At 63.8% G+C, this 55708-nt stretch carries 58 protein-coding genes and 1 pseudogene (2 of these 59 running past the window's edge); 20 read left to right on the top strand and 39 right to left on the bottom strand.

The window, feature by feature from the left end; translation table 11 throughout:
- Positions 1-445 carry the end of a Bug family tripartite tricarboxylate transporter substrate binding protein gene (locus HNE04_RS04735; protein WP_172217229.1) on the top strand. The gene continues 542 nt to the left of window position 1, outside the view, so the window shows 445 of its 987 coding nt (coding positions 543-987); the start codon falls outside the window, past its left edge; it ends in the stop codon at positions 443-445.
- Positions 446-516: 71 nt separating this feature from the next.
- Here the strand turns inward: HNE04_RS04735 and HNE04_RS04730 are convergent.
- The 7 genes and pseudogenes from HNE04_RS04730 to HNE04_RS04700 all read right to left on the bottom strand — a co-directional run.
- Positions 517-903: pseudogene (locus HNE04_RS04730) on the bottom strand (altronate dehydratase); the annotation flags it as partial.
- A complete protein-coding gene (locus HNE04_RS04725) occupies positions 873-1067 on the bottom strand; it encodes a hypothetical protein (RefSeq protein ID WP_172217227.1) in 195 nt (64 codons plus the stop codon). The pseudogene HNE04_RS04730 and the gene HNE04_RS04725, both read right to left, overlap by 31 nt.
- Before the next feature lie 8 nt (positions 1068-1075).
- Positions 1076-1969 (bottom strand): fumarylacetoacetate hydrolase family protein, encoded by an 894-nt coding sequence (locus HNE04_RS04720; protein ID WP_172217225.1) that lies wholly within the window; start codon positions 1967-1969, stop codon positions 1076-1078.
- Positions 1970-1989: 20 nt separating this feature from the next.
- Positions 1990-3051: an ABC transporter ATP-binding protein gene (locus HNE04_RS04715; protein WP_172217223.1), complete on the bottom strand. Its 1062-nt coding sequence runs from the start codon at positions 3049-3051 to the stop codon at positions 1990-1992.
- A gap of 56 nt (positions 3052-3107) precedes the next feature.
- A complete protein-coding gene (locus HNE04_RS04710) occupies positions 3108-3785 on the bottom strand; it encodes a hypothetical protein (protein WP_172217221.1) in 678 nt (225 codons plus the stop codon).
- Positions 3772-4569: a 2-keto-4-pentenoate hydratase gene (locus HNE04_RS04705; protein WP_172217219.1), complete on the bottom strand. Its 798-nt coding sequence runs from the start codon at positions 4567-4569 to the stop codon at positions 3772-3774. The genes HNE04_RS04710 and HNE04_RS04705 overlap by 14 nt, the downstream gene beginning before the upstream one ends.
- Entirely contained in the window at positions 4562-5383 is an 822-nt protein-coding gene (locus tag HNE04_RS04700) for an IclR family transcriptional regulator (RefSeq protein ID WP_207717441.1), read from the bottom strand. Before HNE04_RS04700 ends, HNE04_RS04705 begins: the two co-directional genes overlap by 8 nt.
- A 136-nt stretch (positions 5384-5519) precedes the next feature.
- Between HNE04_RS04700 and HNE04_RS04695 the strand changes: the two genes are divergently transcribed.
- From HNE04_RS04695 to HNE04_RS04655, 9 genes are all read left to right on the top strand, one after another.
- Complete coding sequence (locus tag HNE04_RS04695) at positions 5520-6431, top strand: carbohydrate ABC transporter permease (protein WP_172217217.1); 912 nt, start codon at positions 5520-5522, stop codon at positions 6429-6431.
- Positions 6432-6436: 5 nt separating this feature from the next.
- Positions 6437-7270: a carbohydrate ABC transporter permease gene (locus HNE04_RS04690; protein WP_172217215.1), complete on the top strand. Its 834-nt coding sequence runs from the start codon at positions 6437-6439 to the stop codon at positions 7268-7270.
- Positions 7271-7306: 36 nt separating this feature from the next.
- Positions 7307-8605 (top strand): ABC transporter substrate-binding protein, encoded by a 1299-nt coding sequence (locus tag HNE04_RS04685; protein WP_172217213.1) that lies wholly within the window; start codon positions 7307-7309, stop codon positions 8603-8605.
- A 2-nt stretch (positions 8606-8607) separates the two neighbouring features.
- Entirely contained in the window at positions 8608-9777 is a 1170-nt protein-coding gene (locus HNE04_RS04680; RefSeq protein ID WP_172217212.1) for a fumarylacetoacetate hydrolase family protein, read from the top strand.
- Positions 9778-9779: 2 nt separating this feature from the next.
- Positions 9780-10619 carry a shikimate dehydrogenase family protein gene (locus tag HNE04_RS04675; RefSeq protein ID WP_172217210.1) on the top strand — a complete coding sequence of 280 codons (840 nt, stop codon included), beginning with the start codon at positions 9780-9782 and terminating at the stop codon, positions 10617-10619.
- On the top strand, positions 10616-11635 hold the full coding sequence (locus HNE04_RS04670; RefSeq protein ID WP_172217208.1) for a Gfo/Idh/MocA family protein: 1020 nt from the start codon (positions 10616-10618) through the stop codon (positions 11633-11635). Before HNE04_RS04675 ends, HNE04_RS04670 begins: the two co-directional genes overlap by 4 nt.
- An 86-nt stretch (positions 11636-11721) precedes the next feature.
- Complete coding sequence (locus HNE04_RS04665) at positions 11722-12150, top strand: cupin domain-containing protein (RefSeq protein ID WP_172217206.1); 429 nt, start codon at positions 11722-11724, stop codon at positions 12148-12150.
- Positions 12151-12191: 41 nt separating this feature from the next.
- Entirely contained in the window at positions 12192-12410 is a 219-nt protein-coding gene (locus HNE04_RS04660) for a hypothetical protein (RefSeq protein WP_172217204.1), read from the top strand.
- Positions 12411-12425: 15 nt separating this feature from the next.
- A complete protein-coding gene (locus HNE04_RS04655) occupies positions 12426-12827 on the top strand; it encodes a response regulator (protein WP_172217202.1) in 402 nt (133 codons plus the stop codon).
- 22 nt (positions 12828-12849) lie between these two features.
- On the opposite strand, the gene HNE04_RS04650 is transcribed toward HNE04_RS04655, so the two are convergent.
- Positions 12850-13692: an amidohydrolase family protein gene (locus HNE04_RS04650; protein WP_172217200.1), complete on the bottom strand. Its 843-nt coding sequence runs from the start codon at positions 13690-13692 to the stop codon at positions 12850-12852.
- Positions 13693-13887: 195 nt separating this feature from the next.
- On the opposite strand from HNE04_RS04650, the gene HNE04_RS04645 reads away from it, so the two are divergent.
- A complete protein-coding gene (locus HNE04_RS04645; protein ID WP_172217198.1) occupies positions 13888-14769 on the top strand; it encodes a LysR family transcriptional regulator in 882 nt (293 codons plus the stop codon).
- 22 nt (positions 14770-14791) lie between these two features.
- Here the strand turns inward: HNE04_RS04645 and HNE04_RS04640 are convergent, their stop codons facing one another.
- The 12 genes from HNE04_RS04640 to HNE04_RS04585 form a co-directional block, all read right to left on the bottom strand.
- A complete protein-coding gene (locus tag HNE04_RS04640; RefSeq protein ID WP_172217196.1) occupies positions 14792-15574 on the bottom strand; it encodes an SDR family oxidoreductase in 783 nt (260 codons plus the stop codon).
- 16 nt (positions 15575-15590) lie between these two features.
- Entirely contained in the window at positions 15591-15872 is a 282-nt protein-coding gene (locus HNE04_RS04635) for a putative quinol monooxygenase (protein WP_172217194.1), read from the bottom strand.
- A 22-nt stretch (positions 15873-15894) separates the two neighbouring features.
- Positions 15895-17547: a 3-(methylthio)propionyl-CoA ligase gene (locus tag HNE04_RS04630; RefSeq protein WP_172217192.1), complete on the bottom strand. Its 1653-nt coding sequence runs from the start codon at positions 17545-17547 to the stop codon at positions 15895-15897.
- A 10-nt stretch (positions 17548-17557) separates the two neighbouring features.
- A complete protein-coding gene (locus HNE04_RS04625; RefSeq protein ID WP_172217190.1) occupies positions 17558-18538 on the bottom strand; it encodes a Bug family tripartite tricarboxylate transporter substrate binding protein in 981 nt (326 codons plus the stop codon).
- Between the two features lie 74 nt (positions 18539-18612).
- Positions 18613-19734, bottom strand: coding sequence for a CoxG family protein (locus tag HNE04_RS04620; RefSeq protein ID WP_172217188.1), 1122 nt, complete (start codon positions 19732-19734; stop codon positions 18613-18615).
- Positions 19735-19777: 43 nt separating this feature from the next.
- Positions 19778-20392 (bottom strand): DUF302 domain-containing protein, encoded by a 615-nt coding sequence (locus tag HNE04_RS04615; protein WP_207717440.1) that lies wholly within the window; start codon positions 20390-20392, stop codon positions 19778-19780.
- A gap of 25 nt (positions 20393-20417) precedes the next feature.
- Positions 20418-21275, bottom strand: a complete 858-nt coding sequence (locus tag HNE04_RS04610; protein WP_172217186.1) for an FAD binding domain-containing protein — start codon at positions 21273-21275, stop codon at positions 20418-20420.
- Positions 21272-23668 (bottom strand): xanthine dehydrogenase family protein molybdopterin-binding subunit, encoded by a 2397-nt coding sequence (locus HNE04_RS04605; RefSeq protein ID WP_172217184.1) that lies wholly within the window; start codon positions 23666-23668, stop codon positions 21272-21274. The genes HNE04_RS04610 and HNE04_RS04605 overlap by 4 nt, the downstream gene beginning before the upstream one ends.
- Positions 23665-24177, bottom strand: a complete 513-nt coding sequence (locus tag HNE04_RS04600; protein WP_172217182.1) for a (2Fe-2S)-binding protein — start codon at positions 24175-24177, stop codon at positions 23665-23667. Before HNE04_RS04600 ends, HNE04_RS04605 begins: the two co-directional genes overlap by 4 nt.
- Positions 24174-25490, bottom strand: coding sequence for a fumarylacetoacetase (gene fahA / locus HNE04_RS04595; RefSeq protein ID WP_172217180.1), 1317 nt, complete (start codon positions 25488-25490; stop codon positions 24174-24176). The genes HNE04_RS04600 and fahA overlap by 4 nt, the downstream gene beginning before the upstream one ends.
- A 5-nt stretch (positions 25491-25495) precedes the next feature.
- On the bottom strand, positions 25496-26782 hold the full coding sequence (locus tag HNE04_RS04590; RefSeq protein WP_172217178.1) for a CaiB/BaiF CoA transferase family protein: 1287 nt from the start codon (positions 26780-26782) through the stop codon (positions 25496-25498).
- A gap of 2 nt (positions 26783-26784) precedes the next feature.
- Positions 26785-27582 carry an enoyl-CoA hydratase/isomerase family protein gene (locus HNE04_RS04585; RefSeq protein WP_172217176.1) on the bottom strand — a complete coding sequence of 266 codons (798 nt, stop codon included), beginning with the start codon at positions 27580-27582 and terminating at the stop codon, positions 26785-26787.
- A 150-nt stretch (positions 27583-27732) separates the two neighbouring features.
- On the opposite strand from HNE04_RS04585, the gene HNE04_RS04580 reads away from it, so the two are divergent.
- Positions 27733-28791, top strand: a complete 1059-nt coding sequence (locus tag HNE04_RS04580; protein ID WP_172217174.1) for an AraC family transcriptional regulator — start codon at positions 27733-27735, stop codon at positions 28789-28791.
- Positions 28792-28799: 8 nt separating this feature from the next.
- Here the strand turns inward: HNE04_RS04580 and HNE04_RS04575 are convergent, their stop codons facing one another.
- From HNE04_RS04575 to HNE04_RS04565, 3 genes are all read right to left on the bottom strand, one after another.
- On the bottom strand, positions 28800-30989 hold the full coding sequence (locus HNE04_RS04575) for a molybdopterin-containing oxidoreductase family protein (protein WP_172217172.1): 2190 nt from the start codon (positions 30987-30989) through the stop codon (positions 28800-28802).
- A 29-nt stretch (positions 30990-31018) separates the two neighbouring features.
- On the bottom strand, positions 31019-31249 hold the full coding sequence (locus HNE04_RS04570) for a hypothetical protein (RefSeq protein WP_172217170.1): 231 nt from the start codon (positions 31247-31249) through the stop codon (positions 31019-31021).
- Between the two features lie 62 nt (positions 31250-31311).
- On the bottom strand, positions 31312-32496 hold the full coding sequence (locus HNE04_RS04565) for a thiolase family protein (RefSeq protein WP_328700262.1): 1185 nt from the start codon (positions 32494-32496) through the stop codon (positions 31312-31314).
- A gap of 242 nt (positions 32497-32738) precedes the next feature.
- Between HNE04_RS04565 and HNE04_RS04560 the strand changes: the two genes are divergently transcribed.
- The 3 genes from HNE04_RS04560 to acuI all read left to right on the top strand — a co-directional run bounded on the left by HNE04_RS04560 (position 32739) and on the right by acuI (position 35143).
- Entirely contained in the window at positions 32739-33335 is a 597-nt protein-coding gene (locus HNE04_RS04560; RefSeq protein WP_328700259.1) for a TetR/AcrR family transcriptional regulator, read from the top strand.
- A gap of 100 nt (positions 33336-33435) precedes the next feature.
- Positions 33436-34140, top strand: coding sequence for an SDR family oxidoreductase (locus tag HNE04_RS04555; RefSeq protein ID WP_172217166.1), 705 nt, complete (start codon positions 33436-33438; stop codon positions 34138-34140).
- Between the two features lie 16 nt (positions 34141-34156).
- A complete protein-coding gene (acuI, locus tag HNE04_RS04550; protein ID WP_172217165.1) occupies positions 34157-35143 on the top strand; it encodes an acrylyl-CoA reductase (NADPH) in 987 nt (328 codons plus the stop codon).
- A 38-nt stretch (positions 35144-35181) separates the two neighbouring features.
- Here acuI and HNE04_RS04545 read toward each other — a convergent pair whose 3' ends face one another.
- The 4 genes from HNE04_RS04545 to HNE04_RS04530 all read right to left on the bottom strand — a co-directional run bounded on the left by HNE04_RS04545 (position 35182) and on the right by HNE04_RS04530 (position 39209).
- Positions 35182-35838, bottom strand: a complete 657-nt coding sequence (locus tag HNE04_RS04545) for a flavin reductase family protein (RefSeq protein ID WP_172217164.1) — start codon at positions 35836-35838, stop codon at positions 35182-35184.
- Positions 35839-35865: 27 nt separating this feature from the next.
- On the bottom strand, positions 35866-36690 hold the full coding sequence (locus HNE04_RS04540; RefSeq protein ID WP_207717439.1) for a tripartite tricarboxylate transporter substrate binding protein: 825 nt from the start codon (positions 36688-36690) through the stop codon (positions 35866-35868).
- A gap of 253 nt (positions 36691-36943) precedes the next feature.
- Positions 36944-38590 (bottom strand): AMP-binding protein, encoded by a 1647-nt coding sequence (locus HNE04_RS04535; protein ID WP_172217163.1) that lies wholly within the window; start codon positions 38588-38590, stop codon positions 36944-36946.
- Positions 38591-38615: 25 nt separating this feature from the next.
- On the bottom strand, positions 38616-39209 hold the full coding sequence (locus HNE04_RS04530) for a 2-hydroxychromene-2-carboxylate isomerase (RefSeq protein WP_172217162.1): 594 nt from the start codon (positions 39207-39209) through the stop codon (positions 38616-38618).
- A 160-nt stretch (positions 39210-39369) separates the two neighbouring features.
- Here HNE04_RS04530 and HNE04_RS04525 point away from each other — a divergent pair, with 160 nt between their 5' ends.
- The 3 genes from HNE04_RS04525 (at position 39370) to HNE04_RS04515 (ending at position 41487) form a co-directional block, all read left to right on the top strand.
- The gene (locus HNE04_RS04525; RefSeq protein WP_172217161.1) at positions 39370-40110 is read left to right on the top strand and encodes an SDR family oxidoreductase; all 741 of its coding nucleotides are present in this window, start codon (positions 39370-39372) and stop codon (positions 40108-40110) included.
- 12 nt (positions 40111-40122) lie between these two features.
- A complete protein-coding gene (locus HNE04_RS04520; protein WP_172217160.1) occupies positions 40123-41109 on the top strand; it encodes an NAD(P)H-dependent flavin oxidoreductase in 987 nt (328 codons plus the stop codon).
- Positions 41110-41190: 81 nt separating this feature from the next.
- The gene (locus tag HNE04_RS04515; protein WP_172217159.1) at positions 41191-41487 is read left to right on the top strand and encodes a YciI family protein; all 297 of its coding nucleotides are present in this window, start codon (positions 41191-41193) and stop codon (positions 41485-41487) included.
- A 224-nt stretch (positions 41488-41711) separates the two neighbouring features.
- Here the strand turns inward: HNE04_RS04515 and HNE04_RS04510 are convergent, their stop codons facing one another.
- The 12 genes from HNE04_RS04510 to HNE04_RS04455 form a co-directional block, all read right to left on the bottom strand.
- Positions 41712-41918 carry a hypothetical protein gene (locus tag HNE04_RS04510; RefSeq protein WP_172216790.1) on the bottom strand — a complete coding sequence of 69 codons (207 nt, stop codon included), beginning with the start codon at positions 41916-41918 and terminating at the stop codon, positions 41712-41714.
- Between the two features lie 5 nt (positions 41919-41923).
- On the bottom strand, positions 41924-42727 hold the full coding sequence (locus HNE04_RS04505) for an enoyl-CoA hydratase (protein ID WP_172217158.1): 804 nt from the start codon (positions 42725-42727) through the stop codon (positions 41924-41926).
- Complete coding sequence (locus HNE04_RS04500; RefSeq protein WP_172217156.1) at positions 42724-44181, bottom strand: AMP-binding protein; 1458 nt, start codon at positions 44179-44181, stop codon at positions 42724-42726. The genes HNE04_RS04505 and HNE04_RS04500 overlap by 4 nt, the downstream gene beginning before the upstream one ends.
- A gap of 13 nt (positions 44182-44194) precedes the next feature.
- Positions 44195-45973: an acyl-CoA dehydrogenase C-terminal domain-containing protein gene (locus HNE04_RS04495; protein WP_172217154.1), complete on the bottom strand. Its 1779-nt coding sequence runs from the start codon at positions 45971-45973 to the stop codon at positions 44195-44197.
- 16 nt (positions 45974-45989) lie between these two features.
- Complete coding sequence (locus HNE04_RS04490) at positions 45990-47174, bottom strand: acetyl-CoA C-acyltransferase (protein ID WP_172217152.1); 1185 nt, start codon at positions 47172-47174, stop codon at positions 45990-45992.
- Positions 47175-47216: 42 nt separating this feature from the next.
- Positions 47217-48935, bottom strand: coding sequence for an AMP-dependent synthetase/ligase (locus HNE04_RS04485; RefSeq protein ID WP_172217150.1), 1719 nt, complete (start codon positions 48933-48935; stop codon positions 47217-47219).
- Entirely contained in the window at positions 48932-50125 is a 1194-nt protein-coding gene (locus HNE04_RS04480; protein ID WP_172217148.1) for an ABC transporter substrate-binding protein, read from the bottom strand. The genes HNE04_RS04485 and HNE04_RS04480 overlap by 4 nt, the downstream gene beginning before the upstream one ends.
- A 13-nt stretch (positions 50126-50138) precedes the next feature.
- Positions 50139-50921: an ABC transporter ATP-binding protein gene (locus HNE04_RS04475; RefSeq protein ID WP_172217146.1), complete on the bottom strand. Its 783-nt coding sequence runs from the start codon at positions 50919-50921 to the stop codon at positions 50139-50141.
- The gene (locus HNE04_RS04470) at positions 50922-51686 is read right to left on the bottom strand and encodes an ABC transporter ATP-binding protein (protein WP_172217144.1); all 765 of its coding nucleotides are present in this window, start codon (positions 51684-51686) and stop codon (positions 50922-50924) included.
- Positions 51683-52756 carry a branched-chain amino acid ABC transporter permease gene (locus tag HNE04_RS04465; protein WP_172217142.1) on the bottom strand — a complete coding sequence of 358 codons (1074 nt, stop codon included), beginning with the start codon at positions 52754-52756 and terminating at the stop codon, positions 51683-51685. The genes HNE04_RS04470 and HNE04_RS04465 overlap by 4 nt, the downstream gene beginning before the upstream one ends.
- Before the next feature lie 4 nt (positions 52757-52760).
- Positions 52761-53633: a branched-chain amino acid ABC transporter permease gene (locus HNE04_RS04460; protein WP_172217140.1), complete on the bottom strand. Its 873-nt coding sequence runs from the start codon at positions 53631-53633 to the stop codon at positions 52761-52763.
- A 99-nt stretch (positions 53634-53732) separates the two neighbouring features.
- Positions 53733-54461: a Crp/Fnr family transcriptional regulator gene (locus HNE04_RS04455; protein WP_172217138.1), complete on the bottom strand. Its 729-nt coding sequence runs from the start codon at positions 54459-54461 to the stop codon at positions 53733-53735.
- 169 nt (positions 54462-54630) lie between these two features.
- Between HNE04_RS04455 and HNE04_RS04450 the strand changes: the two genes are divergently transcribed.
- Positions 54631-55221: a TetR/AcrR family transcriptional regulator gene (locus tag HNE04_RS04450; RefSeq protein ID WP_172217136.1), complete on the top strand. Its 591-nt coding sequence runs from the start codon at positions 54631-54633 to the stop codon at positions 55219-55221.
- A gap of 62 nt (positions 55222-55283) precedes the next feature.
- Positions 55284-55708 carry the 5' portion of a MarR family winged helix-turn-helix transcriptional regulator gene (locus HNE04_RS04445; RefSeq protein ID WP_172217395.1) on the top strand. The gene runs 22 nt beyond the window's last position, so 425 of the gene's 447 nt are visible here — the first part of the coding sequence; it begins with the start codon at positions 55284-55286; the stop codon falls past the right edge of the window.

Here is a 55708-nt window from a genome sequence, read left to right as displayed (position 1 = left end):
GCTCGTCGTCAACTACAAGGGCGGCGCGGAAGCGGCAAACGCAGTGCTGGCCGGCGATGTCACTGCCAACCTCGGCGATGACTTTGTGCGTTCAAGTCTGCGTTCCAAGACCACGGCACTTTTCATCGGCTCGGACAAGAAGAGCCCCCGCTGGACTGAGGCGGAGACCTTGCAGGGCCAGCTCAAGACACTTGGCGTCTCAATGCCATCGCCTGAGTTTCTGGGTCGTTACGGCGTCTACGTTGTGTCTGCGGGCTTCGCGCAGAAGAACCCCAAGGGATACCAGGAACTGCAGCAGGCGATCCTGAAGGCTCGCACGGGACAAGTCTTCACCGACTACATCAAGGCCAACAATCTTGCCGACCTGTCGCTTGGTCTGCCCGGCGAGCAGTTCGAACCCGTGTTCGCAGCCGAGATGCAAGAGATCGAGCGCATATCTAAGTAAACGGCTAGGTCGGACATCATGATCGAGATCAAGAACGTCTGTTCCGCGCGTGGGCGGCCGCCAATGCTGGCCTACATCACAGCCCCAAGCCGCCAGGGCACGAATTCGTTCTGGCCGTAGCCGTGCAGCTCGCTCCGGGTCTTGCGGCCCGAGGCGGTGTCCAGCATCAGCTGGAAGATGCGCTCGCCGCAGGCGTCGACCGATTCGGCGCCTTCGAGGATACCGCCGCAATCGAGGTCAATGTCGTCCTGCTGGCGGCGCCACAGCTCGCTGTTCGTGGACAGCTTCAGCGAAGGCGTGGGCGCGCAGCCGTAGGCCGAGCCGCGGCCGGTGGTGAAGCAGATAAGGTTGGCGCCGCCCGCCACCTGGCCTGTGGCGGAAACCGGGTCATAGCCGGGCGTGTCCATGAACACGAGGCCGCGCGCGGTCACCGGCTGCGCGAACTCGTACACCTCGCTTCCTCGCCTGCGGCGATGGCCCGCGCGGCGATCTTGTGCCCCGGCGGCACCAGGCCGGCGACGGTGATCGCCTCTTGCGCGAGCACGGTGCCGCCGACCAGTTGCCGCCGCGCGATCACGACGTTGTCGGCGGGGTGGATCCGCAGGACAGTGGGCGCGCTCATTTGCACCATCAAAGCTGCGGCAGGCGCGCTTCGCGCCAGCGCGCCCCCATGGCTTCGTCGTCGTAAGCCACCACGCTCTGGCGCTGCTCGCCCAGCAGCGAGCTGCCCAGTGTGACGCGGTCGCCCGCCTTCAGGAACAGGGGCGGCTTGTGGCCAAGACCCACGCCCGGCGGCGTGCCGGTGGCGATCACGTCGCCGGCCTGCAAGGCCATGAAGCGGCTCAGGTAGGACACGATGTGGGCGATGCCGAAGATCTGGGTGCGCGTGTTGCCGTTCTGGCGCCGCACGCCATTGACATCCAGCCAGAGGTCCACGTCCTGCGGGTCGGGCACTTCGTCGGCGGTCACCAGCCAGGGGCCCAGAGGCGCATAGCCGTAGTAGCTCTTGCCCTTGGTCCATTGCCCTTCATATTCGAGCTGCCAGGCGCGCTCGGACACATCGTTGCACAGGCAGTAGCCCGCGACGTGGCGCAAGGCATCCTCCTCGCGCACGTGCCATGCCGGCGTGCCTATCACCACCGCCAGCTCCACCTCCCAGTCCAGCTTGGCCGAACCGGGCGCGAGGATCAGCGCGTCGTTCGGGCCGGCCGCAGCGCCGGTGTGCTTGTTGAACACGATGGGCTGCGATGGGATGGGCGTGTTGGTTTCCGCCGCGTGGTCGGAGTAGTTGAGGCCGATGCAAACCAGGTTGGGGATGCTGCCGATGCACGCGCCCAGCCGCACGCCGGCGGGCGCGGCCGGTAGTTGGGCGGGGTCGATCTCGCGCAGGCGCGCCAGCGCCGCCGGCGAGAGCGTGCGCGCATCGATGTCCGGCACCACAGCCGAGAGGTCGCGCACGGCACCTTGAGTGTCAATCAGTCCAGGTTTCTCGCTGCCGCGAGCACCGAATCGGACGAGTCGCATATCTTGTGTTCCTTCCAGGTTCAGTGCACCGGCTCGAGCCGCTCGCCCGAGTCAGCGCGGAAAAGATGTAAACAGGTGCTGTCCACGCCCAGGCGCACCTGGTCGCCAGGGCGCACGCTGACACGTTCACGCAGCACGCAGTTGAGCCTGGTCCCGCCCGCATCGGCGACGAGGTGCGTCTCCGAGCCGGTGGTTTCCACCACCTGCACGCGCGCCTCCAGGCCCGCGGCGTCCAGCCGCAGGTGCTCGGGCCGCACGCCTAGCGTAAGGGTCTGGCCGCTCGTGGCCGGCACGCGGGGCACGGCCCAGTGGTTGCCCGCGTCGTCCGCGACGCCCTGGCCGTTGACCTTGACGGTCAGCAGGTTCATCGCCGGCGAACCGATGAAGCTGGCAACGAAGACGTTGCGCGGCCGGTCGTACAGATCCAGCGGCGTGCCCACCTGTTCCACCACGCCGTCGTGCATGGCCACGATCTTGTCCGCCATGGTCATGGCCTCGATCTGGTCGTGCGTGACGTAGACGGTGGTGGCCTTCAGGCGCTGGTGCAGCTCGCGAATCTCGGTTCGCATCTGCACGCGCAGCTTGGCGTCCAGGTTGGACAGCGGTTCGTCGAACAGGAAAACCTGCGGGTCGCGCACGATGGCGCGGCCCATGGCGACGCGTTGGCGCTGACCACCCGAGAGCTGCTTTGGCAGCCGCGTCAGCAGCGGCTCCAGCCCCAGGATCTTGGCCGCTTGCGCCACGCGCTGCTCGATCTCCTGTTGCGGCGCCTGACGCAGCTTCAGCGAGAACGCGAGGTTGTCCGCCACGGTCAGGTGCGGGTAGAGCGCGTAGTTCTGGAATACCATGGCGATGTCGCGCTCCTTGGGCGGCAGGCCGTTCACGCGGCGTCCGCCGATGCGGATCTCGCCGGCATCGATGCCCTCCAGCCCCGCGATCATGCGCAGCAGCGTGGATTTGCCGCAGCCCGAGGGGCCGACCAGCACCACGAATTCGCCGTCGCGGATGTCGATGCTCACGCCGCGGATCACCCGCGTGTTGCCGAAGGACTTGGCTGCGTCCTGTATTTCAACGGTTGCCATTTTGGGTTTCCTCGTTCAAAAGGGATGCTGTCGTGGAAGAGGGGAGTTGTGTTCGCTCATCCCGCTTGCCAAGCGGTCTTTAGCCGCGTGTGTTCATGCAGGTAGCGGCCCACTTCCACGTCGCGCAGGTCGGTGGACTCTCGCAGTAGCGCCAGGGCCGCGTCAAAGGCGCCGGGATCACAGGCCTCCAGCAGCAGCACCCAGCGAGCGGGCGCCTGCAGGTCCTTGCGACCCTTGCTTTCGGCGGTGGACTGGCCCGACGTGCCGGCGTCCGAGCTCAGCAGGTGCGCGCCGCTGATGCGCGGCAGCCGCGCGGCGGCTTCCAGTGCAGAAGTGAGACGGGGTACCACTTCGCGCACAGCGTCGTCAGCGATGTCGAAGCGCATGGTCAGCATCGCGCCGCCCGAGCCCACGCCATGGCTGGCCACCACGCGCGTGAGTGAGCGCGTGGTCGTCTGGAAATGTGCGGTGGCCGCACGCGTCCACTCCGTGGGATCGTTCAAGCGCGCCAGATAGTCGGTGCCCTGGATAACCTGAAAGCTCGAGGTTTCGTACAGGGTGAAGAACTCCGGCTGCGTCGCTGCATCGGCAGCGCGATAGCGGCGCCCGCGCACAAAGCCGGGAATGCCAACGCGCTCGGGCATGTGCTCCTGCAGATGCCAGGCGTAAAACTGCGCGCGCCCGGCCTCGGCGATGTCGTTCCAGATGGCCACTGCCCCTTCACCTGCCAGCATGGCTATGCTCCTTAATGTTGTGGGCGCTTTCGCGCAACTGGAGTGCGACTTGGCCGACCCCTTCGAAAACACAGCGCAGCCGCTCGCCGGGCCGCGCACGATGGACGCCGGTGTGCGATCCGGCCAGCACGAAAGTCCCCGCCGCAAGGGTCTGGTCGCACCGCGCCAGATGGTTGGCGAGCAAGGCGACCGCGAGTAGCGGGTCTCCGAAAGGATTGCCGCCCTGCTTGTCGACCACGGGCGCGTCGTCAGCCCACAGCGTCACGCGCAGCTTGTCGAGGTCCAGCGTGCGCCACTCGCGGCACGGCGCACCGAGCACCACCGCCCCATGGCCCATGCCGTCCGCCACGATGTGCTCGCGCGGCGACGAGAACTTGGCCGGCAGCCGGCTGCAAAGCAGTTCGAAGGCTGGCATGACGGCGCCCACGGCAGCCATCACGTCGTCGCGCGTGCATCCGCCACCGGGCAAGGGGTGGTCGATGCGCAATGCCAATTCGCATTCGACACCATCGCGCAGCAGCGCGGTGTCCGCGAGGACGGTACCGGAAGCCATGCATTCGATGTCGAACAGGGGCGCCGAGATCAGCTCGGCAGACGGCGGCGCCGCGAGCTTCCAGCCGACGACCTTGGCGCCGAGTTCCGCGCGCACGCGCTCCTGCAGGCGATAGGCGCCCTGGAAGTCATTCAGGTTCCCGAGGGCCTGAGCTGTCACCACGCCATGGGTGCGGCGGGCAGCAGCGAGCTCGCGCGCCATGGTCTCTTCGCTCATCGCGCGTTCAGCCATTGGACACCTTCAGCGGCGTCTGTCCCATCATGGCCTCCATCACCTTGCGGCTGGGCCACAAGTCGGCTATCTCCGCCGCGGTGGCCTGCACGTCGGGCGCGATGGCCGCCATCCGCTCCGGCGTGAGTCGCGCTGCGGGACCGGCCACACTGACCGTGCCGATCGCGCGCCGGGTTTGCGGGTCCACGATGGCGCAGCTCACCGCGCACGTGCCGGGCTCGCCTTCCTCGATGGAGGTGCCCCAGCCGCGCTTGCGCGTCAGCGCGAGTTCGGCAAGAAGGCTGGCCTCGTCGCGCACGATGGGCCGGCCGAACCGGGAAGGCACGACAAAGCCGCGCGACTTAACCAAGGCCACTGCCTGCGTCTCGTCCAGGGTCGCGAGCCATGCTTTGCCGGTCGCCGTAGCATGCAACACCACTGCTTGGCCCATGTCGGGGTCGTAACGCAGACCGGAGAGCGCGCCCTGGGCCTTGGCGACCCAGATTAGCGCGTCGTCTTCCACCAGCGCCAGGCGGACCAGTTCGCCGGTGCGTGCGGCCAGCCGGTCCAGGGAGGGCTGGCAAATATCCGTGATGCCGGAAGCCGCGAGGAAACGGAAGCCGAGGGCGGCCAGCTTCACCGTCATGCGGTACCGCTGGCTGTATTCGTCCTGCATCGCCATCCCCCGCCTCACCAGGATGGACAGCAACCGGTGGACGGCGCTCTTGGGCAGGTCCAGCCGGCGTGAGATATCGCTGATGGGCAGGCCTTGAGGGTGATCTGCCAGCAGTGTGAGGATGTCCAGCACGCGCTCGATCATGTCGCCAGTGGCCACGAAAATCTCCGATCTATGTAGAACAGTGTTCCACTTTAGCACCGGATATCCGGCAAAAATTGAGGGATTACCCTAGTGACTTGCTCATTTGTAGCGACTAAAGTGGAACACTGTTCTAAGTGGAGCCGTCGTTTCGATGAATACCATTTCCATCACGCAGACCGCGAGTGCGGAGCAGGGCGACCCTCGGCCGCCGGGCTTCTGGGCTCGCTTCGTCTGGTTCGCGCCGGCCGTCGCCGTGCTGCTGGCCGTCACCCTTTACCCCACGGCCGTGGTGCTGTGGCTGAGCGTCCATCGCACGCGCCTCTATGAGGTGGTGCAGGGCGTGGGCCTCGCGAACTATGTCTCGGTCATCACTTCTCCCGCCTTCCTCGAGCTCAGCCTGAACTCTCTGCTATACGTGTTTGGCGCACTGGCCGTGGTGTTGCCCATGGGCCTGGCCAGCGCGCTTGCGCTGCAGAACATCGCGCGCGGCGCGGCGCTCGCGCGCACCCTGCTGTTGCTGCCGTGGACCCTGTCCATGGGTGTGGTGGGCTGCTTCTGGCTGTGGCTGCTTAACCCCTCGTACGGGCCCATCAGCTATCTGATGCGGTCCCTGGGCATAGAGCCCGGGCTGATGCTGGGCGAACCTTCGCTGGCGCTCCTCCTCGTCATCCTCGTCACCGCGTGGTGGTCCTTCCCCTACGTGATGGTGATGATGAGCGCCTCGCTGCAAAGCGTCCCAGCGGAGCTGTATGAGGCGATCGACATGGACGGCGGCGGGCTGCGCGATCGACTGCGTCACGCGGTGTGGCCGCATATCGCGCCCACGCTGGGCAGCACCGCGCTGGCGCTGGGCATCCTCTATCTCACGCTCATCACGATGATTCTGGTGCTCACGGGCGGCGGGCCGCTGGGCTCGACGGCCACCTGGAGCTTCGAGGTGTTCTCCAGCGCTTTCCGCTCGGTGGACCTGTCTCCTTCGTCGGTTATCTCCGTCGTCGTGCTGGTGGTCAACCTCTTCCTTGGCTATATCTACACGCGGCTCACCGGCCGCGTTTCGGGTTGAACGTCATGCACATCCGCCGTTCCGAAAAAGTGCTGTCCTGGGCCGTGCTGATCGCCCTGGCCTTGGTCGTGCTCGTCCCGCTGTCGTGGGCGGTGCTTACCTCGTTCAAAAGCGAAGCCAGCGTCATGGCGTACCCGCCCAGCTTCCTGCCCACCGAGCCCAGCGTCTCGGCGTACAAGGCGGTGTTCCGGCACCAGACCTTCGCTTCCGACCTGTTCAACTCGGTGCTGTACGCGCTCGGCGCCGTGATGCTCGCAGTGGTGCTGGCGGCGCCCGCCGGCTACGCGGCTTCGCGCTTTGAGTTCCGTGGCAAGCGCGCGGTGATGCTGCTGATACTGTCCACGTCCATGATCCCTGGTGTGGCTCTGCTGGTGCCGACCTACTTCCTGCTGGATGCGCTGGGCCTGTTGAACAACGCCGCGGTCATCATCGTGGTGCAGGCCGCGCGCCTGGTTCCGCAGACGGTGTGGTTCATGCAGAACTTCGTGGACGCCGTGCCGCGCGAGCTGGACGAGGCCACCCAGGTGGACGGCGCCAACCACTGGCAGACCTTCACCCGCGTCATCCTGCCGCTGGTGCGACCCGGCATCGCCGCCAGTGCCGTCATCGGTGTGATCACCACCTGGAACGACTACATCACCGTGGCCGCGTTCGCGCCCGAGGTGGGGCACCGCACGCTGCAGGTGGCCCTGGTCAACCAGGTGTTCGACAGCATCGGCATCACATGGTCCTACGTCATGGCTTTTGCCGTGGTGTCTTCCCTTCCCATCGTCGCCATCTTCCTGCTCGCGCAGCGATGGTTCATCAGCGGTCTGACCGCCGGCGCCGTCAAGGGCTAGCCGCGGGCCGCTATTCACTTAAGCCAGGAGACAAGCATGAACGAGCAGAAGCCAGCGCCCCGCACAACACGGCGCACCTTCGTGACCGGTGTGGCAGCCGTGCTGGGCGCACCCGCGGGTCGGGCCTTCGCCCAGGCCACTGAGACCATCACCTACAACAGCTTCCTCGACCCGGCCAACACCACCGATCCGCGCGCGGCAGCGCAGACGCAGATGATCGCGGCCTTCGAGGCCAGCCAGCCGCGCGTGAAGGTGCGCGTGGTAGTGGACCCCGCCGGGCAAAACGGCGTCCGCGCGGCACGCGCCAAGTCGGACAGCCCCGACGTGATCCGCGTGAACAACTTCCAGATGCCCGAGTTCGTTGCCACCGGCTCCGTGCTGGCGCTCGACGAGCTGATCGCGCGCGACAAGGTGGACACCACGGACTGGCTGATCGGGCTGGACCAGACTCGCGTGAACGGCAAGCTCTGGGGGCTCCAGCAAGACTACCGGATCCCGATTTACGTCTACCGCAAGAGCAAGTTCGACGAGGCGAAGATCGCCACGCCGCCGCGGACTTACCAGGAAGTGGGCGCACTCGGCCCCGTCCTGACCAAGCAGAATCAGATGGCCTACGCCATCCCTATCGGCCTGAGCGGCGGCATCGGCGGCGCCCAGGCCTTCATGGAGTTCATCGTGAGCTCCATAGTCGCGGGCAACAGCGACCCCTTCTTCGTGCCCACCGGCCGCGAGATCGGCTTCAGCGAGAAGCGGCTGCTGCTGGCAGCCAGCACCGTCAAGGAATTGTTCCAGAAGAAGGCCGCGACACCCGTCAGCCTGCAGTTCGCCTACAACGAGCTGCAGGACGCGCTGCGCGCGGGCACCGTTGCCTCCGCCACCTTCGCGCTGTACCGCTACCGCGGTCTGAAGTCGGCCGTGACCAACGACCTGGCCTGGGCACCGGCGCCTTCCATGGAGCCCGGCGACAAGCACGCGGTGTACGGCTTCCAGCTGTGCATCAACCGCCATTCGCCGCGCCAGGGCGGTGCATGGGAGTTGGTCAAGTTCATGACCAGCCCGGCGGCGCAGGCGCTCGCGGCCCGCGGCGGCGAAGTGGTCGCGCGCGCCAGCGCGTACAAGGACGCGTACTTCAAGACGGCGGAAGCTGAGGATCAGCTGGGCTGGAAGTCGCTGGTGGAAAAGCGCGGCCGCATGGTGAACTACTCCATCATTCAGACAACCTTCAACCAGATCTGCGGCGAAGCCTTCCAGCGCATGATCCTCAAGGACCTGGCCCCGGCGGCTGTGGCGCACGAGGTGCGCACCCGCTACGCCGACGCGCTCGCCAAGGCGTGATCATGCCGAAGCTGGACTTCGCTTGCACACTGCCCGCCGACGCCGGGCAGGCTGTTCTGGTGGGTCGCATTTGGCAGCCGCAGCTCGGGCCCGTGCTCGTTGCGTACGCTGACGGACATCTGTTCGACCTTTCGAAAGAGGCGCAACTGTGCAGTCAGTTGCTGGACGTTGATGAACCCGCGGAGCGGGTACGGGCGGCCTTATCCAAGGCAGCTCGCGTTGCGTCGCTGCAAAAGGTGCTGGCCAACACGGACGAGGCCACCCGCGACGATCGGCAACCCTGGCTCTTGGCGCCGTGTGACCTGCAGGTGGTCAAGGCGTGTGGCGTCACCTTCGTCGACAGCCTGCTCGAGCGCGTCATCGAGGAGAGGGTTCGCGGGGACGGCGCTCGCGCTGCCTACGCGCGCGAGGAAGTGCATGAGCTGATGGGCGAAGAACTGAGGCGTGTTAGTCCCGGCTCCCCCGAAGCGGCCCGGCTGCGCGAAGTTCTGGTTGACCAGGGCGCCTGGTCACAGTATCTCGAAGTAGGGTTGGGGCCCGATGCCGAGGTATTCACCAAATGTCCAGCGCTTGCCGCTGTGGGAACCGGAGCGCGCATAGGTCTTCATCCACGCTCTCAGTGGAGCAATTCGGAGCCTGAGGTGGTCCTTGCAGTCAACAGCCGTGGGGAGCCCGTGGGCGCAACCTTGGGCAACGATCTGAACCTGCGCGATTTCGAAGGCCGCAGCGCGCTGCTTTTGGGCAAGGCCAAGGACAACAATGCCTCATGCTCAATCGGACCGTTCATCCGTCTGTTCGATAGCGGGTTCGGTATGCAAGACGTGCGTAGCGCTGAATTGAGTTTTCGCGTCGAGGGAACCGACGGATTCGCACTGAAAGAAGAAGGTGCGATGGCCAAGATCAGCCGCGACCCCTCGGAACTGATACTGCAAGCGGCAGGGCCGTATCACCAATACCCCGACGGCTTCATGCTTTTCCTGGGTACGCCTTTCTCCCCCCACCAGGACCGGCGGGAGAAGGGGATGGGATTCACGCACGAGGTCGAGGACGTGGTCAGCATTTCAAGCGATCGGCTAGGGATGCTGGTGAATCGCATCGACAGGTGCGACCGTGCTGAACCATGGACGTTCGGAATCAAGGATCTGCTGCACAGCATGACCGCCAGGAGCTAGACATGCGAGGCGCGCATATCACAGGAACAACGCGACTCTATGCGTTGGTGGGCGATCCACTGACCACAGCCAAGTCGCCCGCATTGCTGAACCGGCTCTTTATCGAGCAACGCGTAGACGCCGTTTGCATTCCGATGGTGGTCAAGGCGGATGACCTGCCGGCATTCGTCACCGGGGCACGGGCGATGCGAAATCTCTCCGGCGTGCTGGTCACGATGCCTCACAAACAACGGATGCTGGCTTTTGTCGACGAACTACATCCGACTGCGCGTCAGGTCGGCGCACTCAACGTCATCCGTTGCGATGACGATGGACGCTGGGTCGGCGCCATGTTCGATGGCGTCGGTTGCGTGCTCGGAATGGAGTGGGAAGGCACTCACCCGGCGAACAAATCTGTGCTTCTCGTGGGCGCTGGAGGCGCAGGCAGAGCGATCGCATTCGCGGTTGCGTCCGCGGGCGCCCGCACGCTGACCATATTCGACGTCGACGAGCGTCGCGCTGACGACCTCGCGAAGTCGGTGGCCGCCGCAACCGGTTGTGCAACACATTTGGGCGCACCCGATCCACAGGGCTACGAGATCGTTATCAATGCCACGGCGCTGGGCATGAACACCGACGATCCCATGCCCGTGGATCCTGGTCGGCTCGAGCCCGGCAGCATGGTGGTAGACATCGTCAATGCGCCGGATCCGACGCCCCTTTGCCGTGCCGCCCAAGAGCGTGGTTGCCGTACCCAAGGTGGACGGGCGATGAATGAAGGGCAGGCAGTGCATGCCTTGCGCTTCCTGGGATTCGATTACGTTCCCGAAGGGAAGTCATTTATTGGGGGAGAACACTCATGAAAGTTGCATTGCTGGAGGCCAGCCATTGGCATGTCCCGCTCTATCTTGATGCGCTCGAGGCGAACGGGATCGAGGTGGTGGCGGTTTCGGATGCGGAGCAAGTAAAGGGAGAGGCAATTGCAGCGCGGTTCGGGAGTACGCTGTATTCATCGAGCAATGAGTTGCTCGATCGCGAGAAAGTCGATTTTGCGTTTGTGTTCGGTCGGCATTCCGAAATGCCGACGCTCGCGGAAGCGGTGATCGCACGGAAAATTCCATTCGCACTGGAAAAACCCTGCGGGGTGAGTATGTCGCAGGTCAGCCGGCTGCGGAAATTGACCGAGGAAGCCAACCTCTATTGCGCGATTCCGTTCATCTTTCGCATGAGCGACCTGCTCAGCGCCCTCAAAGGTGTCGAGGGGCGCGTTCCGTCGGACTTCAACTACATGTCCTTCCGTTTCATCGTGGGCCCGCCCAGCCGCTACCAAGCTGCAGGCGCAGGCTGGGCACTCGATCCCGCGTTTTCCGGTGGTGGATCCACGATCAACGTCGCTACGCACTTCATCGACTTCTTCAGGTTGCTGACCGGTAAGGAAATCGCTCGAGTCTCTGCCACCATGAATTCCCGGACGCACCGAGGCGCCGTCGAGGACTATTCGTTGCTGACAATGCAAACCGAAGATGGCGTGATCGGGCTCGTGGAGACTGGATACAGCTTCCCCAGCACGCCTGACGAGCAGCGCGAATTTTCGTTCACCCTTTCATCCGATCGCATGTACGCGAAATCGGGCCCCGACCGCATCGAGATTCGGGACCGAAACAGTCTTGCCGCCGGCACCCGAAGTCTCCGTCTCCAGCTGGAAACCGACGTTTACTACCCACTGTTCGTCAAGCGGGTGCTTGCTGAATGTCGCACAGGTGCAAAGCCGATCGCGTCATTGCGCGACGCTGAGGCGATGATGCAGGTCATGGACGCGGCCTACGCTTCGGCCCGGCAAGGCGGCGCGCTACTGACGCTTGGGCCGATTCCCGTTTGATCCGAGCGCTCACCGCAGATCGCGATCTACGCCAGCGTCGCGCATCGCCATAGTGTTCGCTGGCCGATCGACTGAAGGGTATTCCGATGAGTAAGTCTGCGCGATTTCAAGGTCCATTGCCGCTTGCCGAAGCGAAATCCAAGCTTGTTCTCACACCCCTCGAAGACAACCGTTTTCACCGGGATGGTCCTCGGGCCAACGTTGAGTATCGGGATCTCGGAATGATGGATGCTACGGGTGGTCGCATCGGCGCCAGGCACATCCGCGCTATCCAGCCGTTCGGCGAAGAAACCGGTTGGCACTGGCACGACATGACCGCGCATTTCGTGTATGTGCTGAGAGGCTGGATCGAATTTCAGTTCGACGGCATCCCTGAATCGGTGACCGTCGTTGCCGGCTCCTGTCTCAGTCAGCCCGCCGGTGTGGCGCACAACGTTATTGGGCAGTCTGACGACCTCGAGTTGATAGAGATCAACATGCCCGGGGACTATGTGACCGTCGAGTGCCCTCTCTGAGCGGCACTGCACCGCCAACACCTACGTGCCAGGAGAATGACATGTCAGCGATTCTTGAATCCCTCCTCGACGATGAGCGCCGCGCCGAGTGCCGCGCCAACGATGGAGCCATGGCTATGGGCCGGCCGATCATCGCGAGCCAACTCACCTTTCACGCCGTGCGGCCCACCAGCGGACTGCATCGCACCATCAAGCGTGTGGCGCCTGCACGAAGCGAACATTCGAACGCGGCGCTGGCCGCCACGGGCGAACTCTGGTAACCCAAGGAGTACGCCATGCACGACGACCAGCACCAGCGGGGCTTGCGCATCCTGGTGGTCGACGACAACCACGACGCGGCGAGCATGATGTCAGCCCTGCTCGAGCTCGAGGGTCACCGGACCAGCACGGCCCATAACGGCCTGGAGGCCGTCCGGGAGGCAACCCGGGTGCGCTACGACGCGGTCCTGCTCGACCTGGGCATGCCGGTCATGGACGGGTTTGAGGCGGCTGCCGTGCTAGGGCAGCTCTGGCCTGCGCCCGCGCTGATCGCGTGTTCGGCCTGGGACGACGCCGAGACCTGCAGGCGCACAGCCGACTTGGGCTTTGCCATGCACCTGCGCAAGCCCGTCCCCTTCGAGGTGCTGAAGGCCGCGCTGCGGGGGGTCCGCCCGGCCCGGCTGACCGCCTCAGCTTAAGGGGCCAAACAGGGGTCGAGCTCTACGCTTCCGCATCCCAGTAAAGGCGTGTTGGGTTCGATACAAGGATTCGATCAAGAGAGGCCTGATCATCAACCCACGAAACGAGCTTATTCAAGAAAATAGCCGTGCTCGGAGGCTTCTTCAAAGACGTATGGGGCCAGTCGCTTCCCCAGACAACACGATCGGGCGCTACCTTTATCCAATGCCTGGCGACTTTGTCAACGTCCTCATAAGATCTTTGGCCGCCGATCACCGAATCCAGATATGGAGCCGAAAGCTTCATCCAGGCTCGGCCCTCACGCAACAATCTTTCGATTATTGCCGCGGCAGGGTGATCAAGGCCTGTGGAAACGGGCAACCTCCCCAAATGATCGAAGACGACTTCCACCGGAAGTCGATCAAGCAGGTTTTCATGCGCGACGATCTGGTCTGCGGTCCAATGGAGCTGCAGATGCCAGCCGAGCTCTTTTATGCGGGCCGCCAGTGGTTCAACCATGTCAAAAGAGGTTGGCGCATGCTCTGGCGTATAGAGAGTAAAACGGATACCGCGAATACCCTGCTCGTGGAGCAGTCCAAGTGTTGAATCACTTACGTCTGGACGTAAAACCGCCACCCCCCGTGCACGGTGAAGCCCCATTTGCGCAATGGCATCTACGGTGACGGCGTTGTCCGTCTCGTAATTTCTGGGCGTTACCACGACCGCGCGGTCGATTTTCAATGCCCGTTGAATCTCTGCGTAAGCCGATGCAGTGCACGGAATTCCGCTCATATCGTCAGCAGGAAGAGATTCAGGAAAACGAGGGTCAAATATGTGAAGGTGGGAATCGCAGGCGTTGGGGGGCACGAATAGTTGGGGCGCCATGAATTGCATTAAGGTTGAGATTCGATTGGCTGCTCAGAGGTAACTTTGCGTTGCAGATACTTGACTCGGCCCGAGGCGGTGACGCAGTTGCGAGATAGGCGGCCGCCGCGAAAACATAGAGTACGGGACGTACTCTAGGCGGATTCGGTTGCGATGAGAATTGATATATTCACACTTTCGCTTTGAGTTCTTCTCATGAATCTGTCGGCTTTGCAGACTTTGCGCGCCATCATGGTCCACGGAAATTTCACGGCGGCTGGAGCTGCCATGGGTTGCACGCCAAGTGCTGTCAGCCTGCAAGTGAAACAGCTCGAACAGTACTTCGGTCAGCCGCTTTTCGACCGGAGCACCAGGGTGGTCCGGCCTACGCCCTTCGCCGTCGAGGTTGCGTCCGCGGCTTCAGAGTTCACGCAGCGTCTTGAGGCACTTCGGTCGAGACCTTCCTTACGGGTTGAGGGGAAGTTTCGCCTCGGCGTGATCACCAGCATGCAGAGCGATTTGCTGCCCGACGCACTTCGCATACTGCGCGATCGCCACAGTGCGCTGGAGGTCCGCATCCCTCCCATGAATGACACAGATGAGTTGCTGACCGAGCTTCGGGCCGGCCGAATTGATGCGGCGTTGGTGGTCCGGCCGGATAGCGGCGGATCGACCCGATTCGTCTGGCACGAGGTGAACCGCCAGCCGTACGTCATGCTGGCGCCCCCAGACTCTGCCGAGGATGACCCCAAAACCCTTCTGAAGACCCGCGATTGGATTGCCTACGACACGGGCTTACCCGGGGGCAGGGTCGCCGCTCGCCATGCCCGGCTGTTGGTGCCAGGCATTGCGAGCAGCATGGAGCTACGCTCTGTGGACGCCATCGTATCGATGGTCGGCACGGGCTGGGGAGTGGCTATCGTGCCTCGCCCTCGCAGCCGCCTTGTTTCGGCGTATGGCGTCAATGTCGTCAGCTTGGGGCGAAAGGCGCCGTTTCGCCGGATCTCATTGGTTTGGCGTCGTGCTGATGATGGCGATCGCAAAATTGCTGCTGTGGCTGAGGCCTTCGACGAGCTCAAGATTGGAGCAGCGTCTTGAGCGAGACCTTGCTGCCAGATAGCTACATTGCCATGATGCCGCCGTCCACCGCGAGGATCTGGCCCGTGATGTGCTTGCCGGCTGGGCTGCAGAAGAGCAGGGCGGCGCCCTTGAGGTCATCGCCGTCGCCGATGCGGCGCAGCGGCACGTCGGCCGTCATTTTTTCGAGGCCGACGCTCTCGATGACGCCCTTTGTCATGTCGGACAGGAAATAGCCCGGCGCGAGCGCGTTGACGTTGATCCCGTACTGGCCCCATTCGCTGGCCAGGGCGCGTGTCATGTTGACGACGGCCGCCTTGCTGGCGTTGTAAGCAAGGGTCGCGATCGAGCCCGGATGATTGCCCCGCAAGCCCGCAATCGAGGTGATGTTGAGAATCATGCCGCCGCCGTTCGGGATCATCGACAGCTTTCCGATCTGCTGTGACAGGTAGAAGACGGAGCGTACGTTGAGGTTCATCAACTTGTCCCAGGCCTCCAGCGAATGTTCCGTGGTTGGGGCGCCCCAAGTCGCGCCCGCGTTGTTCACAAGGATGTCGATGCGTCCTGTTTTCGATATGGCGTCCCGTGCCAGCCGTTCGACGTCTTCGGCCTTCTGGCCATCGGCGGCGATCCAGTCGGATTTGATGTCCATCGCGCTCAGGTGTTGCCGGGCCTTCTCCAGTTCATCGGCCTTTCGCGAGGAAAGAACGATGTGGGCGCCTTGTTCACCCAGGGCCTCGGCCATCTGCAGACCGAGTCCACGCGAACCGCCGGTGATGAGGGCGGTCTTGCCGCTCAGATCGAATGCTTGTTTGACGCTGGTCATGTGCAATCTCGGTGCCTCAGGAGGTCGGTGTCATCTTCAAGACTTCGGGCTTGCCCTCGATGTACTGGCCCAGTTGCCGGCCAAGCGTGCGGTAGTGATCCGTCTTGAGATGGGCGGCCGCGGCATCCGCGTCCTTGTATCGCTCGAGGAAGGCGAAGCGGTTCTCGCCTTCCGCAAGCAATTCGTACCCGATAACTCCGGCTTCCTTGCAAGAGGCTTCGACGAGCTGTCGTGCCGTCTGCAGAAATTGCTCGGAGGTTCCGGGCACGACGTTGAGCCTGGCTAATACGATGACCATTTTCATTTCCTTGAGTGAGTGGCTAAAGCGATGTCAAGACGCCCGGCAAGCAGTAGTCCTTGAGCATCTCGCGCAATCGGGTTTTGAGCATCTTGCCGGTGGCGCCTAGCGGAATGGCTTCGACAAAGACTGCGTCGTCCGGCATCTGCCACTTTGCGATCTTGCCCTCGTAGGACTCGAGCAAATCTTGCTTCGTGACTTCGGCCCCGGGCTTTTTCACCACCACGACAATGGGCCGTTCGTCCCACTTCGGATGCTTCATGCCGATGCAGGCGGCAATCTGTACGGCCGGATGGGCCATGGCGATGTTTTCCACCTCGATCGAGCTGATCCATTCGCCGCCGGACTTGATCACATCCTTGCTGCGATCGGTGATCTGCAAATAGCCATCGGAGTCGATGGTGGCCACGTCACCGGTAGGGAACCAGCCCACACCATTCTGATACACGAGCGGATCGCCCCCCTCGCCCTTGAAGTACTCGCGCACAACCCAGGGCCCCTTGACATACAGGTCGCCGCAGGCCTTGCCATCCCATGGCAAATCATTGCCGTCGTCGTCCACGATCTTCATTTCGACGCCAAAGACGGCGCGTCCTTGCTTGGCCAATACAGTCCACTGCTCCTCGATCGGCATCGACAGGTGCTTCTTCTTCAGTGCGCACAAGGTTCCCAGTGGGCTCATCTCCGTCATGCCCCAGCCATGGAGGACCTCCACGCCATGGTCTTGGCGGAAGGCCTTGAGCATGGCTGGCGGGCAGGCCGCGCCGCCGATCACCGTTCGCTTGAGGGCGGAGAAGCGCAGGCCCTCGGATTTCAGATGGCCCAGCAGCGTCTGCCAGACAGTGGGCACACCGGCCGCGAAGGTGACCTGCTCAGCCTCTATCAACTCATACACCGACTTCCCATCCAGCAGTCCACCCGGAAGCACCAGCTTGCAGCCGGCTAACGCGGCGGAATATGGAATGCCCCAGGCGTTGACGTGGAACATCGGCACGACGGGCAGCACCGAGTCGCGCGCCGACAGGCACATGACATCGGGCAAAGCCGCAGCGTAGGCGTGCAGGATGGTAGAGCGGTGGCTGTAGAGCGCGGCCTTCGGGTTGCCCGTGGTGCCACTGGTGTAGCACATGCTGGAAGCCGAGTTCTCGTCGAAACTGGGCCACTCGTAGCGGGTCGCGTGCCCGCCGATCCAGGATTCATAGCTCACGAGGTTCGGAATGCCGGTGTCAGCCGGCAGCTTGTCGGCCTCGCACAGGGCGACGTATTGCCTGATGCTCGGACAACGGGCATGCACGGCCTGTACCAGCGGCAAGAAACTCATGTCGAAACACAGCACCTGGTCCTCGGCGTGGGCGACGATCCAGGTGATCTGGTCGGGATGCAGGCGCGGGTTGATGGTGTGCAGAACGCGGCCCGAACCGGAGACGCCGAAGTACAGCTCCAGGTGGCGATAGCCGTTCCAGGCCAGCGTAGCGACGCGGCCGGAAAATGGCAGGTTCATGCCGTCCAGGGCATTGGCAAGCTGGCGCGCCCGGGTGGCGACGTCCTTCCAGGTGTAGCGATGAATATCACCCTCGACGCGCCGCGACACGATTTCCGCATCCGCGTGATGGCGTTCCGCGAAATCGATCAGCGACGAAATCAGGAGCGGTTGGCTCTGCATCAAACCCAGCATGGGGCATCCTTTACTCGGGCTGAAGCTTGATCAGTCGCGCGATGTCCGTCAGGCGTTTGGTTTCGGCTTTGAAAAACTCGTCGGCCTGTGCAGGCGTCATCGGATCAAAGATGCGGCCAGACTGGTCCGCCACGAACTTCGTGAACTCCGGCGACCTGGTGACCGCGTTGATCGCCTGAGCCAGCCTGGTCACCTCGGCGCTGCCAACTTTTCGATCGACAAAAACACCGGTCCAGATCTGGTGGTCGAAGCCCTTGATCACCTTGCCCTCGTTGAGAGTCGGCACGTCCGGCAAGCTAGCGACCCGCTGGGCGGCCGATACCCCTATGGCGTTGACCTTGCCGCTCTTGATCAGGCCCACCGTGGGGCCTGAGAGCGGCAGGAAGGTCAGGTCCACTTGCCCGCCGATCAAATCAGGGATGATGGGTGCAACGCCCTTGTAAGGAACCTCGAGGAAGCGCACATTCCCCCGATTCTGGAAATCGGCGCCCACGATGTGCGTCGTCGATCCACGTCCCCAATGACCGATCGAGAGTTCCTTGCTGCCCGGTCGCTTTATATGGGCCAAAAGGTCGTCGACGCTCTTGAACGAAAAGTTCGCGGAGCTGACAAGCACGAAATCAGTGACCCCCAACGGCGAGACCAGCCGTAGCTGACCCGGCTCGTACTTCGCGGTGGCGACGGCCAAGGGCGCCAGGATCAGGTCCGACGCCGTATGACCCACGACGTTGTATCCGTCGGCAGGCAAGCTCAACGCTTTCATCACGCCAATGGAGCCACCCGCACCGGGCAGATTGTCGATCACGACCGTCTGGCCGAGTTGCGCCTGAAGGCCTGGCTGCAACTGGCGGAACCCGGCATCCGTCGGCCCGCCGGCGGGAAATGGCACGCGGATGGTAACGAGCTTGCTAGGATAGGTTTGAGCTGATGCGCTCAACGCAGGCACAAGCAGCGCCACCGCGCAGGCCAGCTGGAAAAGAAGTTTGTTCATACGTTTGTCTCCTGTTTACGAATATCGGCGCTTGGCCATGTGCAATGGCTGAATGGTCCGCACGATGTTGACCTCTACTTGCCAAGGACCCGTTCTTGTCCTGAGCCGCGGGCCCGGCCCGCCGCGGCGGATCGCAACCGGGCCTCGAAAGCGGAAAAGAAAAGCTTGAGAAGGATCTTCGAGACGGCCTCGACCATCCTTGATCCCCCCATACCCAGAAAACCGCGCACCCGGGCGTGGAGCGCGAAACGCACGCGCGTCTGCCGGCCCTCTTCGAACAGCGAGATGTGGGCTGCGCCTTTGCTTCCGCCGGGCCCCTCGAACGCCAGCACATAGCTGTTTGGAAGATCCATGTCTCTCACCTGGATCGTTCCCCTCATGCGCATCTTGAAAGGCCCGACGCCCGGAGCCAGCACGGTCGTAAAGGTGTCCGGCCGCACCAGATCCAATGATTCGCAGGCCAGGATGCAGGGCTTGAGTGAATCAGCGGTCGTCAGCGCGTTGAAGGTGGCAAACAGCGGTGCGGGGAGCAGTCTTTCTCCAACCAGTTTTATCGGCGTGCCCGCATGGGTCGGGCGCGCGTTCGCCGGCACGGCGGTTTTGGCGGGGACCGTGGGCCGATCCACCCCCGCTTCACCCTTGGCAGGACGCACAGCCTCGGCGGCCTTCGGCGCGGCAGCACCGACCTGGCGCGGTGGCGCCGAAGCGTGCGGCTGTCCGAAGACGGCAGGCGTATTCCCTGTCGCCTCGGCCGTTGCCACCCCCAACCGTTTTTCGAATGCTGAAAAGAAGTCCTCGGTAATCTTCGTTGCGGCGGCATCGACAAGGCGCGACCCCACCTGCGCCAAACGCCCACCCACTTGCGCTCGGGCCGAGTACCGCAGGAGCGTTTGATTGCCCTGTTCCCCGAGCGACACGTCTGCCGATCCCCTGCCAAAACCAGCAATTCCGCCCTGTCCTTCAAAGGACAGCGCATAGCTGTGCGGCGGCAGGATGTCACTCAACTTCAAAGTGCCCTTGAAGCGGGCGCTGACGGGCCCGATCCGCGCGGCCAGCACGGCCGCCAGCGTGTCCGGCTGGGTCCATTCCAGCGACTCGCACCCGGCAATGCAGGACTTGAGAACCTCAGGGTCGTTCAACGACTGCCAAGTTGCCAAAATCGGTGCCGGTATCAGTCTTTCGCCTACAAGTTCCATGCGTTCAAGCCAAAGGGCCCCAAAAAAGTGATCGAGTAAAACCTTACTTGCTGACGTCCGTCAGCAGTTCCTTCAGCGTCACGTCCAGCCGAGCCGCCACGCTGTCGATCGCGGCATTGCCCAGCAGTCCAAACATCGAAGAAGGCCTGTCGTATTCGAACACCGCGGTACCGTCGACGCCCTCGTACAGAACGACACGAATGGGCGCGTAGAGACCTGCGGCCAGGTTGTGCTTATTCATGGAGACGGCGGTCAGGACATTGCCAACGCCGTATCCAACGGCCTTGCGGGGGCCCCCGTCCATGGCCAGCGCACCACCGTGATTCAGTGAGTAGAGGATCGACAGTCCCGTAGGCGCTGCGAGCTCCTCCAGATGGGCACGCGCACCGGCCATGTCTCCTCGTTGAAAGAAAGGCATCAGCCGATCGATCTGGAACGGACGGATCCGCGATTCAAGCGCCGCTTTCACTTCGTCAAACGAGCGCTTCGAGCTGATGCGGATGTGCTCCACCGTCAGAGGCCGCGTGCTCACGCGATCCTCGTGGGTCGCGGCCGCCGCAAGACCTTGCGCCGTCAGCAGCGCGGCGGCCCCGAGTCCGATCAAACCGGCCCTCGCCGATGAAAGCAAGTTACTCGTGGTCATGGGTTTCGTTGTCATCGCTGTCTCCTTATTACCGTATTGATCAATCAAGGGAAATCACATCAGCCAGCGCGCGGCGAAGCATGGTGCGCCCAAGTTGGCTGCGATAGTCGGCGTCGGCGAAGCGGTCTTCCAGCGGTGACGCCCCGGTGAATGCCAGGTCGATCAGGCGCTGTGTCTGGTCGGGCTGGCCGGCATAGCCGGCCAACGCGGCTTCGGCGGCTTTTGTACGGAAGGCATGGGCCGCAAAACCAGTCACCGCAATCCGTCCACCACTGCAGCGGTTGGCCTCGTACGCCAGAACCACCGCCACGCCGACGACGGCATAGCCCGAGGCTGGATGGCGGAATTTGCGATAGCTTCCGCGCCGGTTCGACACCACCGGGATGCGCACACGGACGATGATTTCATCGGGCCGCAGGTCAGTTTCGAACAGGCCTTTGAAGAACGAAGCGGCGGGAATCGAACGCTGGCCCTGGGGCCCCATGGCTTCGATCGTCGCGTCCAGCGCCAACATCGCCGCCGGCCAATCGGCCGAGGGATCGGCGTGCGCCAGCGACCCGCCAATCGTGCCGCGATTGCGCACGGTCGCATCGGCGATCAGGCCGGCGATGCTCGGAAGCAGCGGCAAGGCCTGGAGCAGCTCAGGGTGGTGTTCGATTTGGGCGTGGGTTGTCGCCGCGCCAATGACGACCTCGCTGGTGCCGATCATGATGCCTTGAAGTTCGGGCAGTTCGGCGATGTCGATCAGGGTTCCGGGGGCCGCCAGGCGCAGTTTCATCATGGGCAGCAGCGAGTGGCCGCCACTCATCAACTTCGCACCATCGCCCCCTTGGGCGAGTTGCGCAAGTGCCTCGGACAAACTGCTGGGCCGGACGTATTCAAATGCACTCGGGATCATTGGGTCAACTCCTGTTTCCCGGCGGTTTGTGCTGCACGGATGGCACGCCACACCTTGGGTGGCGTCAACGGCATGTCGATGTGGGTGATGCCAAAGCTCTTGAGCGCGTCGCACACCGCACTGACGATGGCCGGCGGAGCTCCGACACAGCCGGCTTCACCGATGCCCTTGACACCCAGCGGATTCACCGTGGTCGGGGTCACCTGGAAGCTGGTTCGCATCATCGGGACCTGATCGCTTTTTGGCACGGCGTAATCGAGCAGTGAACCGGTCAGGAGCTGCCCGGTCTCGTCGTATTCGACGCCCTCGTACAAGGCCTGGCCGATGCCCTGGGCGATGCCGCCGTGCATCTGTCCATGGCACAGCATGGGATTGATGAGATTGCCCACGTCGTCCACGGCGACATAATCGAGAATCTTCACCTCGCCCGTCTCGATGTCGACCTCGACGACTGCCGCGTGGCTGCCGAATGGCGCCACCATTTCTTCGGGCTGGTAGAACACTGTTTCTTCCAGGCCGGGCTCCATGCCCAGGGGAAGATTGGAACTCACGTACGCCATGCGCGCGACCTGGCCAAAGCCGACGCTGCGCGCTTGCGGCTCGCCGGCGACGCTGAATGTTCCCTCGGCATAGTTGACGTGCTCCGGCTTCGTGTCCAGCATGGTGGCGGCGATGAGCTTCGCCTTGGCAAGCACTTTTTGCGCCGCATTGTGAGCCGCGGAGCCGCCCACAACCATGGAGCGCGAGTTGAATGTGCCGTGGCCGAAGGGCACACGGTCCGTATCGCCCTGGACGACGTCGATATCGTCTATCGGCAACTGCAGCACGCTGCCTACGATCTGCGCGTAGCTTGTCGCGTGCCCATGGCCTTGTGGCATGGACCCCGAAAACAGCGTGACCTTGCCGTCCGAATGGACGCGCAGCAATGCGCTTTCCCAGCCGCCGCGGTTGAACCCAACCATCTTGAGCGCGGCGGAACTGCCCATGCCGACCAGTTCCATGTAGCAGGTGACGCCAATGCCGACATAGCGCCCCTGCGCCCGCAGAGCCGCCTGCTTTTCGCGCCATCCGTTGTAGTCGATCTCCTTGACCGCGGCCTCGAGGCAACCCTCGTAGTTGCCGGTGTCCCACAGGAAAAGCGGGTGCCCGTAGGGCCGGTAGGGAAACTGATGCTTGCGGATCAGGTTGATGCGACGCAGTTCGACCGGATCCATGCCGAGTTTGGCGGCGACCGCGTCCATGGTCCGCTCGATCAGGTACGCGGCCTCGGGGCGGCCGGCGCCGCGGTAGGCGTCCACCGGCGTGGTGTTGGTCGTCACCAGGCGCATTTCGCCGTCCAGCGCGGGAATGTCGTAGTTGCCGCAGACGAACGACACATGGTTGATCGTCGGGATGCCGGTCGCCATGTTCGACAGGTAGGCGCCCAAGTTGGCGAACGAGCGCATCTTGATGCCGAGCACACGGCCGTCTTTGGTGACCGCAGCTTCCACATTTTCAATGTGCGCGCGCCCGTGCGTGGTGGCCATATGCGCTTCGCTGCGCGTCTCGGTCCAGCCGACCGGGCGCTCGAAATGTCTGGCGGCGAACGCAACCAGAATTTCCTCGGCGTAGAAGTGCATCTTCGCGCCGAAGCCCCCGCCAATGTCGGGCGCGATCAGATGAATCCGGTGCTCGGGCCAGCCCAGGGTTTCGGCCAGCCAGCGCCTGGACATGTGAGGCACCTGCGTCGGCAGATAGAAGGTCAGCTTGTCGTGAGCCGTGTCGTAGACCGCCCGCACGGCCCGCGGCTCGATGGGGCTGGGGATCAAGCGGTTGTTGATCAGTCGCACCTGAACCAGATGGTCCGCGGCCTCTGCCGCTGCTGCGTAGTCGCCGCCGCCGGCCTTGTAAACACCGATGAGATTGCGCGGCACATTGTCATGCAATTGCGGCGCGCCTTCCTGCACGGCGGCTTCCTCGTCCACCACGGCAGGCAGGACTTCATAGTCGACGAAGATGGCTTCAAGCGCGTCGGCCGCTTGCTGGCGCGTATTGGCCACGACGAGCGCGACCGCTTCGCCGACGTAGCGCACTCTACCGTCGGCCAGCGGGGGGTGGGCTGGAACGATGGAGTGGCCGACAACCCAGTTGGGGCGAATGTCCCCGACTTTGCCGCGCAGATCTTCATAGGTCAGGATGCCCACTACCCCGGGCATGGACGCGGCGGTGGAGGTGTCGATGGACTTGACCAACGCGTGGCCATGGGGCGAACGCAGCACCATGGCACAGGTCAGGCCCCCGACCGCGATATCGTCGGTGAATCGGCCGCGGCCGGTGAGAAGAGGCGGGTCTTCGCGCCGGGTGACGGATCGCCCGATCAGGTTGCCATGTGCAGCGTCGTCGAGCTTGGTCATTGCACGACCTCCTTCTGCTTGCCTGAAGCGCGGCCTGTGTCACCGGTTCGGGTGGCAGCCAGCATGACTGCATTGACAATGTTCTGATAGCCGGTGCAGCGGCACAGATTGCCGTGCAAGGCGTCACGCACTTGCTCTTCGGTCGGATTGGGAACCCGGTCCAGCAGTGCCTGCCCCGCGAAGATCATGCCTGGCGTGCAAAAACCGCATTGAAGCCCATGCACCTCCGTGAAGGCCTCCTGCAGCGGCGTCATGTTTTTCGGCGTGCCCAGCCCCTCGATTGTTGTGACCTGGTGGCCTTGCGCCTGAACCGCCAGCACCGTGCAGGACTTGGCGGTCTTGCCGTCGATCCGCACCGTGCACGCGCCGCATTGCGAGGTATCGCAGCCGATGTGCGTGCCCGTCATGCCCGAGTGGTCGCGCAGGAAATGCACGAGCAATTCGCGCGGCTCGATCTCCGCGCTCACCGGAACTCCGTTGACTTCGACTGTCACATTTCGTGGTGTCATGTCGCATCCCTCACAATTTGGCCCTTGCACTCGCCGAATCCGATCGGCTTGTAGCCATCCCGCTCGCACACGCCGCGCAGCCACACCGTGTCGCCGTCTTCGAGAAAGAGACGCGTTTCACCCGAGGGCAGCGGCAGAGCCTGCTTGCCCCCGGCATTGAACTCGATCAGGCAGCCCGAGTCCTTGCGCTCCGGGCCCGAGACGGTGCCACTGGACAACAAGTCCCCGGTGCGCAGACTGCAGCCGTTGCTGGTGTGGTGGGTGAGCATTTGTCCCAGCGTCCAGTACTGGTCGCTGAATTGCGGCTGCGAAATCACGACCGGGGCCATGCCGCTTTTTTGCATTGCAGCTGTCTGCAGCAGAACCTTCAGCGAGATCGAGATGCCACCCTGGGTCACATGTCTTGTCGACGTGAGCGCCGCCGGCAGCGGCGTGTCGTCTGCGTCGCGCTTCGGCGCCGGCACGCGGTACGGCGCCAGGGCTTCCAGGGTCACCACCCAGGGCGACGCTGTCGTCATGAAGCTCTTGGCGAGGAACGGACCCAGGGGATAGCTCTCCCACATCTGGATGTCGCGCGCCGACCAGTCATTGACCAGGCAAAGCCCGAACATGTGATCGTCGGCGTCGTCGATCGAAATGGGCTGGCCTAAGGAGTTTTCGCGGCCAACGAAGCAACCCACCTCCAGTTCGAAGTCCAGGCGTTGTGAGGGCGCGTAGACCTGAGCTGCTCCTTGTGGATCCGCAAGTTGTCCTCGCGGCCGGACGCAGGGGACCCCGCTCTCGACCACCGTGGACGCACGGCCGTGGTAGGCAATCGGCATGTGCCGGAAGTTGGGTGCCACGGGCATGTCGGGCCGAAAAAGTTCGCCCGTACGGCGCGCGTGGTGGATGGATGTGAAAAAGTCGGTGAAATTACCGATCTGCGCCGGCAAGTGCATCCGGGCGTCGCGCATCGGCACCAGGCAAGCACCGGCCGCTGCAGCGTGGCCACTGTCGGCGCGCAGCAGTGTGAAAACCGTATCGCGCAGTGCTTGTCTTGCAGCGCGTCCACTCGACATCAGCAAGTTGAGACTGTCGCTGCGCAACGCGGTCGACAAGCCTTCGAGGCCCGGCAGCAGTCCCTTGTCCAAGGCGGCGCCAATGCCGAGGATCTGGTCGCCGATGGCGACACCGATCCTGCGTTCTTTGGCAGCGGCCGTGCTGAACACGCCGAGCGGCAGGTTCTGGATGGGAAACTCAGTGCCGGGCGCGTTCGCGCTGGTGCCCCAGCTTTGAACGGCCGGGTCGTGCGTGTGATCGGTTTCGAAGGTCATGGCGATCAGGCGTCCACAGTGTCGCTGACATTGCCGGCCGGTACGCCCGCCGCTGCCGGGTTGATGGCCACAGGGGAAATCTCCGGCACGTGCTCTACCAGCATGCCCGCCGCAATCGCCGCCTTGATCTGCTCCTGGTTCATGCCCAGGCTTGCAAAGACCTCCGCGTTGTTCTCACCGCGGAACGAAGGCGCCGTAGGCGCGGGGAGCTTGTCCTCCGAGAAGCGCCAGGGCCGGCCGTGCAAACGGTAAGAGCCCCCCCGGCGGTCCGGCACGTCCTGCACCGCACCCCAGTACTCCGCCCATTCGGAATTCGCAAGTTCCTCCGTCGTCCGTATCTGGCCCATTGCAATTTTGGCTTCGTCCAACTGTGCATCGAGCGTGGCCATGTCGCGGAAGGTGAGTATCCACGCTTGCACGATCGCATGGAGCGCGTCGTAGTTCGCCGCTCGCGCTTCTGCGGTCGCGAAGCGGGGATCACTCGCCAAGTCGATACGGCGCATCGCGCCAAGGTACTGCGGGAACGTGCCGCTACCCACCAGACTCTGCGGTGTCAGGAAGCGCTCGCCCCCTGGCCCGACGAAGAAGGCGCCTTCGGTGGCGCCCAAAACGCCCGGCTCAGCACCCGTGTCGATGCCCGCCATATCGATGTGCGCACGCTCATTGACGGCCAACAGGACTGCTGCCATGGCAACGTCGATGTACTGGCCGCGACCGGTCACTTCCCGGCCCCTGACGGCCGCCAGGACGGCGATGGTCGCTTGCAACCCGGCGTAAACGTCGGCGTGCGAAAGCGGGTCAGGGCGCAGGCGGCTGAGCGCGTCTCCGTAGTGGCGCAGCGTGTTGTGCGTGAAGCCGGCCTCTGCTTGTACCGTCGGTGCATAGGCCATGCGCGATGCCCAGGGCCCGCCTTGACCGTAGCCCGAAATCGACACGTAGATCAGACGCGGATTGCGCTTGGCCAAAGTTGCATAGTCAAGCCCGAAGAACTTGAGCGTTCCGGCCCGAAAATTCTCGACCACGATGTCTGCCTCGTCGATCATTTTCAAGACCAGGTCCACAGAACCTTGGACGTTGAGGTCGATGCTGACGTTGCGCTTGCCGACGTTCTGCTGGGCGTAGTAGCCGGACATGCCGTCGACGAACGGAAAAGCCAAGCGAGACACGTCGGGACGAGGAGGCTCGATCTTGATGACCTCGGCGCCCAAGTCAGCCAGGGTCCGGGCGCATAAAGGCCCAGCCAGCACGCGAGAGAAGTCGACTACTTTCAAGCCTTGCAGGGGTCCGGACATGATCAGACCCCCTCGAACTTGGCGAGACCGGGTCCCTGTTTTAGGAAGGAGTCGAGTCCCACCCTCACGTCCTTGGAGTTCCATATCGCCTTCTGCAACCCACCCATCGCCAGGTCGGCTGCTTCAACGCCTTCATTGGCGGCGACCCGCACAATCTGCTTGGTCACTGCATGCGCAATCGTCGGCCCGTTGGCGAACTCCTGGGCCACCATCAGCGTGGACTCCTCCAGCTTGTCGTCCGCTACGACCAGGTTGATCAGCCCCCAACGCTCCAGTGTCTCGGCGTCGTACCGGCGGCCGAGCATCGACATTTCCTTGGCGCGGGCCACACCGATGCGCTGAACTTGCCGCTGGATGCCGCCCATCAGAGGGTGCAGACCCAATGCGCTTTCCACCGAGCCAAACTTGGCCGACCGGGCGGCGATGATGTAATCCGAGGCCAAGGCGAGCTCAACGCCACCGCCCAGGCAGGCACCGTGAACGCTTGCAACGATGGGCACGGGCAAAGTCTCGAACGCATTCAGTACGTCCACCGGACTCCACGCAGGTGCACTCGCTGCTTTACCGTCGTTCTTGGCCTGCTCCATGAGCGCGTCAAACTGGGTGACGTCCGCACCCGCGCAGAAATGCCGCAGGCCGCTGCGCAAAACGATGGCGCGGCTGCCTTGTGCGGCGGCGTCGCGCATCTTCGCGATCAGCGGAGTGAGCAGCGTCTGCGACATCAAGTTGTAGGGACGGAAGTGCATGGTCAGCACGGTCACATTGCCATGCCGTGCCGCGAGGATGATCTCTTCACTCATCGGGTTGCTCCTGGTTGATCTGGAAAAATTTGGGCACCGCAGCCCTTCTTTCTGGTGCGATTGTCCGAGCGCGACTTCCGAAGGAAAAGGTGATTTAATGCCAATATGCAGGTTGGTTCGTGCCACACTCTTAACTAGCGGGGTCTCGTGATGGCAGTGCCCAAGCTGACTTTCATCCACCGTCCAGGTGACCGCAACACGCCGCAACTGAGCCTTTTCGGGCTGAAGGCGCTCATCGCAGAGATGGAAAGCCAGGGCGTGTCGTTGCGCGCCTTGCTGAGTGGTACGGGGGTGCGCGGCGAGCAGTTCGACGACCATGCAGCGCTGATCTCCCGCGACCAGCGTTTAGCCATCTATCGCAATGCGCAGCGCCTCGCGAAGCGATCGGATGTGGCGCTGCGCGCGGGGGCCCGGCAGCGCATCAGCGACTTCGGCATCTACGGCTATGCCTTGGCCAGCAGCAAGACGCTCGGGGATGCGATGAACCTGAGTTTTCGACACCTTCGGCAAGCGGGACCTGTGCTGCAGATCGCCGCACGCATAGAAGGGGGGACGATCAAGATGCGCAGTCATGACCCGGCGTCGCTGGGCGAACTCCTGCCATTCGTTGCGGAGTTCTGGCGCAGCTCGAACCATGCCTTCCTCAGCCGCGTCATGGAGGCGCCGTTTCCTTCCACGCGCATGCTGCTTCCCTACCCTGCGCCACCTCATTGGCGAACCTACCGCCAAATGTTCAACTGCCCGGTCGAGTTTGGAGCCGAGACCATGGAGTGGCACTTCGCCGAATCGGCCTGGAGTTTGCCGTTGCCGAACGCGAACCCGGTGGTGGCCAACGTTTGCCAGCGCTTTTGCGAGCAGGTCCTGTCGGAGCAACCCCCGGGGTCGGAGCTCGGCGACTCCATCAGAGTCATCCTCGTGAATCAGCCAGGGCGCTTTCCAAAAATCGATGAGATTGCCGCGCACCTCGGCATGTCGTTGCGCACGCTCAACCGCAGACTGGCCTCGGAAGAATTGTCCTACCAGTCGATCATCGACGATGTGCGCCGGACGCTTGCCGTGGAGTACCTCGAGCGCACTTCGCTGTCGGTCGAAGATGTCTGCGAGCGCGTCGGCTTTTCGGATCCGTCCAACTTTCGCAAGGCGTTCAGGAAGTGGACGGGGAGATCGCCAAGCGATTTCCGTGCCGAGACTGCTGCGACGAGGGTGTGACGCATTGGTCACTTTATCCAGTGGGCCGGCGTCTCGATCGCCCGCACATTGCAGGGGATGCCCTTGAGGTGCGGGATGCCCTGCTCCATGTCGAGATAGTCATCGTCATCGGGACAGATCTGCGCGTCGGCATATTCCCACGCACCTGAGAGCGTGCCGTCGCCTTCCGGTCGTTCCGGCAACCACCAGCCGTGCGGCACCCGCACCGTCTGCTCCGGCATCTCGGCGCGAATGGCGGTCCTGAGTTTGACGCGGCCTTGCGGCGTGACCACTTCGGCCCATTCACCTTCGGCCAGGCCGGCCCGCGCCGCCGTCGCCGCTGCGATGAACATCTTTGGCTCGGGGCTTCGCACGCGCAGTGCGGTGATGTGCCGGTGACCGGTCTGAAAGTACTCGTCCTCGCGCACGCCCATGAACATCGTGAGTGGCCATGCCGGGTCGTGCGGCGGATCGTCGCGCCAGTAAGGCAATGGATCGAAGCCGAGCTCGCCCAGGATGCTCGAACTCAATTCGACCTTTCCCGACGGGGTAGCAAATCCAGTTTGTTCGTACTTGCGGTAGCGCGGCTTGTGCAGATGATAGGGGTGCTTCTCGGCGAACGTTTCGAAGTTCATTCCCATGCGTTGGAGCCGATGATCCAGAACGTCTTCGTTGGTGGGCCAGGGAAACTGTTCGCCTTGGCCCATGCGAATCGCCAGCTCGCGCCAGAAGTCATAGACGCCCCGGCACTCGCCCGGCGGCTCGACGACTTTCTGCGAAGGCCGATAGATCGCGGTCCAGCCGAATGCGTCGCTGAGGCAATTGCGTTCCAGCCACGCATCTCCCGGCAGGATGTAGTCGGCCAGCTGCGCGGTGGGCGTGCGGAAGTGCTCGACGGCGACGATGAGGTCCTGGTTCATCATCGCGCGCTGGATCAGTTGCATGTTGGCAAAACTCATCAGCGTGTTGTTGCCCAGCGTGATGAATGCCTTGACCGGGTACGGGTCGCCGTCGGCCATCGCGCGGAACACGGCCGAAGGATTGGCCATGTAGCTGCCGCTCACGATGTTCGGCCATTCATAGCCCCAAACCCGCTTGGCCGGTTCTCCCAGCGCCGCGGTGCCGCGGTACGTGAACGCAGGATGCTTGTCCGCGCCCAGCTGCTTCGCACGCTGCGCTTCGGGCAGGGCGTCATGCAATTCGAGCTCCGACTCATGAATGATGTCGGGATGGAATCCGTGCAACAGTTCGCCGCCCGGCACGTCGACATAGCCGCAGAGCGCGCGCAGGCTGCACATCAGGCGAATCGCCGACGTGGAGTTGCGCTGCTGGTCGGTGATCGGTGTCCACGGGATCACCGCAGGACCGGTGGTGGCGTACATGCGCGCCGCTTGGGCGATCAGTTCAGGGGCGACGCCTGTAATGGCGGCCACGCGCTCCAGCGGGAACTCGTTGACGCGCCTGCGAAACTCAGCGAAGCCAGTGGTCCACTTTTCGACGAAGGCTTTGTCGTACAGCTCCTCGTCGAGGATGACCTTCAACCAGCCGAAGCACATGGCAGCGTCCGTGCCGGGCTTCAACGGCAGCCAGAGATCGGCGCGCTCGGCGCTCTCGCTTTTGCGCGGGTCCATCACGATCAGTTTGGCGCCGCGCTCCTGCGCCCGGCGGATGGCGTTGTAGATCGGCGTCCAGGAGTGCTGCTTGGGGTTGTGCCCGAAGAGCACGATGCAATTCGCCTGCGCGTAATCCGGATACGGGTACCAGCCGTAGACCATGCGGTTGATCGCGGCCGTGTTGCCCGAGCACAGTGCTACGCCGCTGATCCAGTTGGGCGAACCGAGCAGGTTCATGAAGCGCCGCGCGGCGCCATTGTCGGTCTGCGTGTTCCACTGCGAGGTCGACACCGTCAGTGCCTCGGCGCCATGCTTTGCGACGATGGCCGCCAGGCGTGCACCGATGTCGTCCATGGCTTGTTCCCAGCTCACACGCTGCCATTGCCCGCTGCCGCGTGGGCCCGTCCGTTTGAGCGGATAGAGCACGCGCTCCGGATGGCTGAAACCCGCCGGCGCATGGACGCCCTTGATGCAGATGTTGGCCTTGAGCGGCCGCGGGTCCATCGCCTTCACCCGGACGTCTCCCACTTTGCCCGACTCGGGCGTTTCCGCGAGCACCTGGCAATAGATGTCGCAGCCCGAACAGAGTGCGCGCTTCTCGGTCATGGTTGGATCACAAGGAATTGGGGAGCTGTTCAGGCAAAGGCCAGTTCGCGGTGTACTTCAGGCGTGATCTCCGGTGGCGCATAAAACCGGCCGACCATCGCGCGGGCAAATAAGTAGCTGCTGCGGGCACGTTCGCTCATCTCGTCCATGACCACATGACCCGCCGCGTCACACGGGCACGTGACCTCGTTCGCTTCGCCAACCAGCGAACGGAATCGCAGCTGGAAAGTTGCCCGGTCGCCGTTTGCCTCGAAGCTCACGAAAGACTCCACACGATGTAACCGCTCTTGGCAAAGCGCTTGGCCATGATGGATGCGAATGATCAAACGCGCTCGAGGCACAACGCGATGCCTTGCCCACCGCCGATGCACAGCGACACCACCGCTTTGCTGCCACCTGTTCGCTTCAGCGCATGGGCGACCTTGGTGATGAGGATCGCGCCGGTGGCGCCGATCGGATGGCCGTGGGCGATCGCGCCGCCATCGATGTTGAAGCGTGCCGGGTCGATCTTGAGTTCATCGCGCACCACGATTGCGATGGACGCGAAAGCTTCATTGACTTCGTAGCGATCGACGTCGCCCACCTTCCACCCCGCGCGGTCGAGCGCCTGACGGATAGCCGGCAAAGGCCCCAAGCCGAAGAAGCCCGGCTCGACACCTGCCACCGCAACGCTGCGGATGGCGAGCAACGGCGTCAAGCCGGCTTCACGTGCTACCGAACTTTCACAGACGATCATGGCGGCGGCGCCGCCGTTGATGCCGGGTGCGTTGCCTGCAGTGATCGTGCCGTCGGGGCGGAACGCGGGCTTGAGGCGTGCGAGCGTTTCCAGCGTGGTGTCGGGACGGTTCCCTTCATCCGCGGCGAAGATCGTCGGCCCCTTGTTGCCCTTGATCGTCAACGGCTCGATCTCTTCCTGGAACCATCCCGCTGCTTGGGCCGCCGCGAACCGCTGCTGGCTTTGCGCCGCAAAGGCGTCTTGGGCTTCGCGCGAGACGCCGTACTTCTGCACCAGGTCCTCCGTGTGCCAACCGGAATGCTTGCCGGAAAACGCGTCGTTCAATCCGTCGAGCAGCAGGGAATCCATGGCCTCGACATTTCCCATGCGGGCGCCGAAGCGCATGCCGGGCAGCAGGTAGGGCGCGCGGTCCATGTTCTCGACGCCTCCGGCGATCACGATGCGCGAAACGCCGGCGAGCACTTCCGCATACGCGGTCGCGACGCCTTGGGCGCCGGAGCCGCAGACGCGGTTCACGGTCATGGCGGGTACGCTCACCGGCAAGCCCCCGTGGATTGCCGCCTGCCGAGCCACGTTCATGCCATTGCCGGCTTGCACGACATTGCCCATCACCACGGAATCGACACGTGCCGGGTCGAGACCGGAACGGCGCAATGCGGCGGCGATGGCATGTGCGCCCAGTGCGGCGGTGGGCGTCGTCTTGAGCGATCCGCCGAAACTGGCGATGGCGCTGCGCACGGGGGAACTGATGACGATGTCTTTGCTCATGATGCTTGTCCTTGGATGCTTTCAGGGTGAATTGCGGAGCGCGCTTGTCAATGAAGGCTTGAACGCTGCTGTCCAGTTGCGTAACGGTAATTTCAAACGCCGGCAAGTTAAATAACGATCGTTCAATGATAAAGCGTATGCCGTCGCGGCCCTCGTGTCAAGGCGCTGAGCGACTTTTACCATCGGTCGCCAGGGCGTGTGGCCGATGATATGATGTGCATCATATTTTGCGCTAGAATCCGTCCGTGAGCACGACCCGCCAACCCGGCCGCAAGGAAATGAGCCATCAACGCATCGTTGAGGCCGCCGCGCGGGCGATCCGGCGCGAGGGCTTCGCCGGTGTTGGCGTCGCCGACATCATGAAAGAGGCCGGGCTGACGCATGGCGGCTTCTACGCGCACTTTCCGTCGCGCGATGCGTTGCTGGTTGAGGCGATCGAGAGCGCAGGGCTCGAGAACGCCAAGAACGTTCTCAGCAGCGCCCAGGACGCGCGACTGCGAGGCAACAGCGCCTTTCACAAACTGGTCGTGGGCTATCTGTCCGAGGCCCACTTGAAGAGCGCCGAAATTGGCTGTGCCGTGGCCGCGCTCGCGTCCGAGATGCCGCGCCAATCGACGGCAGTGCAAAAGGCCGCCGCGCAGAGTGTCCGGAGGATGCTGGATGCTGTGCAGCAGGCATTGCCGCCAGGCGTCGAGCCGGAAGCGGCCGCCTCGATCGCGAGCCAGATGGTGGGCGCCTTGCAGATGGCGCGCGCCCTTGGCGCCAATGCCGAAGGCAAGTCGCTGCTGGCCGCGGTGCGCCGCCAGCTGCTGGCCCAGTACGACACCCCTCGACAGCACTGAGCCGTGTTCACTCGGTCTCTCGCGGCAATTGCATCCACTCGAATATGACGTTAATCATATTCGTTCGGTCACCTCAACCCTATCACCAGGAAACCTCACCATGAAACTCGACAACGCCATCGTCTTCATCACCGGCGCCAACCGCGGCATCGGGCTGGCCTTCGCCCGCGAGGCGCTGGCCCGCGGCGCGCGCAAGGTATACGCCGGCGCGCGAAACCCGGCGAGCGTCAAACTGGCCGGCGTTGAGCCCATCCAACTCGATGTGACCAATCCCGCGGAGATCGCAGCTGCCGCGGCGCGTTGCGGCGACGTCACGCTGCTGATCAACAATGCGGGCATCGCGAACTTCGGCGGCTTCCTTGAGGAGGGCAGTGAAGAATCCGCGCGCGCACAGCTTGAAACCAACTTCTTCGGTCCGTTGCGCCTGAGCAAGGCATTCGCGCCGGTGCTGGCGGCGAATGGCGGTGGCGCGATCCTGAACGTGCTCTCCATCGCGAGTTGGATCAACCGCCCGGCGCTGGGCACCTACGGCGCCAGCAAGTCGGCAGCCTGGGGCCTCACCAACAGCCTGCGCCACGAACTGCGCGCCCAAAAGACGCAAGTAATCGGCATGCACGTCGCCTTCGTCGACACCGATATGACAACCGCGATCGACATGCCCAAGTCCTCGCCCGAGGTGGTCGTGCGCCACGTCCTGGACGCAGTCGAAGCTGGCGCCGAGGAAGTGCTGGCCGACGAGCGCACACGCCAGGTCAAGCAAGGGCTCTCGGCCGAGCCGGGCATTTATCTCGTGACACCCGCCTGAAAGCCTGGGCTGCATCATGACATTCAAAGCACTACTCGCCACCCAAGACGGCAAGACGGTTTCGACCCGCGTGGTCGACATGAGCGAGCAAGACCTCATGCCTGGCGACGTGTCGATTGCCGTCGACTATTCGACCGTCAACTACAAGGACGCGCTGGCGATCAGCGGCCGTGTTGACGTCATCAAGACGTTCCCACTGATCCCGGGCATCGACTTGGCGGGTACGGTCGAGGCATCGTCGTATCCCGGTATCGCCGTCGGGGACCGTGTGGTCGTCAACAGCTGGGGGTTGAGCCAGACGCACCACGGTGGTTACGCGCAGAAAGCACGCGTCAAGGGTGAGTGGGTGATCAAGCTCCCGGAAGCATTCTCGACGCGAGATGCCATGGCCATCGGAACGGCTGGGTATACGGCGATGCTGTCCGTGCTCGCCCTCGAGCATGGAGGGATCACACCCGACCGTGGCGACATCATCGTCACGGGCGCGAACGGCGGCGTCGGCTCGATTGCGATCGCGCTGCTGTCGGACCTCGGCTATCGCGTCATCGCGTCCACGGGACGGCTGCAGGAAAGCCAGTACCTTCGCGACCTGGGCGCGGCCGAGATCCTCGATCGCAAGACCCTCTCGGAAGCAGGCGCGCCCATCGCGAGGGAAAGATGGGCCGGCGCCGTGGATTCCGTGGGCAGCCACACCTTGGCCAACGTGCTGGCGCAAACGAAATATCGCGGCGTGGTGACGGCGTGCGGCTTGGCTCAAGGGCTGGATCTTCCGGCGTCGGTGCTGCCCTTCATCCTGCGCAATGTGACCCTCGCCGGCATCGACTCCGTCAACGCCCCGCAGCACGTTCGCGTCGAGGCATGGGCGCGACTCGCCCGCGACCTGGACCTCGCCAAGCTCGCCCGCACGACCCAGGTCATCGGCCTGGCCGATGTGCCCGCCATCGTCGGGCGGATCTTCGAGGGACAGGTCCGCGGCCGCACCGTCGTCGACGTCAACGCGTAAGCGGTCTGAGCAGGGGCATGACGGGGCAAGCCCAGTTGCTATCCCTTGCCGTGCGACGTCGGACTGCTGGCGCCCGCGAGTCGGCCGATCTGAAAGACATTGTCTGGCGAAACCTGGACGTAGTCATTCAGTCCGCCGGACCGCATGATCGGATAGGCCTCGGCCGTCTGATAGACGCCGTCTTTCAGGAGTGTCTTGTCGATGTACACCGCCACCACTTCCCCCAATACGAGCCAGCCACTGACCTTCTCGCCTGCGGTGTTTCGGAACTGCACGATGTCGATCACCTTGCATTCCATGGCCGCGCGGCTTTCGCCCACCCGCGGAACGTTGACCATGCGACCCGCCACGGCTGTGAGGCCGGCGAACGGAAACTCGTCCTCGCCGTGCGCAAGCGGTGCCGAGGTCTGGTTCATCTTGTCCCCCAATTCGCGGGTGACCAGGTTCCAGGTGAACTCGCGCGTTTCCGATGCGTTTTGGACGCTATCTTTCCAGGCGATCGAAGAAAATCCGATGATCGGTGGGTCGTAGTTGAACGCGTTGAAGAAACTGTAGGGCGCCAGATTTACCCGCCCCTGCGCGTCGCGCGACGAGATCCAGCCGATGGGCCGCGGGGCGACCAGCGCGTTGAGCGGGTTGTGGCTCAGCCCGTGGCCCTTGGCGGGCTCGTAAAAATGAAAGTCTCGAACGGTCATTGTGTGGGCCCTTCTCGCGCGGCCACGTTATTGCGCCACCAGATTGAGGGTCTTCGCGATGTTGGTGAACTTCTCGTTCTCTGCACGCAAGAAGGCCGCGGCCTGCGGCGGCGTCATTGAATCCAGCCTGCGCAAGCCCTGCGCGGTCGCGAGCGCGAGGAATTCCGGACTGTCGTTCCACTCGTGAAAGGCCTTGGTCAGGCGCGCGACGACGGCATCGGGCGTGCGCGCGGGCGCGAACAGGCCGGTCCAGATGCCGAACTCGAAGTTCCTGAATCGAGCGTGCTCGCTCAGCGTCGCGATCTCCGGCAGGAGCGCGTGTCGCTTGGCGCTGGCGATGGCGATGGCCTTGATCCGCCCGGTCTGAATCATTCCCAAGATCGGCCCTGCAAAAGGAACAAACGCGAGGTCCACCTCGCCGCCACCGGCGGCCGTGGCAACGGGAGCGATGCCTTTATATGGCACCTCCAGCAGCTTGACGCCGACCCGCCCTTGGAATTCAGCGGCCGCGAGATGAGCGAGCGTGCCCTGGCCCCAGTGGGCAATGGAAAGCTCCTTCGCGCCAGGCTTTTGCACCTGATCGACGAGCGCGTTGAGATTGCTGAAAGGGCGGTCGGGATGACTGACGAGGACCATGTCCGCGCTGCCGAACGAACCGATGAGCTTGAAGCTGTCGAACGTGTACTTGGCCGAAGCGATGGTGAGCGGCGCCACCACGAAATCCGGACCCGCGGTGGCGAGCAGCGTGTATCCATCGGGCGACGCGTTCAAGACGTTCATCGCCGCGATGGATCCGTTCGCACCGGGCATGTTGTCGATCACGAGAGTCTGTCCAAGGGCGCGCTGCAGCACGGGTGCGGAGGGCCGCACTGAAGCATCGACCCCGAACCCGGCCGGGTAAGCTACCTTGATATCAGGATGGATTTGTTCGGATAGGGCTGCGCGGCGACGGCGGCGGCGCTGCAAAGCGCGACCACGACAACCGCGGCATCAAAGAGTCTGCGAGTCAGTGTTTTCATGTTTTGTCTCCATGCACCGGTCGAAACCGGGCAAAAATGTTGGGTTGAGGAGATCGCGCGCTGAGTCAGCGCATATCCCGACCTGGTCAGCCTGCGGCGACACTCTGCGGCCGCAGCTCCTTTCGCAGGATCTTGCCCACGGCTGACTTCGGCAAAGCTTCAACAAAGGTGATGTGCCGCGGCACCTTGTAAGGCGCAAGGAGCTTGCGGCAGTGCGCTTCGAGCTGTTCAGCCAGCAGCCCGGGTGAGCGGCGCACCACGAAGACGTGGGGTGCTTCGGCCGATTTCTCGTCCGGCACGCCGATGCACGCGCATTCGACCACGTCCGGGTGCATGGCGACCACACCCTCGATCTCGTTGGGGTAGACGTTGAAGCCGGACACCAGGATCATGTCCTTCTTCCGGTCCACGATGTACATCAGTCCTTGCGCATCCATCGTGACGACATCGCCGGTCTTGAACCAGCCGTCGGCGGTGAATGCCTTGCGGGTCTCCTCTTCGCGATTCCAGTAGCCCGCGAACACCTGGGGCCCCTTGATAAGCAACTCACCGGGCGTGCCGAGCGGGACTGGTTGGCCCGCGTCATCAACGATCAGGACGTCGGTCGAGGGCACCGGCGCCCCGATGGTGCCGTTTCGGCCTGGGGCGTTGAAGCTGACGCTGGGCGAAGTTTCGGTGAGCCCATACGCTTCGGTAATTGGCGGGCCCCCTGCCTCCACCCACTTCTTGGCGACAGCTGCCTGGATCGACGCGCCTGCGCCCACGGCCAGGCGGCAGCGGGAGAAGTCCACCTTCGACAGTTCCGGCGAGGCCACCATGGCGTTGAACAACGTGTTGACGCCGATCAGCATGTCGAAGGGTGCCCGCTGCAACTCTTCGCACAGCGCCTTCGTGTCGCGCGGATTGACGACAAGGCGGTTGTGGGCGCCACTAGCCAGGGCCGCCAAGGCCATGCCTAGCGGGTAGATGTGGTACAGCGGCAGCGGCGTGATCAGTTCGAGGTTTTCCAGGTCTACCGCGAGCCGCAGCCAGGACTGCATCTGCAGCACGCTCGCCAGTTCACTGCGGTGCGTCAGGCACGCCCCTTTCGAAACGCCGGTGGTGCCGCCGGTGTACTGCAGGAAAGAAAGGTCCGAGGGTTGGACTTGCGCGGCGGTGAAGCCGGATGGCGGCAGGCCGGAGATCGCATCACGCAGCGATACGATCCGGGTGTCCCGGCTGCCGGCCTGCGCCGCGGACTGGGCGGTGGGAGCGAGCAGTGCCTGCCTCACGCCTTGCATGGGCACTGTCAGGACATGCCGCACCTGCGTCTGGTTCAGCACCTCGCTCACGAGCGGCATGAAGGGCTCTCCGGCGAGCAGCGCGGCGGCGCCTGAGTCGCCCAGCTGGTATTGCAGCTCGCGGGCCGTATAGAGCGGATTCATGGTCACACCAACCATGCCGGCCCGCAGGATCGCAGCCAAAGCCACCGGATAGAGCAGGTTGTTGTGCAACAGGAGGGCGACGCGATCGCCGCGCTGGAGACCTGCAGCCTGCAACGAGCGCGCGAGCAGCGCCGATGCACGTTCCACCTCGGCAAAGGTCAGGGATTCACCTGCGCAGCTGACGGCGGTGCGCGGGGCGTACCGCGCAAAGGCACGCTCGAGTAACGTCACGAGCGTCTCGCTCTCCTCAATGTCCAGGTCTCGGGGAAGGCCGGCTGGGTAGGCCGCATGCCAGAGTCGTTGTTCCATGGTTGTCTCCTGATGACGCCGGTGCTCAGGCCGCGAGCGCTTCGCGCACGAAGTCCATCCGGTCCTGGCCGAAGAACATCTGGTCGCCGACGAAGATCGTCGGGGCCCCGAACACGCCGCGCTTGACGGCTTCCTCGGTCGCGGCCTTGAGCGCGGCCTTGGTCTCCGGGTCCTGCGTCAGGCGTTCGATCTCGGCCGGATCGAAGCCGCCGGCCTTCAGGATGTCGGCCGTGAGCTGCGGCTCGTTCAGGTTGAGCGCATCGATCCAGAGCGCCTTGAACACGCAGCCGAGCAGTTGCTGCAACTGCTCGGGGCGGCGCAGCTGGACGCCGGTCACCGCGCGCATCAGGAACAGCGTGATGATGGGAAAGTGCACGTTCTCCTTCAAGGGCACGCCATAGCGGCGGGCGTGGCGCTCGTAGTCCAGCTGCCAGTAACGCGCTTTCACGGGAATGGTGGCAGGCGAGGCGTTGCCCACGGCCTGGTAGACGCCGCCGAGCAGCATCGGCCGGTAAACGAGTTCCGCGCCGTGGCTTTCGCACATTCCGGGCAACTGCGTCCAGGCCAGGTACGAGGCCGGGCTGCCGACGTCGAAGAAGAAATCAACGGTTTTGCGCATCATGGTTCCTTTAAAATAACGAGCGTTTGGTAAACGAAAGCTATTTCATTTCCAGGCGCCTGTCAACGGGACTTGTCCGGTCCGCCAAATTCGTTTGACAAACGATCGTTCATTGTTTATCGTTGAATAACTGAACGTACGTTATTTAAAGGAGAGACGCATGGACAAATCGACAGACCCTCGCGGCGTGGCGCTCGTCATTGGCGCAGGCGACGCCACCGGCAGTGCGATCGGCGCGCGATTCGCCCGCGAGGGCTATGTGGCGTGCCTCACGCGCCGATCGGCAGACAAGTTGGAGCCCGCCGTGGAGCGCATCCGCGCGGCCGGCGGCGCGGCATTCGGCTACAGCAGCGATGCGCGCAAGGAGGAGGACGTCGTCGCGCTGATCGACCAGATCGAAAAAGAGCGCGGCCCGATCGAGGTGTTCGTGTTCAACATCGGCGCCAATGTGCCCAGCAGCATCCTGGAAGAGACGGGACGCAAGTACATGAAGATATGGGAGATGGCCACGTTCAGCGCTTTCCTCAACGCGCGCGAGGTCGCCCGCAGGATGGTCGCGCGCGGCCGCGGCACCATGCTCTTCACCGGTGCGACGGCCGGAATTCGGGGCTCGGCCAACTTCGCGGCATTTGCCGGCGCCAAGCATGCTCTGCGAGCGCTCGCGCAGAGCATGGCGCGCGAACTCGGGCCCAAGGGCATCCACGTTGCACACCTTGTGGTGGACGGTGCGATCGACACGGACTTCATCCGCACGCAGTTCCCCGAACGCTACGCACTGAAGGAACGGGACGGCATCCTGAACCCCGAGCATATCGCGGAGAACTACTGGTACCTGCACACGCAGCCGCGTGATGCCTGGACTTTCGAGATGGACCTGCGCCCTTACATGGAAACCTGGTGAAAGAAGAACCCAATGAAGACACGCATCACTGAACTTTTCGGCATCCGCCACCCCATCATCCAGGGCGGAATGCACTACGTCGGCTTCGCCGAGCTCGCCGCGGCGGTGTCCAACGCCGGCGGCCTAGGGCTGATTACCGGCCTGACCCAGAAAACGCCAGAGCTGCTGGCGAAGGAGATCCGCCGCTGCCGCGAAATGACGGACCAGCCGTTCGGGGTGAACCTCACGTTCCTGCCCACGCTGGCCTCGCCGCCATACCCAGAATACATCGCCGCCATCGTCGAGGGCGGCGTGCGGATCGTCGAGACCGCCGGGCGCAGCCCGGAGGCGTACATGCCCGCACTGAAAAAGGCTGGAGTCAAGGTCATCCACAAGTGCACCTCGGTGCGGCACGCACTGAAGGCGGAGGCCATAGGCTGTGACGCGGTGAGCGTGGACGGGTTCGAGTGCGGCGGCCACCCGGGCGAGGACGACATGCCCAACATGATCCTGCTGCCGCGCGCAGCCGAGGAACTGAAGATTCCGTTCGTGGCGTCCGGCGGGATGGCCGACGCCCGCAGTCTGGTGGCGGCGCTCGCCCTGGGCGCCGAGGGGATGAACATGGGGACTCGGTTCGTGGCGACCCAGGAAGCGCCGGTTCACCAGAACGTGAAGGACGCGATTGTCACGGCGACCGAGCTCGACACGAGGCTCGTCATGCGCGGCCTGCGCAACACCGAGCGCGTCCTGACCAATTCAGCGGTCGAGCAACTGATCGAGATCGAGAGAGCGAAGGGCGCCGACCTCAAGTTCGACGACATCATGGAGCAGGTCGCGGGTGTCTACCCTCGCGTCATGGTGGACGGTCAGATGGATGCCGGCGCCTGGAGCTGCGGCATGGTGGTCGGGCTGATCCGCGACATTCCCACGGTGCAAGAACTGATCGATCGCATCATGGACGAGGCCGACCAGCTGATCACCCAGCGGCTTGCGGGGTTCCTGGACGCGGTACCAGCCTAGCCCGGAAGAAGAGATGTTCGAAGGCTCGATCCTCAAGAGCGTCAAAACGGCCTGAGATTCGACTTCAACGAGGTACCAACGATGAAATACTATCTTTGCAAGTTCATTCCGCCACGCCCGAACTTCCTGGGCACCATGTCTCCGGATGAGAAGAGATGGATGAAGGAGCATGGCGCTTACTTGAATGATCTGCTCGACAAAGGGTTGATCGTTGCGCATGGCCCTGTAATCGACGAGAGCGGCGGATACGGTGTGTCGATCTACCAGCTCGCCGACGATCAAGATGTTTCAGCGTTCACCGCGGAAGATCCCATCGTGAAAAATGGTGTCGGCCACTACGAGCACTTCAGCATGCCAAGCCTGAAGGCACGGGCCTGATGCAGCCGGCGTTTTCGGGCATCCCTTTCGGGGAGACCGACGGGCCCTAGACCCTTCTTCTTGGGAACCTGCACCAAGAGCCGCGCAACCTGGGCTGACGGCCGCAACGTGTTCAAGACCGACGAGGGGCGTGGGCGGCCAATGCGGCCGTGGGTGTTGTCTTCATCGAATCCCAAAACCTGCGATGGCGCTGTGCACTGGCGAACAGATAACGACGCCGTTGCTCAGGATGTCTTTCCTTGATGCGGCGCAGCGGTCGGCGGGTCGTCAGGGAAGTTCGTGTGCAGTGGCGGAGCGCGGCCTTCGTCGATCCACTTCTTGATCGCGCCAAGGGTGCCGAGATCGAGCTCCTGTGCAAAGGCAGCGCCGAAGTACTCGAACCATTGCCGGGAGAGGTCATGCGGGGTCGTGCTCACGGTCTTGCCCTCCATCTTCGTCATTTCAACGGCGACTCGATCGCGGAAAGGCCGGCCCGGATGGTCGAATAGTCGGGTTTGCGCTTTTGCAGAAAGGCGCTGAACGCTTCCTTGGCGGCGGGCTCCACCAGCATGCGTCTAAAAACTGAGCCTTCGTCGTTCATTCTCTGCAGCACGGCAGCTTGCTGTCCGCTTTTCATCAGCCGCTTGATTTCAACCAAGCTGCTGATGGGCTTCGCCGCGAGCTTGGCGGCTTGCGCTTGGGCATAGGCATTGACTTCGGACGCGGGCAAGACCTTGTTGACCAACCCGGCGTCCAAAGCGGCATCAGCGCTCAAAGGCTCGCCGAACAACAAGGCTTCAGCGGCCCGGTGGTAGCCGAGCAATTGCGGCAACAACAGGCTCGAGGCGGCCTCTGGGCACAGACCCAGGTTGACGAAAGGCATCGTGAAGGCGGCGTTGTCGCCGGCGTAGACGACGTCGCAGTGCAACAGCATGGTTGTGCCGATCCCCACGGCAGGTCCACACACGGCAGCCAGCAAGGGCTTGGGGAATGCGGCGAGGGCGCGCATGAATGGAAACGCCGGTGCCTCGGAGTCCGTTGTCTGAGTCTTGGCGAAGTCGCCCAGGTCATTGCCGGCTGAAAATATGGTTTCGTGACCTTGCAGGACCGCAACACGTAGCAAGGGATCCGTGGCGGCCGTGTTCAACGCTTCGGCCAGGGCCGCGTACATGGGCCCGGTGATCGAGTTCTTTCTCTCCAGCCGGTCGAAGGAGATCGTGTAAACGCCCGCTTCCGCGCGCGTGAGAATGCCGTTGTTCATGAGGATGTTCCTTGTTTGAGGTAGCGGTCGCGCAACAGCTTCTTGTAGAGTTTGCCGGTCGCATGCCGCGGAAAATCGGACTCGAAATCGATGCTCTTGGGTGTCTTGATCGGTCCGAGCAGTTCGCGGCAGCGCGCCAGCAGCGCCTCCGCGACCGCCGGTCCAGATTGCTCGGGCCGCGCCGGCTGTACCACGGCCTTGACTTCCTCGCCGAACTCCTCGTTCGGAATGCCGAAAACCGCGGCGTCCGCGACGCGTGGATCCTGCAGCAGCACGTCTTCGATCTCCTGCGGGTAGATGTTGACGCCGCCCGAGATGATGACGAAGTCTTTGCGGTCGGTGAGATAGAGATAGCCCTCGGCGTCGACATGCCCGATGTCGCCGAACGAGCGCCAGCCTTGCGGGCTGGTGGCGGCGCGGGTCTTGCCCGGATCGTTCCAGTACTCGAATTGGGCGTTGCTCTCGAAGTAGACCTGCCCGGTTTCCCCAGGCGGCAACTCATTGCCTGCGTCATCGAGGATGTGCAGGATGCCGTCCGTGGCTCGCCCGACGGAGCCCCTGTGCGTGAGCCATTCGCGTGAGGTGATTGCCGTGGAGCCGATGCCTTCGGTTCCGGAGTAGTACTCGTCGAGCACGGGACCCCACCAGTCGATCATTGCCTGCTTGACGTGGACCGGGCAGGGCGCCGCGCCGTGAACGGCGTGGATCATCGAGGCCGTGCTGTACCGCTCGCGCACCTGGGGCTCCAGGCGCAGCAGGCGATGGAACATGGTTGGCACCCAGAGCGAATGCGTGCAGGCGAACCGGTCAATGGCGGCGAGGGCACGTTCGGCATCGAATTTTTCCATCACGATGCTGGTCGCGCCGAGATGGATGGCCGCTGACAGGAACCGGTTTGGCGCGCTGTGGTAAAGCGGCGAGGTTGAGAGATAGACCGACGAGGCATCCAGGCCGAATCCGGCCGCAACCCCGGCGTTGCGGTTGTCTATGCCGTCAAATCTGCCCTCGAATGGCGGTTTGCGAACGCCCTTGGGCCGGCCCGTTGTGCCCGACGAGTACAGCATCTCCCGCCCGGGAGCGAGGAAGGGCGGTGAATCTTCCGATGCCGCAGCGAAGTGCGCGTGCCACCCGTCCATCGAAGAAGATGTGATGGCGACGCGGGCTTGCGAGTCTTTGACGATGTATGCGGAGTCCGCCGCCGAAAGGCGCGTCGACATGAGCGTGTAGTACAGGCCGATGCGTTGCGCTCCCAGCGTGAGCAAGAGCAGCTCAGGCGAGTTCTCGAGGCAGAGCGCGACGCAGTCGTGCTGCTTCAATCCGAGCGAGAGCAGCGCGTTTGCGGCGCGGTTGGCCTGTCGTTCCAGCTGCGCGAAGGTGAACGCTTTGCCGCTCTCCAGGAAATGCACGGCCAGCTTGTTGGGCGTGGCGCGCGCGAACTGGCTCAGGTGATACATCAGTGCGCGGCTCTCACAACAGGTCGAGCGCGGGCTCCATCAGCGCGGAAGATCCGGCTCGGATTTCCGCGCGAAGTGCCGCAGTCTGCGGCAGTATGCGCTGGAAGTAGAAGCGGGCGGTCGCGATCTTCGAAGCGTAGATCGGGTCCGTCGCCTCGGACTTGTTGATCGAGACTTCGGCCATGCGTGCCCAAGTCCATGCAAGGGCCAAATGCCCGACCAGGCGCAGGTAGGGCACTGCCGCTGCTCCGCTCGCATGGGGGTCGTTGGCGGAGGCGCTTACGAGCTCGGCCGTAAGCTGCCTGACGTCGGCAACAAGTTGGGCCAACGGTTCGGCGAACTCGCGCATGGCTTTGCGCGGACTGCACGTTTCGGCGAAGGCCCCCGCCATGTCCAGAAACGCGTTCATGCGATGGCCCTGGTCACCCAGCACCTTGCGTCCGAGCAAGTCCATGGCCTGGACGCCGTTGGTGCCCTCATAAAGCCCAATGATCCGGACATCACGCAGGTGCTGCTCGACTCCATTCTCGCGAATGTAGCCATGGCCGCCGAACACCTGCATTGCGAGCAACGTGGACTCTACGCCGAGATCGCTGGCCAAGGCCTTGACGACGGGAGTCAGCAGGCCCAGCATCTCGCCGGCTTCAGTTCGTTTGGCGGCGTCGGGATGGAGGCGCTGCAAATCGCTGAGCTGCGAAGCCCACAAGGCAAGTGCGCGCGCGCCCTCCACATTGGCTTTCTGCGTCAGCAGCATACGCCGCACATCGGCATGGCCGGCAATCGGGTCCGCGCCCTGGTTCGACGGTTTCGCGCCCGCCACACGGCCTTGAAGGCGCTCCTTGGCGTAAGCCAGAGCCTTCTGGTACGCGGCTTCCATGACGCCGATGGCGGTGACTCCGACCAGCACGCGCATGTAATTCATCTGCACGAACATAGCGGCCAATCCTCTATCGGCCTCGCCGAGCAGCCAGCCGGTTGCCCCGTCAAAGTTCATGGTGCAAGTCGAGTTGCCGTGAATGCCGAGCTTGTGTTCCAGCGAGCCGCAGGTCACGGCATTGCGCGGGCCCACGCCGCCGCTTGCGTCGGGGATGAACTTGGGCACGATGAAGAGCGAGATGCCCTTGACACCTTGCGGCGAATTGGGCATTCGCGCCAACACAAGGTGCATTACATTCTCGGTCAGGTCCTGTTCGCCGCCGGAAATGAAGATTTTCGTGCCGCTGATGCTGTAGGTCCCGTCGGGTTGCGGGACGGCGCGGGTTCGAAGCAAGCCCAGGTCGGTGCCAGCGTTCGGCTCTGTGAGACACATCGTGCCAGCCCACTCTCCGGACGCGATCTTCGGCAAATAGAGCGCCTTCTGCTCGGCTGAGCCGTTGGCGGCCACGTTGACGTATGTGGCATGCGACATGCCGGTATAGGCCGACCACGCCATGTTGCCGCCGCCCAACATCTCCGTGACAGCGCTGTCGACCACCGACGGAAAGCCCTGGCCGCCGAACTCCGCGCTGCAAGCCAGGCCATGCCAGCCGTTCCTGGTGTACTCGTCGTACGCTTGCTTGAATCCTGGCGGTGTCTGCACCACGCCCGGGGCGGCCATGATGCACCCGTGCTGGTCACCCGCCGCGTTCAGGGGCGCGATCACCTCGGACGCGAACTGGCCGGCGGCGGTGAGTACCTGGTCGATCGTGTCGGCGTCGAATTCCGACTGGCCGCACGACTGCATCATGGAGGGGACCTGCAGCAATTCGTGCAGAACAAACTGGAAATCGCGCAAAGGGCTTTGGTAGTTCATTGTGCTGCTCCTTGCTTCAAGCGACTTCGAACAAGCCTGCGGCACCCATGCCACCGCCGATGCACATGGTCACGACAACGTAGCGCGCGCCGCGCCGCTTGCCTTCAATGAGTGCATGGCCCACCAGTCTGGAGCCCGTCATCCCATAGGGATGGCCGATGGTGATGCCCCCGCCATTCACGTTGAGGAGGTTGGGATCGATGCCGAGTCGATCGCGCGAGTAGATCACTTGGCAGGCGAAGGCTTCATTCAGTTCCCACAAGCCGATGTCGCTCACCTTCAGGCCATGGGTCTTGAGGAGCTTGGGCACCGCGAACACCGGGCCGATCCCCATCTCCTCCGGCGCCAATCCGGCCACGGCGATGCCGCGATAGATGCCCAAGGGCTTCAGCCCGCGGCGTTCAGCCACGGTGCGCTCCACCAGCACGCAGGCCGATGCGCCGTCCGAGAGCTGGCTGGAGTTACCGGCCGTGATCACGCCGCCCTCGACTACCGGTTTGAGATTTGCGAGGCCTTCGAGTGTCGTGTCCGGCCGGTTGCCCTCGTCACGGTCGAGCCGCACATCCCGGTAAGTCACGGCGCCCGTAACCTTGTCAGCCACGGCCATGGACGCGGTGATCGGCACGATCTCGGCGTCGAACAGGCGCTTGTCCTGGGCCATCGCGGTGCGGCGTTGCGCCTCAAGCGAATAGGCGTCCTGCGCTTCGCGCGAGATGCCGTACTTCTTCGAAACAATTTCGGCCGTCTGGAGCATCGGGATGTAGGCGTGCTGGGCCTGCGCAATGAGGTTCGCATCGGCCGTTTCCCCGACCCACTTGACGAACGGGTTCTGGACGGCGGAAATGTTCTCCTGCCCGCCGCCCACGGTCACATCCATCCCGTCGACGATGATCTGCTTGGCCGCCGTTGCGACGGCCATCAGGCCGGATGCGCATTGCCGGTCCATGGTCTGGCCAGGCACCGACTGCGGCAATCCCGCGGCCAGTGCGGCAAGGCGCCCGACGTTCATGCCCGCCGTCCCGCCGGCCATCGCGGTGCCGATGACGACATCCTCGACTTCCCCGGGGTTGACGCCGGCGCGCTGCACTGCGTGACGGATCGCGTGGCCCATCAGCGTGGGCGACTTGATGTTGTTCAGGGCACCGCGAAAGGCCCGGCCGATGCCGGTGCGTGCGGTTGAAACGATGACTGCTTCTCTCATGTGAAAAACTCCAGTTGGTTTGGTAAGGATCCTGGACGGCGCTCAGGTGGCGTCAAGCAGATCGGCGTATCGGCGCGCGACCACCCAGCGGTTCAGGCGCAGCGCCGGCGTGAGTTCCTCGTCGCCGGAGCGCAGCGGGCGGGGGATCACCCGGACGTTGCGCACGCGGTGGCGCTCGGGAAGCCGGCCATTCGCGATGTGGACCTGCGCCGCGACCAGCGAATCGATTTCCGGCAGCGCGAGCAGGCTGGTGTAATCAGTGAAAGGCAACTTGTGCTGCTGCGCGTAGTTCCTGATCCGCTCTTCGTCGAGCGAAAGCAGCGCGGTCGTGCGCTCGTCTTTGTGCACGACAACGGCGTCGGCGATGTAAGCACTCTGGCGGAACGCATCCTCTGCAACCTCGGGGCTGATCGGCGTGCCTTCTGCGCAGACCACTCGCGCCTGAACGCGGCCCAGCAGGCGCACGCGCCCCTGCTCGTCGAGGCGGCCCAGGTCGCCGGTGCGCAGCCAGCCGTCTGGGTCCGTCGGAGTGCGGGATATCTCGCCTCGTTTCCAGTAACCGGGAAGCGGGTTGGCGCTGTGTACGAGAATCTCTCCGTCGGGTGCCAGCTTCAGCTGCGCATCGTTGCAGAAGCCCACTTCTGCCAGGCCATAGCAATCGAGTACCGGAACTCCGATGGTCCCGAACCATTCAGCCATGTCGCCTGCGCTGGACGCCCCGCTCGTCAACACCAGCCGCACGTTCCGTAGTCCCAGAGCCGCCCGGATGCGACCACGTGTCTTGCGCTGCCACCAGCTGGGCCGGGCTGCGGAGAGGCTCGCGGCATAGGCGGCGCGGGCGACTGGAATGGCTTCCTGCATGAACAGCTCGGTCAGGCCCTGCAGCTTTTCAAAGAACCGCGGGGGCGCGAACAGGAAGTGCGGCTCGACCTCGAGCATGTCATTGAACACCGTCGCTGGGTTCTCGGGAAAGTGCAGCAGGCTTTCGTGCACGAGCATCGCTTTGGCCGCCAGCAGCCGTTCGCCATGCTGCGCCAGCGACACGACGGAGAGCGATCGATCCCCCGGGTGCAGGCGCAGCCACTGGCGCGTTGCACGGACTTCCTGCATGAATTCGTGCTGTCGCACGGCGACCAGCCGCGCCGCTCCGGTGCTCCCCGCCGTGCTGGCGAGAAACGCGATGTGATTGCCGTCGCCGGCGTCGATCCTGCTGTCGAACAGAGCGGGCCGCTTGGCTGCGGCTTCGGCGCCGCGGGCGCGCCAGTCGTCATAAGAGCTGACCTGCGCATCGGTGAAGCGCCTGAGGCCGCGGGTCTCCATGACAACGATGTGTCGCAGGTCCGGGCATTGGTCGCGCACGGCCAGCACTTTCATCAATTGATCGGCGTTCTCCACGATCACCACGCGGCTGCCGGCTTCGACCAGCGCATGCCCGACCTGTGGCGCCGTGCTGCAGGGATAGATGCCATGCGACACGTAGCCCATCGCCTGCGCCGCCACGTCGGCGATCAGCCACTGCGGGCGATTGTCCGAGAGGATGGAGACGACGTCTCCGGGTGCGAGCCCGGCATCGTCCATCGCGAGGCCGATCGCCCGCGCCTCGGCGAAATAGTCGCTCCAGCGCGGGCCCTGCCAGATGCCGCAATCCTTGTGGCGCAAGGCGGGGCGATCACCCCACTGCACGCAGCGACGCCGCCACAGTTGCGGCAGCGTCGCGGCGTTCGCTTCGTTGGCCGCCTGTGATGACGCCACGTGGATCACAGCGAGATCTTGGCCGGGTCGACCACGCTGGAACGCGCCGTCCAACGACCCTGCACCACTTGCTCGACCCGCGTCCATTCCGGGTCGATGTGGTTGTTCGCGAAGCGTTGCGTGTCGTACGAATTCACCCCCTTGAAAGTGGATGCCTGAAGCGCCTTCACCAGCTTCTCGGTCGTCAGGTCGCGACCCGCATTGCGCACCTCTTGCAGGAACCAGCTGGTGTAGTCGTAGAAAGTCGCGGCCACATCATCCGGCTCGGCCTTGAAGCGCTTGCGGTAGCTTTCGGCCCACGCCTTTTCTGTGGTGTTGGCCTGGTCGGGCGTGGCGATGCGCCACGTGCCGACGCCATAGACGCCCTCCATCGCCTCCTTGCCCAGGGCGATGGTCAGGCCGGCGCGGCCCGGGCTGGCGGTCAGCACGTTGACGCCGGTCAAGCCGAGCTTTTTGACTTCGGCCGCGACGGCGATCGTTTCGCGTGTCGTGGTCGCGCAGACGATCAGGTCCACTCCCGCCGCCTGCATGCGCGCGACGTGCGAGGAGAAGTCCAGATCCCCGACCTTGTAGCTCGCTTCTGCGGCAAGCGGCATGCCCTTGGCCGCGAGCGCCGCCTTGACGCCCTTTCCGACCAGGTCGCCAAAAGGGCCTTCCTGGTAGACGAAGCCGACCTTCTTCGTGCCCAGATTGCCGGTTGCCCATCGCACCGCCGCCGACGTCGTGCTGTCGTAGTTCAGGTTAGTGGTGAATAGCAGTGGCGTTTGGCCGGCCGCCTGGCGCACCAGGGCCGAGGCCGCGTATGGAGCAAAACAGATTACGCCGGCATCCACGGCTTTTTTCACCGTGGCCACGTTCGGGCCCGAGCCGAAGGGGCAGAGCAGGGCGAAGACCTCGTCCTTGCGGATCAGCTTGTCTACGGCGCGCACGGCTTGCGACGGCTGGCTCGCGTTGTCTTCGATCACTAGCCGGAGCTTGCGGCCATTGATGCCGCCGGCCTCGTTGGCCTCGTCGATGCGCATCTGGATGCCGTTGCGGATCACGGGCATGGCGATCGCCACCGGTCCGGAAAGGTCGAGATGCGTGCCGAGGACGAGTTCCTTGTCGGCAACACCGGCTGCGCGCGCGGGTGTCCACAAGGCGCCTGGCGCCGCGGCAGCAATGCTTGTCTTCAGAAGGGTTCGGCGGTTGAGTGTCATGGGGATTCCTATATCAATGCCAGGAGGAACGTCGACGCGACGGGCGAATGCCGCCGGCGGCAACGTGCGGTAGATGGTGCGAAGCGCCACCCAGGTAGAACTCTTTGATGTCTTCGCGCTGCGAGAGGGCCTCGCAACTGCCCGCCGCCGCCACGCGTCCGAGTTCGATCACGAAGCCGTGATCGGCGGTCGCCAGCGCGATGGCGGCGTTTTGCTCCACCACAAGGACGGCGGTCTTGGTCTGCTCGCGAATGCGCTTGATGATCGCGAAGATGTCCTTCGTGAACAGCGGTGAGAGGCCGAGCGAAGGCTCGTCCAGCAACAACAGCTTCGGCCGTGCCATAAGCGCGCGGCCGATCGCCGCCATCTGCTGCTCGCCGCCGGACAGAAGGCCGGCCTGCTGGCGGTGACGCTCCTTCAGGCGGGGAAACCAGTCGTAGATTTGCTCGATGTCTTGCGCGACTTGCACGTCACGGCGTGCGAACGCGCCCATGCGCAGGTTTTCGGCCACGGTGAGGAACGGGAAAATCTGGCGCCCTTCGGGCACCAGCACGAGGCCGCTGCGAGACACTTCATCCGCGTCCATGCCGCCTATGGGCCGCCCTTCGTATTCGACGGTCCCGTTCGAAGGCGCCAGCACCCCGGCGATGGTGTTGAGCAAGGTCGTCTTGCCGGCCCCATTGGCGCCCAGCACCGTGACGATCTGCGCGGCATGCACTTCGAGGCTGACGCCGTGCAACGCCCGAACGGGGCCGTACCAGGTCTCGAGATTGCGGACGGACAAGAGGGTGCTCATTCAGGTCCCCAGATAGGCCGCGATCACGCGCGGGTCGGCTTGGACTTGCGCCGGCGTTCCGTCCGTCAGCACCTGGCCTTGGTCCATCACGATGACGCGCTTGGCCACCGCGGCAACCAGCGACATGTCGTGTTCCACCATGATCACCGTGATGCCGAGTTCCGCCTGGATGTCCTCGAGCCAGTAGGCAAGTTGGCGCGTCTCGTCGGGGTTGAGTCCGGAGGCCGGCTCGTCCAGCAACAACAGCACGGGCTCGGCTGCCAGGGCCCGTCCGAGTTCGACCACCTTGCGTACGCCATAGGGCAACTCGGCCACGGGGCGATTGCGATGGGGGGCGAGATCCAGCAGGCGTACCACGTTCTCGACCCGTTCACGCGTTTGCGCTTCCGCCCGTTGGACGGACGGCAGGTTGAGCATCTGCGAGAAGAAGCTGCCGTGGTTCGCCCGGTGGCGGCCGAGCAGCAGGTTCTCCAGCACCGTCGCGCCCTCGAAGAGTTCGATGTTCTGGAACGTCCGTGCGATTCCTTGGCGCACCACATCGTGACGTGCCAGCCGTGAAATGTCGCGGCCGTTGAATCGGATGCTGCCGCTGCTCGCGTCGAATACGCGCGTGATCAGGTTCAACAGTGAAGTCTTGCCCGCGCCGTTCGGGCCGATCACCGCCAGGATCTCGCCGGCCGCAATGGACAGGCTGACGTCGCGCACGGCCTTCACGCCGCCGAACGACAGGCTCAGGTGCTCGAGTTCGAAAAAAGCCGCACTCATCGATAGCGCTCCGACTTCATGTAGACCTTGGTGCGGTGGATGCTGCTGGTGCGCACCCAAGGAAACTCGCCGAGCACCTTGCGGATGCGGACCCAGCGTGCGTTCAGTCCGCCGGGCTCGAGCAGCACGAAGAAGGTCAACACGGCGCCGTACACAAACAGCTCCAGGCCGAACTGCGCGCCCACCCTGGCGGGCAGCGCGTCCTTGAGCGCCGAGATGAACGACGGCAGCAGCCCGATCAGCACAGCGCCCAGGATCGCCCCGCGCAGGCTCCCAAGTCCCCCGATGAACACCATCAGCACTAGTTGCAGTGACAGCGCCAAGCCGAAAGCCTCGGGCGTGATGTGTTGCATCTGGTGGGCGAGCAATGCACCGGCCAAGCCCGAAATCCCAGCCGAGAGGCTGAAGGCGATGACCTTGGTCCGTGCGACGTCGATGCCGAGACCCTGGGCCGCCGCCTCGGAGTCGCGAATGCCAATGAACGCGCGCCCGGTCGCAGAACGCATGAGGTTGACCAGGAGGAGAAGCGCCAGCACAAGCACGACCAGGCAGACGAAATAAAAGGGGCGTGGGCCACCAAGGCTGAACCCGAAAATGGCGGGGTCCGGGACGGGGAGGCCGCTGTGGCCCGCCGTGACGCTTTTCCACCGGCCGAGGACATGCTCGGTCACGATGGCAAATGCCATGGTGACCATTGCGAGGTGCAACCCCGACACCCGGATGGCGGGCATACCAACGAGCAGTCCCGCAATCCCTGCGCCCGCGGCCGCCAGCAGCAGCGACACCGGAAAGGGCATGCCGTTCGTGAGGAGCACCACATGGACGTAAGCGCCGATGCCGACGAACGCGGACTGGCCGAGCGAGGTCTGGCCGGTGAAGCCGGTGAGCATCATCAGCCCGAGGCTGGCGACGCACATGATCAGGATGAAGGTGGCCTCGCCGATGTAATAGTTCGGCAGCACCCAGGGAGCGGCGACCAGGGTCAGCGCGAGCAAACCGTAGGCGACGCGGTCGGACCTGCTGCGTAGAAGCTGCCGTGCCTGGTCGAACCCGGTTTCGTAGCGTGCCATGGCTTCACACCCTCCGGCCGTGGCTCTCGCCCAGGATGCCGCGTGGATAGAGCATGAGAACCGCGATGAGAACGAGGTATGGCGTAACGTCTTTCACGCCATCGGACAGATAGACACCGGCAAACTGTTCCAGCAGTCCGATGAGCAGCCCCCCGATCACGGCACCTGGCGCACTGCCGAAACCTCCGAGTACCAGCGCGGCCAGGGCCTTGAGCATCACGAACCACAAGCCCAGGTCGACCAGGGTGATGGGGGCAAGCAGCAGGCCGCACAACGCGGCGATCGCGCCTGAGATCGCCCACACGATCGAATTCAGGCGCTTGACGCGCACGCCGCAGAGATACGCGGCGAGCTGGTTCTGCGACGTGGCGTGGACGGCGACGCCCAGTGCGGTGCGGCGCAGAAAAACATACAGCAGGGCCGTGACGCCCATCGCGGTCCCGATGATCACCAGGTTGAGTTCGGCTACGACGCCGCCAGTGAGCTGGATCGACTGCCCGGTCCAGGGCGTGGTGTAGCTGCGCGACTCCGGCCCAAAGAACATGCTCACGGCGCCGCGGATCATGAAGCCGATCCCGATGGTAAGCATGACGCCGGCGAACTGCGGCCGGCCCACGATCCTGCGCATGATCTTCGCCTCGAGCAGGAAGCTAAGCGCGGCCGTGATGGCCACCACGATCACGAGGCTTGGCCAGAAGGGCAGGCCGGCCCCCACGATGAATCCCCATCCGAGAAAGGCGGACAGCATCACGATGTCCCCCTGTGCGAAATTCAGGACCTCCGTGGCCTTGTAGCTGAGGACGAGCCCCAGCGCCACGAGCCCGTAGATGGCGCCGGTGGAGATGCCCTGCACGATCAATTGGGTGAGTTGCGTCATCACGTGATCTCAATGGAGGTTTTAGACAAACAGTCGTTTAGTAAACGACCGTTGGAATATAGGCGCGTCAGAACGGTGCGTCAACGCCCTACGGCGCTGCTACGGGAGGGGATTACCCTTAGTTCTTGGCCGCATTGCAGCGGATGCGTCTGCGGGGTCGTGGGCGTCCAGCCAGTCGATGTACGGATGCGCGCGACGAATCGCGCCCTCGCACTCGAGCACGTGCAGGACCTGGTTCACACGCTGGCGGCTGGCGCCCAGCAATCCCCCCAACTCGGCTTGCGTGAGCGCCAGCCCGATGCGAGTCGCGGACCGCATCCTTATTCCGAAGCGCCTCGCCAGAATCTGGAGCTGGTGCCGGGCGCGCTCGGGCAGCGAAGGCTCGGCCTGCTCGCGCAGGCGCTCCATCAGGCGTTCGGAGCGCCACCAGTTCAAGCGCGTCAACGCTGCGTCGAAGCCCGCGTGGTTCGCCAGCAGGTTCTGAAGGACGCTGCGCCGCATCAGCAGCAGTGTCGATGGCGCGCAGGTCCGCGCGGCGTACGGCTGGGGCAGCCGGGTGAGGACGGGGGCGTCGCCGAACCACTGCCCCGGTTCCAGCAGGTCCAGCACGGTCTCTCGGCCACTGGACGAGCAGGCGGAGAGTTTCACCGCGCCCGACGCAATGCCGAACCAGACGTCCGGCACGGACCCCTGCGTTGCCAAAACCTGGCGCGGCGGCACGTGCCAGATCGCCGACTGCTGCAGGAGATCCCGGCGCAATGCAAGTGGCAATGACCCAAACCAGGCGTCGTCCAGGAGGGCGCGCAGCTCATTGGCGGTGAGTCTCATGTCCTCCGGATCCAACTGGGCACCCATCCCAAGGTCGAGACTTCGCGCGGCGGACAGCAAGGGAATTGCACTGTTCATCTTGAGCGGCAGTTGAAAAACGAGCGTTTGTCAAACGGATGGTATGTTATGCTGCTAGCACAGTCAATTCCAAATTTGCGGAGATACATCCATGCGCTATCCAAGCACACACAAAGAGGAAACTCGCAAGAAGCTCATCGGCAACGCCCGGGCTATCGCGAAGCGGGGTGGGTTCGGCACGACGGGCGTTGACGAGTTGATGGCGAGCATTGGGCTAACCGGCGGTGCCTTCTATGGCCACTTCCCAAGCAAGGAGGCGTTGTTTGCCGAGCTGGTGGAGCAGGAAATTTCCAACAGTGCCGACATGCTTGGGGGCGATGAATCCTCGCCGCCCGACCACGTCGCAAAACGGCTGCGCAGCTACTTGAGTTCGTACCACGCCCTCCATCCGGAAACGGGTTGCGTTCTTCCGGCGCTGGGGCCGGAGATCGCCCGGGCTGGGCCCGAGGTGCGCGCCGCCGTCGAGCAAGGTCTGAAGCATTTGCAGAAGAGCTGGAGCGGCCGCATAGGCGACCCGGATGCCGCGTGGGCGTTGATCGCCCAATGTGTGGGCGCGCTGGTGCTGTCGCGCGCCGTGGAGTCCGAGCGCACCCGCAAGGAGATCCTGGCGTCCAGCCGCCGGTTCATCGACCAGACGCACGCGCTGGACGAGGCCCCGGCAAAGCCATCCAAAGCATCCTGACGGCTCGGGACCCCGTTCGAGTGCCGAATGTCGATCAATTACTGAACGATCGTGTTCCAGCGATGGCAGCATTGATGTCTTTCCCGTCGCTGGACTGCACCGACACAAAGCTGCACCAACTGGCGCGCGTCGTGGCGCACTACTATGACGGCGAGCTCGGCAAGGTGGGTCTCGGAACCACGCAGTATTGGCTGTTGACCGAAGTTCTGTCACATGGGCCGATACGCCCCTGCGACTTGGCCCACGCGATGTCGCTATCTCCGTCAACGTTGACGCGCAGCCTCAAGCCTCTCATCGCGACCGGTTGGTTGGCCCTGGGCCCGGGCACTGACGGGCGCACACGCAGCGTGTCCATCACCACCGCCGGTCGCAGGAAGTGCGCCGAGGGCCTCCCTCGTTGGACCAGCGCGCAGGCCAGAGTGCATCAGTTGCTCGGGAGCCGAAATGTGAGCGCGATGCACGCGCTCCTTGAAGACTGCTCGGCGCG

It is taken from the genome of Caenimonas soli (assembly GCF_013155545.1).
Taxonomy (GTDB): Bacteria; Pseudomonadota; Gammaproteobacteria; order Burkholderiales; family Burkholderiaceae_C; genus Ramlibacter; species Ramlibacter soli.
Note: the sequence above shows the minus strand (reverse complement) of the source record. Positions and strands in the feature narration are given on the sequence as shown.

Coding starts and splice junctions, on each gene's coding strand:
- HNE04_RS04725 (WP_172217227.1), bottom strand. CDS start 1,067: ATGAGCGCGCCCACTGTCCTGCGGATCCACCCCGCCGACAACGTCGTG.
- HNE04_RS04720 (WP_172217225.1), bottom strand. CDS start 1,969: ATGCGACTCGTCCGATTCGGTGCTCGCGGCAGCGAGAAACCTGGACTG.
- HNE04_RS04715 (WP_172217223.1), bottom strand. CDS start 3,051: ATGGCAACCGTTGAAATACAGGACGCAGCCAAGTCCTTCGGCAACACG.
- HNE04_RS04710 (WP_172217221.1), bottom strand. CDS start 3,785: ATGCTGGCAGGTGAAGGGGCAGTGGCCATCTGGAACGACATCGCCGAG.
- HNE04_RS04705 (WP_172217219.1), bottom strand. CDS start 4,569: ATGGCTGAACGCGCGATGAGCGAAGAGACCATGGCGCGCGAGCTCGCT.
- HNE04_RS04695 (WP_172217217.1), top strand. CDS start 5,520: ATGAATACCATTTCCATCACGCAGACCGCGAGTGCGGAGCAGGGCGAC.
- HNE04_RS04690 (WP_172217215.1), top strand. CDS start 6,437: ATGCACATCCGCCGTTCCGAAAAAGTGCTGTCCTGGGCCGTGCTGATC.
- HNE04_RS04685 (WP_172217213.1), top strand. CDS start 7,307: ATGAACGAGCAGAAGCCAGCGCCCCGCACAACACGGCGCACCTTCGTG.
- HNE04_RS04680 (WP_172217212.1), top strand. CDS start 8,608: ATGCCGAAGCTGGACTTCGCTTGCACACTGCCCGCCGACGCCGGGCAG.
- HNE04_RS04675 (WP_172217210.1), top strand. CDS start 9,780: ATGCGAGGCGCGCATATCACAGGAACAACGCGACTCTATGCGTTGGTG.
- HNE04_RS04670 (WP_172217208.1), top strand. CDS start 10,616: ATGAAAGTTGCATTGCTGGAGGCCAGCCATTGGCATGTCCCGCTCTAT.
- HNE04_RS04665 (WP_172217206.1), top strand. CDS start 11,722: ATGAGTAAGTCTGCGCGATTTCAAGGTCCATTGCCGCTTGCCGAAGCG.
- HNE04_RS04660 (WP_172217204.1), top strand. CDS start 12,192: ATGTCAGCGATTCTTGAATCCCTCCTCGACGATGAGCGCCGCGCCGAG.
- HNE04_RS04655 (WP_172217202.1), top strand. CDS start 12,426: ATGCACGACGACCAGCACCAGCGGGGCTTGCGCATCCTGGTGGTCGAC.
- HNE04_RS04650 (WP_172217200.1), bottom strand. CDS start 13,692: ATGGCGCCCCAACTATTCGTGCCCCCCAACGCCTGCGATTCCCACCTT.
- HNE04_RS04645 (WP_172217198.1), top strand. CDS start 13,888: ATGAATCTGTCGGCTTTGCAGACTTTGCGCGCCATCATGGTCCACGGA.
- HNE04_RS04640 (WP_172217196.1), bottom strand. CDS start 15,574: ATGACCAGCGTCAAACAAGCATTCGATCTGAGCGGCAAGACCGCCCTC.
- HNE04_RS04635 (WP_172217194.1), bottom strand. CDS start 15,872: ATGGTCATCGTATTAGCCAGGCTCAACGTCGTGCCCGGAACCTCCGAG.
- HNE04_RS04630 (WP_172217192.1), bottom strand. CDS start 17,547: ATGCTGGGTTTGATGCAGAGCCAACCGCTCCTGATTTCGTCGCTGATC.
- HNE04_RS04625 (WP_172217190.1), bottom strand. CDS start 18,538: ATGAACAAACTTCTTTTCCAGCTGGCCTGCGCGGTGGCGCTGCTTGTG.
- HNE04_RS04620 (WP_172217188.1), bottom strand. CDS start 19,734: ATGGAACTTGTAGGCGAAAGACTGATACCGGCACCGATTTTGGCAACT.
- HNE04_RS04615 (WP_207717440.1), bottom strand. CDS start 20,392: ATGACAACGAAACCCATGACCACGAGTAACTTGCTTTCATCGGCGAGG.
- HNE04_RS04610 (WP_172217186.1), bottom strand. CDS start 21,275: ATGATCCCGAGTGCATTTGAATACGTCCGGCCCAGCAGTTTGTCCGAG.
- HNE04_RS04605 (WP_172217184.1), bottom strand. CDS start 23,668: ATGACCAAGCTCGACGACGCTGCACATGGCAACCTGATCGGGCGATCC.
- HNE04_RS04600 (WP_172217182.1), bottom strand. CDS start 24,177: ATGACACCACGAAATGTGACAGTCGAAGTCAACGGAGTTCCGGTGAGC.
- fahA (WP_172217180.1), bottom strand. CDS start 25,490: ATGACCTTCGAAACCGATCACACGCACGACCCGGCCGTTCAAAGCTGG.
- HNE04_RS04590 (WP_172217178.1), bottom strand. CDS start 26,782: ATGTCCGGACCCCTGCAAGGCTTGAAAGTAGTCGACTTCTCTCGCGTG.
- HNE04_RS04585 (WP_172217176.1), bottom strand. CDS start 27,582: ATGAGTGAAGAGATCATCCTCGCGGCACGGCATGGCAATGTGACCGTG.
- HNE04_RS04580 (WP_172217174.1), top strand. CDS start 27,733: ATGGCAGTGCCCAAGCTGACTTTCATCCACCGTCCAGGTGACCGCAAC.
- HNE04_RS04575 (WP_172217172.1), bottom strand. CDS start 30,989: ATGACCGAGAAGCGCGCACTCTGTTCGGGCTGCGACATCTATTGCCAG.
- HNE04_RS04555 (WP_172217166.1), top strand. CDS start 33,436: ATGAAACTCGACAACGCCATCGTCTTCATCACCGGCGCCAACCGCGGC.
- acuI (WP_172217165.1), top strand. CDS start 34,157: ATGACATTCAAAGCACTACTCGCCACCCAAGACGGCAAGACGGTTTCG.
- HNE04_RS04545 (WP_172217164.1), bottom strand. CDS start 35,838: ATGACCGTTCGAGACTTTCATTTTTACGAGCCCGCCAAGGGCCACGGG.
- HNE04_RS04535 (WP_172217163.1), bottom strand. CDS start 38,590: ATGGAACAACGACTCTGGCATGCGGCCTACCCAGCCGGCCTTCCCCGA.
- HNE04_RS04530 (WP_172217162.1), bottom strand. CDS start 39,209: ATGCGCAAAACCGTTGATTTCTTCTTCGACGTCGGCAGCCCGGCCTCG.
- HNE04_RS04525 (WP_172217161.1), top strand. CDS start 39,370: ATGGACAAATCGACAGACCCTCGCGGCGTGGCGCTCGTCATTGGCGCA.
- HNE04_RS04520 (WP_172217160.1), top strand. CDS start 40,123: ATGAAGACACGCATCACTGAACTTTTCGGCATCCGCCACCCCATCATC.
- HNE04_RS04515 (WP_172217159.1), top strand. CDS start 41,191: ATGAAATACTATCTTTGCAAGTTCATTCCGCCACGCCCGAACTTCCTG.
- HNE04_RS04510 (WP_172216790.1), bottom strand. CDS start 41,918: ATGGAGGGCAAGACCGTGAGCACGACCCCGCATGACCTCTCCCGGCAA.
- HNE04_RS04505 (WP_172217158.1), bottom strand. CDS start 42,727: ATGAACAACGGCATTCTCACGCGCGCGGAAGCGGGCGTTTACACGATC.
- HNE04_RS04500 (WP_172217156.1), bottom strand. CDS start 44,181: ATGTATCACCTGAGCCAGTTCGCGCGCGCCACGCCCAACAAGCTGGCC.
- HNE04_RS04495 (WP_172217154.1), bottom strand. CDS start 45,973: ATGAACTACCAAAGCCCTTTGCGCGATTTCCAGTTTGTTCTGCACGAA.
- HNE04_RS04490 (WP_172217152.1), bottom strand. CDS start 47,174: ATGAGAGAAGCAGTCATCGTTTCAACCGCACGCACCGGCATCGGCCGG.
- HNE04_RS04480 (WP_172217148.1), bottom strand. CDS start 50,125: ATGACACTCAACCGCCGAACCCTTCTGAAGACAAGCATTGCTGCCGCG.
- HNE04_RS04475 (WP_172217146.1), bottom strand. CDS start 50,921: ATGAGCACCCTCTTGTCCGTCCGCAATCTCGAGACCTGGTACGGCCCC.
- HNE04_RS04470 (WP_172217144.1), bottom strand. CDS start 51,686: ATGAGTGCGGCTTTTTTCGAACTCGAGCACCTGAGCCTGTCGTTCGGC.
- HNE04_RS04465 (WP_172217142.1), bottom strand. CDS start 52,756: ATGGCACGCTACGAAACCGGGTTCGACCAGGCACGGCAGCTTCTACGC.
- HNE04_RS04460 (WP_172217140.1), bottom strand. CDS start 53,633: ATGACGCAACTCACCCAATTGATCGTGCAGGGCATCTCCACCGGCGCC.
- HNE04_RS04455 (WP_172217138.1), bottom strand. CDS start 54,461: ATGAGACTCACCGCCAATGAGCTGCGCGCCCTCCTGGACGACGCCTGG.
- HNE04_RS04450 (WP_172217136.1), top strand. CDS start 54,631: ATGCGCTATCCAAGCACACACAAAGAGGAAACTCGCAAGAAGCTCATC.